This window comes from Geodermatophilus sp. SYSU D00703 (genome assembly GCF_054050155.1).
Map to the genome: position 1 here is coordinate 1 of NZ_JBJGYU010000033.1, position 49,853 is coordinate 49,853.

The 49,853-nt window shown below is 74.3% G+C and carries 44 protein-coding genes; 30 read left to right on the forward strand and 14 right to left on the reverse strand.

Features of this window, described 5'->3' with window-relative positions; all coding sequences use genetic code 11:
• The first annotated feature begins 170 nt into the window (after window positions 1–170).
• On the forward strand, window positions 171–1,046 hold the full coding sequence (locus ACI782_RS21635) for a DeoR/GlpR family DNA-binding transcription regulator (RefSeq protein ID WP_456912159.1): 876 nt from the start codon (window positions 171–173) through the stop codon (window positions 1,044–1,046).
• A gap of 157 nt (window positions 1,047–1,203) precedes the next feature.
• On the opposite strand, the gene ACI782_RS21640 is transcribed toward ACI782_RS21635, so the two are convergent.
• Window positions 1,204–1,866: an MBL fold metallo-hydrolase gene (locus tag ACI782_RS21640; RefSeq protein WP_456912160.1), complete on the reverse strand. Its 663-nt coding sequence runs from the start codon at window positions 1,864–1,866 to the stop codon at window positions 1,204–1,206.
• 48 nt (window positions 1,867–1,914) lie between these two features.
• Here ACI782_RS21640 and ACI782_RS21645 point away from each other — a divergent pair, with 48 nt between their 5' ends.
• The 9 genes from ACI782_RS21645 (at window position 1,915) to ACI782_RS21685 (ending at window position 12,049) form a co-directional block, all read left to right on the forward strand.
• Window positions 1,915–3,420 carry an amidase gene (locus ACI782_RS21645; protein WP_456912161.1) on the forward strand — a complete coding sequence of 502 codons (1,506 nt, stop codon included), beginning with the start codon at window positions 1,915–1,917 and terminating at the stop codon, window positions 3,418–3,420.
• A 137-nt stretch (window positions 3,421–3,557) separates the two neighbouring features.
• Window positions 3,558–6,449 (forward strand): excinuclease ABC subunit UvrA, encoded by a 2,892-nt coding sequence (uvrA, locus tag ACI782_RS21650; RefSeq protein ID WP_456912162.1) that lies wholly within the window; start codon window positions 3,558–3,560, stop codon window positions 6,447–6,449.
• A gap of 112 nt (window positions 6,450–6,561) precedes the next feature.
• Window positions 6,562–6,978, forward strand: coding sequence for a hypothetical protein (locus ACI782_RS21655; RefSeq protein ID WP_456912163.1), 417 nt, complete (start codon window positions 6,562–6,564; stop codon window positions 6,976–6,978).
• Between the two features lie 167 nt (window positions 6,979–7,145).
• Complete coding sequence (locus tag ACI782_RS21660) at window positions 7,146–7,466, forward strand: hypothetical protein (protein ID WP_456912164.1); 321 nt, start codon at window positions 7,146–7,148, stop codon at window positions 7,464–7,466.
• Window positions 7,467–7,622: 156 nt separating this feature from the next.
• A complete protein-coding gene (locus ACI782_RS21665; RefSeq protein ID WP_456912165.1) occupies window positions 7,623–8,612 on the forward strand; it encodes a Bug family tripartite tricarboxylate transporter substrate binding protein in 990 nt (329 codons plus the stop codon).
• Window positions 8,609–9,154 (forward strand): tripartite tricarboxylate transporter TctB family protein, encoded by a 546-nt coding sequence (locus ACI782_RS21670; RefSeq protein WP_456912166.1) that lies wholly within the window; start codon window positions 8,609–8,611, stop codon window positions 9,152–9,154. The genes ACI782_RS21665 and ACI782_RS21670 overlap by 4 nt, the downstream gene beginning before the upstream one ends.
• Window positions 9,154–10,719 (forward strand): tripartite tricarboxylate transporter permease, encoded by a 1,566-nt coding sequence (locus tag ACI782_RS21675; protein ID WP_456912167.1) that lies wholly within the window; start codon window positions 9,154–9,156, stop codon window positions 10,717–10,719. Before ACI782_RS21670 ends, ACI782_RS21675 begins: the two co-directional genes overlap by 1 nt.
• Window positions 10,719–11,132, forward strand: a complete 414-nt coding sequence (locus ACI782_RS21680; RefSeq protein WP_456912168.1) for a universal stress protein — start codon at window positions 10,719–10,721, stop codon at window positions 11,130–11,132. The genes ACI782_RS21675 and ACI782_RS21680 overlap by 1 nt, the downstream gene beginning before the upstream one ends.
• A complete protein-coding gene (locus ACI782_RS21685; RefSeq protein ID WP_456912169.1) occupies window positions 11,129–12,049 on the forward strand; it encodes an alpha/beta hydrolase in 921 nt (306 codons plus the stop codon). Before ACI782_RS21680 ends, ACI782_RS21685 begins: the two co-directional genes overlap by 4 nt.
• Before the next feature lie 2 nt (window positions 12,050–12,051).
• Here ACI782_RS21685 and ACI782_RS21690 read toward each other — a convergent pair whose 3' ends face one another.
• From ACI782_RS21690 to ACI782_RS21700, 3 genes are read right to left on the reverse strand one after another with little or no spacing between them, the layout of a single operon-like run.
• The gene (locus tag ACI782_RS21690) at window positions 12,052–12,939 is read right to left on the reverse strand and encodes an alpha/beta fold hydrolase (protein WP_456912170.1); all 888 of its coding nucleotides are present in this window, start codon (window positions 12,937–12,939) and stop codon (window positions 12,052–12,054) included.
• Window positions 12,940–12,967: 28 nt separating this feature from the next.
• Window positions 12,968–13,837: an alpha/beta fold hydrolase gene (locus ACI782_RS21695; protein WP_456912171.1), complete on the reverse strand. Its 870-nt coding sequence runs from the start codon at window positions 13,835–13,837 to the stop codon at window positions 12,968–12,970.
• 12 nt (window positions 13,838–13,849) lie between these two features.
• Window positions 13,850–15,190, reverse strand: coding sequence for a hypothetical protein (locus ACI782_RS21700; RefSeq protein WP_456912172.1), 1,341 nt, complete (start codon window positions 15,188–15,190; stop codon window positions 13,850–13,852).
• A gap of 187 nt (window positions 15,191–15,377) precedes the next feature.
• Between ACI782_RS21700 and uvrC the strand changes: the two genes are divergently transcribed.
• The 10 genes from uvrC to ACI782_RS21750 all read left to right on the forward strand — a co-directional run bounded on the left by uvrC (window position 15,378) and on the right by ACI782_RS21750 (window position 26,453).
• Window positions 15,378–17,444, forward strand: coding sequence for an excinuclease ABC subunit UvrC (uvrC, locus tag ACI782_RS21705; RefSeq protein WP_456912173.1), 2,067 nt, complete (start codon window positions 15,378–15,380; stop codon window positions 17,442–17,444).
• On the forward strand, window positions 17,441–18,448 hold the full coding sequence (rapZ, locus tag ACI782_RS21710) for an RNase adapter RapZ (protein WP_456912174.1): 1,008 nt from the start codon (window positions 17,441–17,443) through the stop codon (window positions 18,446–18,448). Before uvrC ends, rapZ begins: the two co-directional genes overlap by 4 nt.
• 8 nt (window positions 18,449–18,456) lie before the next feature.
• Window positions 18,457–19,434: a gluconeogenesis factor YvcK family protein gene (locus tag ACI782_RS21715; protein ID WP_456912175.1), complete on the forward strand. Its 978-nt coding sequence runs from the start codon at window positions 18,457–18,459 to the stop codon at window positions 19,432–19,434.
• Window positions 19,435–19,562: 128 nt separating this feature from the next.
• Entirely contained in the window at window positions 19,563–20,543 is a 981-nt protein-coding gene (gene whiA, locus ACI782_RS21720) for a DNA-binding protein WhiA (protein ID WP_456912176.1), read from the forward strand.
• A gap of 184 nt (window positions 20,544–20,727) precedes the next feature.
• The gene (gene gap, locus ACI782_RS21725; RefSeq protein ID WP_456912177.1) at window positions 20,728–21,735 is read left to right on the forward strand and encodes a type I glyceraldehyde-3-phosphate dehydrogenase; all 1,008 of its coding nucleotides are present in this window, start codon (window positions 20,728–20,730) and stop codon (window positions 21,733–21,735) included.
• 8 nt (window positions 21,736–21,743) lie between these two features.
• The gene (locus tag ACI782_RS21730; protein ID WP_456912178.1) at window positions 21,744–22,949 is read left to right on the forward strand and encodes a phosphoglycerate kinase; all 1,206 of its coding nucleotides are present in this window, start codon (window positions 21,744–21,746) and stop codon (window positions 22,947–22,949) included.
• A complete protein-coding gene (gene tpiA, locus ACI782_RS21735) occupies window positions 22,949–23,791 on the forward strand; it encodes a triose-phosphate isomerase (protein ID WP_456912179.1) in 843 nt (280 codons plus the stop codon). Before ACI782_RS21730 ends, tpiA begins: the two co-directional genes overlap by 1 nt.
• 30 nt (window positions 23,792–23,821) lie before the next feature.
• Window positions 23,822–25,618 (forward strand): ABC transporter substrate-binding protein, encoded by a 1,797-nt coding sequence (locus ACI782_RS21740; protein WP_456912180.1) that lies wholly within the window; start codon window positions 23,822–23,824, stop codon window positions 25,616–25,618.
• A gap of 144 nt (window positions 25,619–25,762) precedes the next feature.
• The gene (secG, locus tag ACI782_RS21745) at window positions 25,763–25,996 is read left to right on the forward strand and encodes a preprotein translocase subunit SecG (protein WP_456912181.1); all 234 of its coding nucleotides are present in this window, start codon (window positions 25,763–25,765) and stop codon (window positions 25,994–25,996) included.
• A 115-nt stretch (window positions 25,997–26,111) separates the two neighbouring features.
• The gene (locus ACI782_RS21750) at window positions 26,112–26,453 is read left to right on the forward strand and encodes an RNA polymerase-binding protein RbpA (protein ID WP_456912182.1); all 342 of its coding nucleotides are present in this window, start codon (window positions 26,112–26,114) and stop codon (window positions 26,451–26,453) included.
• Between the two features lie 159 nt (window positions 26,454–26,612).
• Here the strand turns inward: ACI782_RS21750 and ACI782_RS21755 are convergent, their stop codons facing one another.
• The 7 genes from ACI782_RS21755 to tkt form a co-directional block, all read right to left on the reverse strand.
• Window positions 26,613–26,792: a hypothetical protein gene (locus tag ACI782_RS21755; RefSeq protein WP_456912183.1), complete on the reverse strand. Its 180-nt coding sequence runs from the start codon at window positions 26,790–26,792 to the stop codon at window positions 26,613–26,615.
• Between the two features lie 217 nt (window positions 26,793–27,009).
• Complete coding sequence (gene pgl / locus ACI782_RS21760) at window positions 27,010–27,828, reverse strand: 6-phosphogluconolactonase (RefSeq protein WP_456912184.1); 819 nt, start codon at window positions 27,826–27,828, stop codon at window positions 27,010–27,012.
• A 73-nt stretch (window positions 27,829–27,901) separates the two neighbouring features.
• Window positions 27,902–28,999, reverse strand: coding sequence for a glucose-6-phosphate dehydrogenase assembly protein OpcA (locus tag ACI782_RS21765; protein ID WP_456912185.1), 1,098 nt, complete (start codon window positions 28,997–28,999; stop codon window positions 27,902–27,904).
• Between the two features lie 88 nt (window positions 29,000–29,087).
• A complete protein-coding gene (gene zwf / locus ACI782_RS21770) occupies window positions 29,088–30,605 on the reverse strand; it encodes a glucose-6-phosphate dehydrogenase (RefSeq protein WP_456912186.1) in 1,518 nt (505 codons plus the stop codon).
• A 66-nt stretch (window positions 30,606–30,671) separates the two neighbouring features.
• Window positions 30,672–30,809 carry a hypothetical protein gene (locus tag ACI782_RS21775; RefSeq protein ID WP_456912187.1) on the reverse strand — a complete coding sequence of 46 codons (138 nt, stop codon included), beginning with the start codon at window positions 30,807–30,809 and terminating at the stop codon, window positions 30,672–30,674.
• Window positions 30,809–31,909 (reverse strand): transaldolase, encoded by a 1,101-nt coding sequence (gene tal / locus ACI782_RS21780; protein ID WP_456912188.1) that lies wholly within the window; start codon window positions 31,907–31,909, stop codon window positions 30,809–30,811. The genes ACI782_RS21775 and tal overlap by 1 nt, the downstream gene beginning before the upstream one ends.
• 29 nt (window positions 31,910–31,938) lie before the next feature.
• Window positions 31,939–34,152, reverse strand: a complete 2,214-nt coding sequence (tkt, locus tag ACI782_RS21785; RefSeq protein ID WP_456912189.1) for a transketolase — start codon at window positions 34,150–34,152, stop codon at window positions 31,939–31,941.
• 362 nt (window positions 34,153–34,514) lie between these two features.
• Here tkt and ACI782_RS21790 point away from each other — a divergent pair, with 362 nt between their 5' ends.
• Entirely contained in the window at window positions 34,515–35,435 is a 921-nt protein-coding gene (locus ACI782_RS21790) for a heme o synthase (protein ID WP_456912190.1), read from the forward strand.
• 223 nt (window positions 35,436–35,658) lie between these two features.
• On the opposite strand, the gene ACI782_RS21795 is transcribed toward ACI782_RS21790, so the two are convergent.
• Window positions 35,659–36,570 carry a COX15/CtaA family protein gene (locus tag ACI782_RS21795; RefSeq protein WP_456912191.1) on the reverse strand — a complete coding sequence of 304 codons (912 nt, stop codon included), beginning with the start codon at window positions 36,568–36,570 and terminating at the stop codon, window positions 35,659–35,661.
• Between the two features lie 247 nt (window positions 36,571–36,817).
• Here ACI782_RS21795 and ACI782_RS21800 point away from each other — a divergent pair, with 247 nt between their 5' ends.
• From ACI782_RS21800 to ACI782_RS21835, 8 genes are read left to right on the forward strand one after another with little or no spacing between them, the layout of a single operon-like run.
• Window positions 36,818–37,666 carry a helix-turn-helix transcriptional regulator gene (locus tag ACI782_RS21800; RefSeq protein ID WP_456912192.1) on the forward strand — a complete coding sequence of 283 codons (849 nt, stop codon included), beginning with the start codon at window positions 36,818–36,820 and terminating at the stop codon, window positions 37,664–37,666.
• On the forward strand, window positions 37,663–39,105 hold the full coding sequence (sufB, locus tag ACI782_RS21805; RefSeq protein ID WP_456912193.1) for a Fe-S cluster assembly protein SufB: 1,443 nt from the start codon (window positions 37,663–37,665) through the stop codon (window positions 39,103–39,105). Before ACI782_RS21800 ends, sufB begins: the two co-directional genes overlap by 4 nt.
• Window positions 39,105–40,430, forward strand: a complete 1,326-nt coding sequence (gene sufD / locus ACI782_RS21810; RefSeq protein WP_456912194.1) for a Fe-S cluster assembly protein SufD — start codon at window positions 39,105–39,107, stop codon at window positions 40,428–40,430. The genes sufB and sufD overlap by 1 nt, the downstream gene beginning before the upstream one ends.
• A complete protein-coding gene (locus ACI782_RS21815; RefSeq protein WP_456912195.1) occupies window positions 40,427–40,771 on the forward strand; it encodes a non-heme iron oxygenase ferredoxin subunit in 345 nt (114 codons plus the stop codon). Before sufD ends, ACI782_RS21815 begins: the two co-directional genes overlap by 4 nt.
• A gap of 15 nt (window positions 40,772–40,786) precedes the next feature.
• Window positions 40,787–41,590, forward strand: a complete 804-nt coding sequence (gene sufC / locus ACI782_RS21820; RefSeq protein WP_456912196.1) for a Fe-S cluster assembly ATPase SufC — start codon at window positions 40,787–40,789, stop codon at window positions 41,588–41,590.
• Complete coding sequence (locus ACI782_RS21825) at window positions 41,587–42,918, forward strand: cysteine desulfurase (RefSeq protein WP_456912197.1); 1,332 nt, start codon at window positions 41,587–41,589, stop codon at window positions 42,916–42,918. Before sufC ends, ACI782_RS21825 begins: the two co-directional genes overlap by 4 nt.
• On the forward strand, window positions 42,911–43,399 hold the full coding sequence (sufU, locus tag ACI782_RS21830; protein WP_456912198.1) for a Fe-S cluster assembly sulfur transfer protein SufU: 489 nt from the start codon (window positions 42,911–42,913) through the stop codon (window positions 43,397–43,399). The genes ACI782_RS21825 and sufU overlap by 8 nt, the downstream gene beginning before the upstream one ends.
• Entirely contained in the window at window positions 43,396–43,785 is a 390-nt protein-coding gene (locus tag ACI782_RS21835; RefSeq protein WP_456912199.1) for a metal-sulfur cluster assembly factor, read from the forward strand. Before sufU ends, ACI782_RS21835 begins: the two co-directional genes overlap by 4 nt.
• Window positions 43,786–43,928: 143 nt before the next feature.
• Here ACI782_RS21835 and ACI782_RS21840 read toward each other — a convergent pair whose 3' ends face one another.
• Window positions 43,929–45,722 carry an SCO7613 C-terminal domain-containing membrane protein gene (locus ACI782_RS21840; RefSeq protein ID WP_456912200.1) on the reverse strand — a complete coding sequence of 598 codons (1,794 nt, stop codon included), beginning with the start codon at window positions 45,720–45,722 and terminating at the stop codon, window positions 43,929–43,931.
• Between the two features lie 72 nt (window positions 45,723–45,794).
• Window positions 45,795–47,948 carry an SCO7613 C-terminal domain-containing membrane protein gene (locus ACI782_RS21845; RefSeq protein WP_456912201.1) on the reverse strand — a complete coding sequence of 718 codons (2,154 nt, stop codon included), beginning with the start codon at window positions 47,946–47,948 and terminating at the stop codon, window positions 45,795–45,797.
• A gap of 116 nt (window positions 47,949–48,064) precedes the next feature.
• On the opposite strand from ACI782_RS21845, the gene ACI782_RS21850 reads away from it, so the two are divergent.
• Complete coding sequence (locus ACI782_RS21850; protein ID WP_456912202.1) at window positions 48,065–49,666, forward strand: ABC-F family ATP-binding cassette domain-containing protein; 1,602 nt, start codon at window positions 48,065–48,067, stop codon at window positions 49,664–49,666.
• The last annotated feature ends 187 nt before the right edge of the window (window positions 49,667–49,853 follow it).

A 49,853-nucleotide genomic window follows, 5' to 3' on the forward strand; every position in this document is an offset into this window, starting at 1 on the left:
GGGCGGGCCGGGCAGCGTGGTGCGGGGGCTGGGGAGGGGGGGGCGCGGGGCGCGGGGGCGGGGGCGGGGGGGGGGGGGGCCCCCCCCCCCCCCCCCCCCACCACTGTCGTTTCCGGCGCAGCACGGTCGCTCGTGCCGACATCCATCGCGTGGTAGGGAGTGCAAGCCGCATGTCCAACCCCGTCCAGAGGAAGCCGGTGTCCGCAGGCTCGGGGGGCGCCGCTCAGACCCGTACCGCGCATCACCTGCGCCCCAGCGAACGGCACGACGCGATCACCGAGCTCGTGCTCAGCGCGGGATCGATGCGTATCGAGGAACTCGCCGAGCGCTTCGGCGTGAGCACCATGACGGTTCACCGGGACCTGGACACCCTCGAAGCCCGCGGCATCCTGCGCAAGTCGCGCGGTGTGGTCACCGCGGTGGCCACCAGCCTGTTCGAGTCGAGCCCGGAGTACAGGGACCGGGAGAACCGGCAGGAGAAGCAGGCGCTGGCGCGGGCGGCCTTCACCCTCGTGGAGCCCGGTCAAGCGGTCATCCTGGACGACTCGACGACCGGGTTGCACCTGGCCCACATGCTGCCCCAGCGCCAGCCCCTGACGGTCATCACGAACTTCCAGCGCGCCATCACCGAACTGGTCGGGCACCCGGGTATCGCCCTGATCGCACTGGGGGGTCAGCACTACCAGTGGTGCGACGCATACATGGGCAGCGTCACGCTCGACGCACTGCGCTCGTTGCGCGCCGACATCCTCTTCATGTCCACGCCGGCGATCACCGACGACATCTGCTTCCATCAGCACCACGACGCGGCGCTGGTCAAGCGGGCGATGTTCGAGTCCGCCGCAACGCGCGTCCTCATGGTGGACCACTCGAAGTTCACCAAGCGGGCGCTGCATGCCCACATCGCCGTCCCCGACTTCGACGTGGTGGTCGTCGATGCCGCCACGTCCCCAGACGATGTCTCACGGCTGCGCGACAAGGGCGTCACGGTCTTGGTCGCGGACGCCGATGCCGCCGAGCAGATGTCCTCCGCTGTCGACTTCTAGCCGGTCACCGAACGGGCGGATCCGGCCGGACAGTCCCTGTCCACCTCCCGCCGGCACGTGATGACAGGCCCGTACGAGGTCTGGGATGCCTGTTGCGGGACTTCCTCGTGTGAAGCTTCGGACCGTCGAGCCCTCGGCCGGGGGGAGCGGCTCCCGCCTACCAACCGCGCGCCCGCCATTCGCCCAGGTGCGGGCGCTCGGCGCCGATGGTGGTGTCCTTGCCGTGGCCGGGGTAGACCCAGGCGTCGTCCGGCAGCGGGAAGATCCGCGCCTCCAGGTCGTCCATCAGGGAGGTGAAGTCCCTCGGGTTTGTTGTCCTCCCAGGACCGCCGGGGAAGAGGCTGTCGCCGGTGAAGACGTGCGTGCCGGCGTCCCCCGGGCCGCGCCAGACCAGCGCGATGCTGCCCGGCGTGTGCCCGCGCAGGTGGACGACCTCCAGCGTCTGGCCGCCCACGGTCACCGTGTCGCCGTGCTCGACCGGGCGGTCGACGGGGACCGGCAGGTCGGCGGCGTCCGCGGGGTGGGCGACGGTCGTCGCGCCGGTCGCCGCGACGACCTGCGGGAGGGCGCGGTGGTGGTCCCAGTGCCCGTGGGTGGTGACGACGGTGCGGACGTCGGCGTCGCCGATGAACGCGCGCAGCGTCTCGGGCTCGGCGGCGGCATCGACCAGCAGGGCCTCGCCGGTCTCCGGGTCGCGCAGCAGGTAGGCGTTGTTGGCCATCTCGCTGACGGCGACCTTGCTGATGGTCAGCCCCGGCAGCTCCCGGACGTCGGCGGGCCCGCCGACCTCGACGTCCCCGGTGTAGGTCCCCGAGCTCATCCCAGACTCCGTTCGAGAAGTGTCGGCGACCGTGGCTACGGTCCTGGCATGGACGCTAGCGGAGGTCTCGAGGTCGGTGCCCGGCACCGCGTCGCTGGTCCGGGGGGCGTCGTCGGCCTGCCCGCCACCGACCTGGCCGCGCGCGTCCGGGCGGGGGACCTGACGGCGGTCGACGTCGTCCGGGCCCACCTCGCCCACCTCGACGAGGTCGAGCCCCGGGTGGCCGCCTTCCGCGTGGTCCGCCGCGAGGCGGCGCTGGCCGAGGCCGCCGCCGTCGACGCCGCACCCGACCGGGCCGCGCTGCCCCTGGCGGGGGTGCCGATCGCGGTCAAGGACAACGTCGCGGTGGCGGGGGAGGCCTGCACGGACGGGTCGCCGGCCTGTCCGCAGCGCACGGCGGCCGAGGACCACCCGGTCGTCGCCCGCCTCCGGGCCGCCGGCGCGGTCGTCGTCGGCATCACCCGCGCCCCCGAGCTGTGCCTCTACGCCTCGACCGACGGCCCCGGCACGGTGACCCGCAACCCCTGGGACACCGCCCGCTCCCCGGCCGGCAGCTCCGGGGGCAGCGCGGCGGCCGTCGCCTCGGGCGTGGTGCCGCTCGCCCACGGCAACGACGGGATGGGCTCGATGCGGCTGCCCGCCGCCGCGTGCGGGCTGGTCACCCTCAAGCCCGGCCGCGGCGTCGTGCCGGCCGGGGTCGGCGCCGACGACTGGTCGGGCATGACCGAGAACGGCGCGCTGGCGACCACGGTGGCCGACCTCGCCCTCGCGCACGCGGTGATGGCGGGGGAGGAGCCGGCGCCCCTGGAGCCGCCCGGCCGGCCGCTGCGGATCGCCGTCTCCACCCGGTCGCCGGTGCCCGGCGTCCGGGCCGACGCCCCGGCCCTCGACGCGGTGGAACGGGTCGCCGCCGCGCTCGGCGCGGCCGGGCACGAGGTCGTCCGCCGCGACCCCCCGGTCCCGCCCTCCGCGGCCGCGGGGGCGATCGCCCGCTGGATGGCCGGTGCCGCGGACGACGCCGCCCACCTCGGCATCGCGCCGGCCGACCTGCAGCCCCGCAGCCGCACGCACGCCCGCATCGGCCGGTTCGTCCGTGCCGCCGGCCTCGTCCGGCCGGGGACGGCCGAGCGGTTCCGGGAGCGGATGGTCGCCTTCTTCGGTGGAGCGGGCCCCTCGGCCTCGCCGCAGGAGCCCGCCCCGAGCCTGTCAGGAGTGGGGGGCGGGGAGGTCCTCGACGTGCTGCTCACCCCGGTGACCACCGGCCCGCCGCTGCCCGCCCGGCCCTGGCACGAGCGGTCGTTCCTGGCCAACGTCACAGCCAACGCCCGCTGGGCCCCGTGGACGGCGGCCTGGAACCTGGCCGGCCTGCCCGCGCTGGTGCTGCCCGCCGGGACGCGCCCCGGCGGGCTCCCGCTGGCAGTCCAGTTCGCCGGCCCCCCGGGCGCCGAGAGGCGACTACTCTGGCTGGCCGGAGAGCTGGAGCGTCGGCAGCCGTGGCGCCGGCACGCGCCGGTCTTCGACCCCGCCGGAGCCCCTTCCCCGGCTCCCGTCTGAGCACGTCCGCCTCACGGCAACGTCGCCGTCGTCACGGATTGCGCCGGTGCGGTGACGCGTTGCCCGTATCGACATCACCACATCTCCACCGCAGGCCCGGCGCGACCGGCCGGCCCGGCTGACCGACAGGGATCACATTGGACCGTCTCGTCGTCCGCGGCGCCCGCGAGCACAACCTCAAGGACGTCCACCTCGACCTGCCCCGCGACGCGCTGATCGTCTTCACGGGGCTGTCCGGCTCCGGGAAGTCCAGCCTCGCCTTCGACACGATCTTCGCCGAGGGCCAGCGCCGGTACGTCGAGTCGCTGTCGGCCTACGCCCGGCAGTTCCTCGGCCAGATGGACAAGCCGGACGTCGACTTCATCGAGGGCCTCTCGCCCGCCGTGTCGATCGACCAGAAGTCGACCAACCGCAACCCGCGGTCGACCGTCGGCACGATCACCGAGGTCTACGACTACCTGCGGCTGCTCTACGCGCGCGCCGGGCAGCCGCACTGCCCGAACTGCGGCAAGCCGATCTCCCGGCAGACGCCCCAGCAGATCGTCGACCAGGTGCTCGCCATGCCGGAGGGCACCCGGTTCCAGGTGCTCGCGCCGGTCGTCCGGGCGCGCAAGGGCGAGTACGTCGACCTGTTCAGCTCGCTGCAGACCCAGGGCTTCTCCCGCGTGCGCGTCGACGGCACCGTCCACCAGCTCACCGAGCCGCCGAAGCTGAAGAAGCAGGAGAAGCACTCGATCGAGGTGATCGTCGATCGCCTCACCGTCAAGGAGAGCGCCAAGCGGCGGCTCACCGACTCGGTCGAGACCGCGCTCGGCCTGGCCGGTGGCCTCGTCGTCCTCGACTTCGTCGACCTCGCCGAGGACGACCCGCACCGGGAGCGCACCTTCTCCGAGCACCTGGCCTGCGTCGACGACGGCCTGTCGTTCGAGGCCCTCGAGCCCCGGTCGTTCTCCTTCAACTCGCCGTTCGGCGCCTGCCCCGAGTGCACCGGCATCGGCACCCGCAAGGAGGTCGACCCCGAGCTCGTCGTCCCCGACCCCGGGAAGAGCCTGGCCCAGGGCGCGATCGCCCCGTGGTCGACGTCGATGAGCAACGAGTACTTCACCCGGCTGCTCACCGGCCTGTCCCAGCAGCTGGGCTTCTCCATGGACGACCCGTGGGAGCGGCTGCCCGCCAAGGTGCAGAAGGCCGTGCTGCACGGCTCGCCGGACCAGGTGCACGTCCGCTACAAGAACCGCTACGGCCGCGAGCGCAGCTACTACGCCGCGTTCGAGGGCGTGCTCCCGTTCCTCGAGCGGCGGCACGAGGACACCGACAGCGACTACATGCGGGACAAGTACGAGGGCTACATGCGCGACGTGCCCTGTCCCGTCTGCCACGGCACCCGGCTCAAGCCGGAGATCCTCGCGGTCAAGCTGGGCGGCCGCTCGATCGCCGACGTCACCGGCCTCTCCATCGGCGAGGCCGCGCACTGGCTGGGCGCGCTCGAGCTGGGGGAGCGGGAGAAGGCGATCGCCGACCGCGTGCTCCGCGAGATCCAGGCGCGGCTGTCCTTCCTCGTCGACGTCGGCCTGGACTACCTCTCCCTGGACCGGCCGGCGGCCACCCTCGCCGGCGGCGAGGCGCAGCGGATCCGGCTGGCCACCCAGATCGGCTCGGGGCTGGTCGGCGTCCTCTACGTCCTCGACGAGCCGTCGATCGGGCTGCACCAGCGGGACAACACCCGGCTGATCGACACCCTGGTGCGGCTGCGCGACATGGGCAACACGCTGATCGTCGTCGAGCACGACGAGGACACGATCAAGACCGCCGACTGGGTGGTCGACATCGGGCCCGGTGCGGGCGAGCACGGCGGCGAGGTCGTCGTGAGCGGCACCGTCGCCGACCTGCTGGCCAGCGAGCGGTCCCTCACGGGGCAGTACCTGTCCGGCCGCAAGGAGATCGCGGTGCCGCAGGTGCGCCGGCAGCCCACCGCCGGCCGCGAGCTGGTGGTCAAGGGCGCCCGCGAGAACAACCTGCGCGGGATCGACGTGAGCTTCCCGCTGGGTTGCCTGGTGGCGGTCACCGGGGTGTCCGGGTCCGGCAAGTCCACGCTGGTCAACGACATCCTCTACACGACTCTGGCCAACCAGCTGAACCGTGCGCGCCAGGTGGCCGGCCGGCACCGCACCATCACCGGCATCGAGCAGCTGGACAAGGTCGTGCACGTCGACCAGTCGCCGATCGGCCGCACGCCCCGGTCGAACCCGGCGACCTACACCGGGGTCTGGGACCACGTCCGCAAGCTGTTCGCCCAGACCTCCGAGGCCAAGGTCCGCGGCTACCAGCCCGGCCGGTTCTCGTTCAACGTCAAGGGCGGCCGCTGCGAGGCGTGCTCCGGCGACGGCACGCTGAAGATCGAGATGAACTTCCTGCCGGACGTGTACGTCCCCTGCGAGGTGTGCAAGGGCGCCCGGTTCAACCGGGAGACCCTCGAGGTGCACTACAAGGGCAAGACGGTCGCCGAGGTCCTCGACATGCCGATCGAGGAGGCCGCGGACTTCTTCGCCGCCATCCCGGCGATCGCCCGCTACCTGCGCACCCTGACCGACGTCGGCCTGGGGTACGTGCGGCTCGGGCAGCCGGCCACCACGCTGTCCGGCGGTGAGGCGCAGCGGGTGAAGCTGGCCAGCGAGCTGCAGAAGCGCAGCAACGGCCGCAGCATCTACGTGCTCGACGAGCCCACCACGGGGCTGCACTTCGAGGACATCCGCAAGCTGCTGCTGGTCCTGCAGGGGCTGGTCGACAAGGGCAACTCGGTGATCGTCATCGAGCACAACCTCGACGTCATCAAGAGCGCCGACTGGCTGATCGACATGGGGCCGGAGGGCGGGTTCCGCGGTGGCACGGTGGTCGCGGAGGGGCCGCCGGAGTTCGTCGCCACGGTCCCCGAGAGCCACACCGGCCGGTACCTGGTGCCGATGCTCGACGCCGACGCGATCGCGGCCGCGGCGGGCCCTAAGAAGCGGGCCCGCAAGAAGGCCAGCTGAGCCCAGCCGGCCGGGCCCCCGCCCGAGGAGCCCGGCCGGCCCGTCGCCTCGACCGGAACCGTCCTCCCGGCTCTGGCGTCGCCGGAACGACGACGATGCCGGAGGTGGCGGCGTGACCGAGCAACGGACCCATCCGCACGGCGTGACGTGCTGGATCGACACCGACCAGCCCGATCCCGTCGCGACCGGCCGGGCCGCCGCCTGGAACACCTACGTCGCCGTGGACGAGGCCGACGCCACGGCCGCCGTCGTGCCCCGGCTCGGCGGAACGGTGACCGCGGGCCCCGAGGACGCCGGCCCCGGCGGTCGCACCGCCACCTGCACCGACGCCGCCGGGGCCGGCTTCCGGCTGTGGCAGGCCCGCCGCCGGCTCGGGGCGCAGCTGGCCAACGCCCCGGGGGCCTGGAACTCCAGCGACCTCCACACGCCCGACCGCGACACCGCGGTGGCCTTCTACGCGCCGCTGTTCGGCTGGCGCGTCGTGGACACGGAGCAGGGCGCCGGCACCCTGATCCAGGTTCCCGGGTGAAGCGACCACCTCGCCGCCACCGTGGACCCGGGCATCCACGAGCGGCCCCTTGAGCAGGGAGTGGCCGTCACCGTACTGTCGGTGTGACGGAGATCACGTCGTCCCGGTGGGGCTTCGGAGGAGTTGACACGCATGGGCGCAGTCCTGCACCAGACCGGCACCGTGCGATGAGCGCGCTCACGCCCGACTGCGACCCGGACCTGTCCACCTGCGGGTCGCCGGTGCGCGTCGGCCCGCTCCCGGGTGACCGCGGCGGCGGGGGCGGCCGGTCGACCGCGGTCCTGCTCGCGCTCCTGGTCGCCTCCGTGCTCGTCGCCACCGGCGAGGCGGTGCCGGGCGTCCTGAGCCTCCTCGCCGTCGGCGTCGCCCTGCTCTCCGCCCTGGTGCTGGGTCGCCGGGCCGGCCGGCTCGCCCGCCGGGCCGCGCTCGCCGTCGCCGCCTCGGCGCACGGGGTCGCGGCGGGCTGGCGCTCGCGTCCGGCGGGGTGACCGGGCCACCGCCCTGACCGTCCCGCCGCCCCTCGTCGGACGGCGGCTCTGACGGACGGTCCTCCCCGGAGCCGTGCGGGCGCGCACCTGCTGCTCAGCGGCGCGTGGCCTATCGTGCAGGTGACCGTCATCACGCGGTCGCGGAGGTGGGTCACCGTGCTCACTCGTAGGTCCTTCCTCGCCGGTCTGGTGGCTGCGCCGGCGCTCGGCGCGCTCGGTTCGCTCGCCGGGTGCGCGGGCACCGTCGTCCAGCCCGGCGACCTCTCCCGGTTGCGGATCATGGCCCCGGCCAGCCCCGGCGGCGGCTGGGACACCACCGCCCGCGTCATGCAGCGGACCATCCAGAGCAGCGGACTGGCCCGCAACGTGCAGGTCTTCAACGTCGAGGGGGCCGGCGGGGTCATCGGGCTCGGTCAGCTCGCCAGGGAGGACGACGACGCGCTGCTGATGATGATGGGGCTGGTCATGGTCGGCGCCGTCGACACCAACGACTCCACGACCCGGCTCACCGACGTCACGCCGATCGCCCGGCTCATCGGCGAGACCGAGCTCATCGTCGCCCCGCCCGACGCCCCCTTCGACGACATCGCCGGCTTCGTCGAGGTCTGGAAGGCCGACCCCGCGAACACGCCGATCGCCGGCGGGTCGGCCGGCGGGACCGACCAGATCCTCGCCGGGCTGCTGGCCCAGGCCGCCGGCGTCGACCCGGGGCAGATCAACTACATCGCCTACTCGGGCGGCGGCGAGTCGCTCTCGGCGCTGCTCGGCGGCCAGGTCACGGCCGGGATCTCGGGCACCGCGGACTACGGCCCGCAGGTCGCCTCCGGGGACCTCAAGGGGCTCGCCGTCTCCACCGCCGAGCGCAGCGACCAGGTGCCCGACGTCCCGACGCTGGTCGAGTCGGGGTTCGACGTCGAGCTGTCCAACTGGCGCGGCGTGATGGCCCGCCCCGGCATGACCGACACCGCCCGCGAGGACCTTACCGCCCTGGTCGTCGACATGCACGACAGCGACGAGTGGGCCGAGGCCCTGGCGAACAACGGCTGGGACGACCTGCTGCTGACCGGCGACGACTACGGCGAGTTCCTCACCGAGGAGGAGGCGCGGGTGCGCGAGATCCTGGTGCAGATCGGCCTCGTCCAGTGACAGCGGCCGCCGACCGTCCGCAGGCGACGGCACTCGCCGAGCAGCCGCGCGGGCGCAGCAACGGCGAGCTGGCCATGACCGTCCTGCTGGGCGTGCTCGGGGTCTACCTCGTCGTGGACGCCGGGAACATCGCCGTCCCCGGCTCGACGAACACCGTCGGGCCGCGGTTCTTCCCCTACCTGGTCGGCGGCCTGGTCATCGCGACGGCGCTGGCGCTCGGCTACCGGGTCTGGCGCGGCGACCGCGGCCCGGCCGACGAGAGCGAGGACGTCGACCCGACCGCCGGCACCTCCTGGCGGGCGGTCGGCATCATCGCGGTCGCCTTCCTCGCCCAGGCCCTGCTGATCAACGTCATCGGCTGGCCGCTGGCGGTGACCCTCATGTTCGGCACGGTCGCCTGGGCCCTGGGCGCCCAGGGGATCGTCCGGCCCCTGATCGCCGGCGGCGTCACCTCGGTGGTGGTCTGGATCGTCTTCGTCAAGGCGCTGAACGTGGCGCTGCCCGGCGGGACGCTGCTCGAGCTGGCGACGAGCTGGTTCTGATGGACGCGCTCAGCGACCTCGCCGCCGGCTTCGCCGACGCCCTCACGCCGGTCAACCTGCTGTTCGCCTTCATCGGCGTCCTCCTGGGGACGGCGGTCGGCGTCCTGCCCGGCATCGGGCCCGCGATGACCGTGGCCCTGCTGCTGCCGATCACCTACGTCCTGGAGCCGACCAGCGCGTTCATCATGTTCGCCGGCATCTACTACGGCGGCATGTACGGCGGGTCGACGACGTCGATCCTGCTCAACACCCCGGGCGAGGCGAGCTCGATCATGACCGCGCTCGAGGGCAACCGGATGGCGAAGGCCGGCCGGGGCGCGGCGGCGCTGGCGACCGCGGCGATCGGCTCCTTCGTCGCCGGCACGATCGCCACCCTGCTGCTCGCGCTGCTCGCACCCACGATCGTCGACCTGGCCATCGGGATCACCGCGGCCGACTACTTCGCCCTCGCCGTCCTGGCGTTCGTCGCGGTGTCCACGGTGCTCGGCTCCTCGCCGCTGCGCGGGCTGGCGTCCCTCGGGGTCGGGCTCTACCTCGGGCTGGTCGGCACCGACGTCCTCACCGGGCAGGAGCGGTTCACCCTGGGCATCCCGCAGCTGTCCGACGGGATCGACGTCGTCGTGGTCGCGGTGGCGCTGTTCGCCGTGGGGGAGGCGCTGTACGTCGCCTCCCGGCTGCGCCGCGGGCCGGTGGAGGTCATGGCGGCGACCGGCCGGTACATGACCGGCGAGGACCTGCGCCGGTCGTGGAAGCCGTGGCTGCGCGGGACGGCCCTGGGCTTCCCGCTGGGGGCGATGCCGGCGGGCGGGGCGGAGATCCCGACGTTCCTCTCCTACGCCGCCGAGCGGAAGCTGACCAAGCACCCCGACGAGTTCGGGCGCGGCGCGATCGAGGGCGTGGCCGGGCCGGAGGCGGCCAACAACGCCGCGGCCGCCGGCGTCCTCGTCCCGTTGCTGACCCTCGGCCTGCCCACCTCGGCGACGGCCGCGATCCTGCTGGCCGCCTTCCAGGGGTACGGCATCCAGCCCGGCCCGACGCTGCTGACCACGGAGTCCACCCTGGTGTGGACGCTGATCGCGGCGCTGTTCATCGGCAACACGATGCTGCTGGTGCTCAACCTGCCGCTGGCAGGGGTGTGGGTGAAGCTGCTGCGCATCCCGCGGCCCTACCTGTACGCGGGCATCCTGCTGTTCGCCTCGCTCGGCTCCTACGCGGTCAACGCCGACCCGCTCGACCTCGTGCTGCTCCTGGTGCTCGGCTTCCTCGGCTTCTTCATGCGCCGCTACGGCTGGCCGGTGGCGCCCGCGGTCATCGGGCTGATCCTCGGCCCGGTCGCGGAGACCAACCTGCGCCGTGCGCTGGCCATCAGCGGTGGCGACCTGAGCGTCCTGGTCGAGTCGTGGTTCAGCCGGGTCGTGCTGTTCCTCGCGCTGCTGGCGCTGGTGGTGCCGATCGTGCTGCGTGTCGTCCGCGGCCGGCGGTCCACGCCGGAGGAGCTCCAGCACGGCGAGGGGCTCCGGCACCGGGACGACGCGGCGCTGAGCCGGGAGGGACGGGAGGGCTAGTGGGCGGGGTCGTGGTGGTGGGGGTCGTCCCCAACCCGCGGGGGACGGCGGCGCTCGAGCACGCCGTGCTGGAGGCCCAGCGGCGGGAGGCCCGGCTGGTCGTCGTCAACAGCTCGCGGGGGGACGCGCTGGTCGACGAGGAGTTCCTGTTCGGCGACCGGCTGCGGCAGCTGCACGCCGACCTGACGGTGTCGGGGGTGCCGTTCGAGGTGCGCCAGCCGATCGGCCGGGACGTCACCGAGGAGCTGTCCGCGGTGGTCACCGAGACCGCCGCCGAGCTGCTGGTCATCGGGCTGCGCCGGCGGTCCGCGGTGGGCAAGCTGCTCATGGGCAGCGCCGCCCAGCGGATCCTGCTGGACGTCGACTGCCCGATCCTGGCGGTGAAGGGCCCACCCGCGGAGGCGACGCGATGACGGAGACGGACGAGGACCTGCGGCTGCTGGAGGTCCCCGACGGAGTCCGGCTGGTGTACCGGAGGTGGCTGCCGGAGGGCGCCGTCCGCGGCACCGTCCTGGTGGTGCACGGCGCCTCCGAGCACTCCGGGCGGTACGGCCGGCTGGCCCGCGCCCTCACCGCGCGCGGCCTGGCCGTGTACGCCGTGGACCTGCGCGGCCACGGCCGCACGGCGGAGTCGACCGGACCCGGCCGGTTCGGTGCCGGCGGCCCGGACGCGCTGCTCGCCGACGTGCGGGCGCTGGCCGCGGTCGCCGCCGGCGAGCACCCCGGCCTCCCGACCGTGCTGCTCGGCCACTCGATGGGCTCGATCGTCGCGCTGGCCGCCGCGGAGGAGGAGCGCGGGGACCTCGCCGGCCTGGTGCTCTCCGGTCCGGTCGGTGTCGCGCCGCACCTCGCCGAGGCGGTCACCGCGCTGGAGGCCTCGACGGCCGCCGGTGCCGGCGACGTGCCGCTGGACGCCCTGGGCGCGTTCAACCAGCCCTTCGAGCCGGCGCGCACCCCGTTCGACTGGCTCTCGCGGGACCCCGCCGAGGTCGACGCCTACCTCGCCGACCCGCTCTGCGGCGACCGGATGCCGCTGACCACCGGTTACGCCGCCGGCGTCTTCGGCCTCGCCGTCCGCTCGGCCACCGCGGAGGCCGTCGCCCGGCTGGCCGAGGGCCTGCCCGTGCTGTTGCTGGCCGGGGAGCGGGACCCGGTCGGCGGGGTGGACGCCGCCCAGGTGACCGCCCTCGCCGACCTGCTGCGCGCCCGCGGCCTCCCGGTCGAGCTGCACGTGTACCCGGACGCGCGGCACGAGGTCTTCAACGAGACCAACCGGGACGAGGTGACCGGGGACCTGCTGGCCTGGCTGGACGACCGGATCGGCGGCTGACCTCACCCGGGCGGGCCGACGACCTCCGGCGGACGGTCGGGGGAGAACCGGTCGTCGTCCGCGGCCGTGCGGGGTGGCGGCGCCTCGGCGGCCGCCACCTCCCGCCAGAACGCGTCGACGCGGGCGTTCCAGCGCTCCGGCACCTCCTGGAACGGCTGGTGCGACTCGGTCGCCCAGACCTCGAACTCCGCGCCGCGGATGACGTCGGCGACCGCCTGGCCCAGCTCGGGCCGTGCTCCCAGGTCGAGTCCGCCGGCCAGCACCAGGGTCGGCGCCTCGATCCTCGGCAAGGAGTCGGTGCCGTCGTGCGCCCAGAACGCGCTCAGGAAGCGGTGCAGGTCGTCCGGCGACTGCTTGTGCGGGAAGGCGAGCAGCTCGTCGATGAACGCGGCGACGGTCCCGTCGTTGTGCGCCCGCGGCGTGTAGATGCCGAGGAAGAAGCACTCCAGGAAGGTCCGCTCGTCGGGGGCGGCGTCGATGAGCCACTCGACGTACCGGCCCCACGCGCGCAGGTAGGGGTCGGGCGCCACCCACGTGCTCTGCAGGACGAGACTGCGCACCCTCGCCGGGTGCCGCGCCGCCAGTTCCTGGCCGATGATGCTGCCGCCGGAGAAGCCGGCCACGTGCGCCGAGGCGATGCCGACCGCGTCCAGCACCGCGGCGGCGTCGTCGGCCATCGCCTCCACCGTCACGGGCCCGTCCGGCATCGCCGTCCGCCCCGCGCCCCGGTTGTCGAACGCGGTCAGGCGGTAGCGGTCGGCCAGCCCGTCGAGCTGGAACTGCCAGGACTCGACGGTGTCCCCGAGCCCACCGATGAGCAGGACGTCGGGGCCCTCCCCGACCTGCTCCACCCAGACGTCCAGGGCTCCCGCCCGCACGTGTCGGCCCATGCCGCGCTCCTTCCGGGATCAGGGGTGGTCAACCGCCGGTGACCTCCTGGGACGGCCGGTCGCGGTCCGGGCTCCGGCGAGGGCGTGGGGCGGCACGGGCCTCCACCTCCTGCCAGAACGCGTCCACCCGGGCGTTCCAGCGCTCCGGCACCTCCTGGAACGGCTGGTGCGCCTCGGTCTCCCACACCTCGAACCGGGCGCCGGGGATCGCGCCGGCGACCGCGCGGCCCAGCTCCGGCCGCGCGTTCTGGTCGATGCCCCCGGCCAGGACGAGCGTCGGTGCGGTGACCCGGGGGAGGCGGGACCGGGTGTCGTGGGTCGTCAGCGGTTCGAGGAAGCGCTGCAGGTCCTGCGGCGACTGCTTGTACGGGAAGGCGAGCACCTCGTCGACGATCGCCGCGACCGTGCCGTCCTCGTGCGCCCGCGGCGTGTAGATGTCGAGGTAGAAGGCCTCGAGGAACGCCCGCTCGCTCGGCGCCGCCTCCACCAGCCACTGGATGAACCGCACCCAGCTGCGGGCGTAGGTGTCCATCACCGCCCAGGTGCTCTGCAGGACCAGGCTGCGCACGCGTGCCGGGTGCCGCAGCGCCAGCTCCTGGGTGAAGACGCTGCCGGCCGAGAACCCCGCCACGTGGGCCGACGCGATGCCGAGGGCGTCCAGGACGCCGGCGGCGTCGTCGGCGATCACCTCGGGGCTCGCCGGGCCGGGCGGCATCGCCGTCCGCCCCGCGCCCCGGTTGTCGAACGCGGTCAGGCGGTAGCGGTCGGCCAGCCCGTCGAGCTGGAGCTGCCAGGACTCGACGGTGTCCCCGAGCCCGCCGATGAGCAGAACGTCCGGCCCCTGGCCGACCTGCTCCACCCAGACGTCGAGGTCACCGACGCGCACGTGTGCGCCCATCGCCACGTCCCCTCAGGGGTGCCACCGCTGCCGGTGCTCGGCGTGCGTCCGCAGGTAGGCGCCGGGCCGGAAGAAGCGGTCGTAGAACTCAAGGTCGAGGTGGTGGGCCTGCACGTAGTTGAGGATGAACACGGTCGGCACGGTGCCGGGGAACTTGCCGAAGGTGTCCAGGACGTACTGGGCCTGCAGCGCCACGCACGCCTTGAACTCCGCGTCGTGGACCTGCGCGCTGCCGCGGAAGCCGGGACTGTCGGTCCACGGGCCGGGCGTGCGCGGGTTGAACGGGCCACCCTCGCCGAACTTGCGCTCGGCGAAGGCCTCGACCGCCGCCGCCATGTCCGCGTGGTGGGGCGGGCAGAACGCCTCGAAGACGCCCGGCAGGCCGGTCGGGTTCGGCACCGCCCAGCGCTCGTCGGAGTCGTAGCGGAACCCCAGGCCGGGGACGGCGGGGTCCCCCGAGGCCCCGAGCACCGCGAACCGGTCGATCCCGTCGAACATCCACCCGCCGAGCCCCATCGCCTGGAGCACGAGCACCCCGGCGTAGCAGCAGGTGGCGAGCTCCGCGGTCGCCTCGGTGAGCGCGTACTGCTCGGTGAAGGTCAGCGGGAACGGCGCGTCGACGTCCACCAGGTGGCGGAACCGGTCCAGGCCAGGGACCTCGCGGCCGTTGACGTCGTCGAAGACCGCGTACCCGTTCTGCGTGAAGAAGCAGAGGATCGCCAGCAGGTGCTGGGCGATGTCGGCGACCGGGACGACCAGCAGCGAGCCCGGCACGTTGACGCACCACGTGTTGTGCCCCTCCAGGTAGGGCTCCTCCGCCGGCAGGTGCAGCCGCCGGTCGGACAGCTGCCGCACCCGGCCCCGGTGCCGCTCGACCACCAGCTCGGCGGTGACCTCCTCGGTGGCCGGGTCGACCAGCGCACCGGCGTCCCGGGTGGGGAAGAAGTAGACGCCGGAGTCGTCGGTGAAGAACAGCTCGGCGGTGTGGAAGCCGGCCGCGGACGGGAACGTCCGCCCGGCCGCGGCGCCCGCGTAGTTCGCCGGGTGCGGCGCGTAGTGCGCGTTGCGGGTGATCGAGTGGTGCCAGCCGGTGGTCCCGCCCATGGCGCTCAGCACCAGCATCCGCTCCAGCTCGGTCAGCGGCATCGGCTCGTGCCGGGACCGGTAGGCGAGGGGGCCGTCGGGGATCTCGTCGCCGAGGGCGAACCGCCGGGAACGCCGCCCGAACAGGGCCTCGACGAGCGGGAAGGTCGCGAGGTCGGTCAGGGGGTCGGTCAGTGCCGGTGGCGCCGTCCGGGCCTCCGGGATGGACGCCGGGCGGGTCCGGCTCGTCGGGTCCTGCGTCGAGCCCATGGGCGCTCCCCCCGTGGAGGACGACCTGACCGCCCGAGGCTGGATCGGGGTCCGGCGCGGGGGACAGAGGCGGAGGTCCCACGAGGTCCTCCGGGGTCCGCGGAGAATGACACCGGTGTCGCCCCAGTGGCCACTTCCACGCCCCGCGGACGGCGGACCGTCGTCCCCCCGACCTAACCTGGAGGCCATGCCCGACCCGTCCACGTACCGACCGGCGGTCGGCAGCATCCCCGAGGACCCGGGGGTCTACAAGTTCCGCGACCCCCACGGGCGGGTCGTCTACGTCGGCAAGGCCAAGAACCTCCGGCAGCGGCTGAACAGCTACTTCGCCGACGTGGCGGGCCTGCACCCGCGCACCCGGCAGATGGTGACGACGGCGGCCGGCGTCGAGTGGACCGTCGTCGGCACCGAGGTCGAGGCGCTCCAGCTCGAGTACAACTGGATCAAGGAGTTCGACCCGCGGTTCAACGTCCGCTACCGGGACGACAAGAGCTACCCGTCGCTGGCGGTCACCCTCAACGAGGAGTACCCGCGGCTGCAGGTGATGCGCGGGCCGAAGAAGAAGGGCGTCCGCTACTTCGGGCCCTACGCGCACGCTTGGGCGATCCGCGAGACCCTCGACACCCTGACCCGCGTCTTCCCGGCCCGCACCTGCTCCAACGGGGTCTTCAAGCGCGCCGGGCAGATCGGCCGGCCCTGCCTGCTGGGCTACATCGGCAAGTGCGCGGCGCCGTGCGTGGGCCGGGTGACGGCCGAGGAGCACCGCGCCATCGTCGACGACTTCTGCGACTTCATGGCCGGCCGGACCGACCAGATGGTCAAGCGCCTCGAGCGGGAGATGGCCGAGGCCGCCGAGGCGATGGAGTACGAGAAGGCCGCCCGGCTGCGCGACGACCTGGGCGCCCTGAAGCGGGCGATGGAGAAGCAGGCCGTCGTCCTCGGCGACGGCACCGACGCCGACGTCGTCGCCTTCGCGCAGGACGAGCTGGAGGCCTCGGTGCAGGTCTTCCACGTCCGGGGCGGGCGGGTGCGCGGCCAGCGCGGGTGGATCGTCGACAAGGTCGAGGAGGTCACCACCGGCGAGCTGGTGGAGCAGTTCCTGCTGCAGGTGTACGGGGGGTCCGGGGGCGGGGCCGAGCAGTCCGCAGAGGCCGGAGAGGCGGTGCCGCGCGAGGTGCTCGTCCCCGAGCTGCCCGACGACGCCGACGTCTACGCCGAGCTGCTCAGCGAGCTGCGCGGCTCCCGGGTGTCGCTGCGGGTGCCGCAGCGGGGTGACAAGCGGGCCCTGCTCGAGACCGTCGAGCGCAACGCCAAGGAGGCCTTCGTCCGGCACCGCGTGAAGCGGTCCAGCGACCTCACCGCCCGCTCGCTGGCGCTGCAGGAGCTGCAGGAGGCCCTCGAGCTGCCGGACGCCCCCCTGCGGATCGAGTGCATCGACGTCAGCCACGTCCAGCAGACCAACGTCGTCGCCTCGATGGTGGTGTTCGAGGACGGGCTGGCGAAGAAGTCCGACTACCGGCGGTTCAGCGTCACCCACGGAACCGACGACACCGCCGCGATGGCCGAGGTCGTGCGCCGCCGGTTCGCCCGGCACCTCAAGGAGGAGCAGGACCGCCAGGACGAGCAGGGGATCGCCGCGGAGGAGGGCCGGCCGCGCCGGTTCGCCTACCCGCCGAACCTGCTGGTCGTGGACGGGGGCGCCCCCCAGGTGGCCGCGGCCGCGCGGTCCCTCGACGAGCTCGGCATCGTCGACGTCGCCGTGTGCGGGCTGGCCAAGCGCATGGAGGAGGTGTGGCTGCCGAACGAACGCGATCCGGTCGTCCTGCCGCGCACCTCCGAGGCGCTGTACCTGCTGCAGCGCGTGCGCGACGAGGCACACCGGTTCGCCATCACCTACCACCGGCAGAAGCGGTCCACCAGCATGCTGGTCTCCCTGTTGGACGACGTCCCCGGCCTCGGGGAGACGCGGCGGAAGGCGCTGATGAAGCAGTTCGGGTCCCTCAAGCGGCTGCGGGCCGCGACCGTGGAGGAGCTGACGGCCGTGCCCGGCATCGGCCGGCGCACCGCCGAGGCGGTGCAGGCGGCGGTGGCACCGCCGGAGGCGGGGGAGGCAGCGGTGGCGGAACCGGCTCCGGACTCACCACCGGCCGACGACGTCGTGGAGACGACGACCGGGCCGTCCGGTCCCGCCGAGCGGGGGGCCCCGCAGCCGGGGGCCGGGGCCACCGCCGGGGTCGGGCTGGTGGCCTCGTGAGCGGCGGCACCGAGGTGACCAGCTCCCGTGACGGGTACGGCGACGGGCTCGCGCGTCCGCACGGCCCCCTCGGGACGCCGCCGGGCACCCCGGGGCACCCGCACACCGACGTCCCGCCGCCGATCGACCCGGCGTCCACCGAGACCCAGCCGCTGGACGTCGTCGTCGTCACCGGCCTGTCCGGCGCGGGCAAGAACAGCGCCGGCCGCGTGCTCGAGGACCTCGGCTTCTTCGTCGTGGACAACCTGCCGCCGGCGCTGCTGCAGCCGATGGTGGAGCTCGGCGCCCGCGGCGACCTGCGCCGCTTCGCCGCGGTGGTCGACGTCCGCAGCCGGGCCTTCTCCAGCGACCTGCAGGAGGCCATCCGGGTGCTCGCCGAGGCCGGTCACCGGCCGCGGGTCGTCTACGTGCACGCCCGCGACGAGGTGCTGGTGCGCCGGTACGAGTCGGTGCGGCGGGAGCACCCGCTGCAGGGCGACGGCACGCTGATCGACGGCATCTCCGCCGAGCGCGCGCTGCTGACGGGGATCGCCGGCGAGGCCGACCTGTGGGTCGACACCAGCGACCTCAACGTGCACCAGCTGCGCGCCACCCTCGAGAAGTCGTTCGCGCACGAGGGGCAGCTGCCGCCGCTGACCGCGACGGTGCTCAGCTTCGGCTTCAAGTACGGCCTGCCGCTGGACGCCGACCTCGTCGTCGACGCCCGGTTCCTGCCCAACCCGCACTGGCTGCCCGAGCTGCGGCCGCACACCGGGCGGGACGCCGACGTCCGCGACTACGTCCTCGGCCAGGAGGACGCCGGCCCGTTCCTGGACCGCTACACCGACGTGCTGCGGCTGCTCATCCCCGGGTTCCGGCGCGAGGGGAAGCGCTACCTGACCCTCGCCGTCGGCTGCACCGGAGGCAAGCACCGCAGCGTGGCGATCGCCGAGGAGTTCGCCCGCCGGCTCGCCGCTGACGGCATCGCCGCCACCGTCCAGCACCGCGACCTGGGCCGCGAGTAGTGGGGGCCGTGGAGGCCGGGCCGCGGGGCCCGGCGCTCGACCGACCGCCGCGGGTGGTGGCCTTCGGGGGCGGCCACGGCCTGGCCGCCGCCCTCGGCGCGTGGCGCCGGCTCACGCCCGAGCTGACGGCGGTCGTCACGGTGGCCGACGACGGCGGCTCCTCCGGCCGCATCCGCCGGGAGATGCCGGTGCTGCCGCCCGGCGACCTCCGCATGGCCCTCGCCGCCCTGGCCGACGAGACCGCGGACAGCCGCCGCATGGCCGCCCTGCTGCAGCACCGGTTCGGCGGCACCGGCGTCCTGGCCGGGCACCCGGTCGGCAACCTGGTGCTCACCGGCCTCACCGAGCTGCACAGCGGGGACGCCGTGGCGGCGCTGGACGACCTGTGCCGCCTGCTGGGCGCCCGCGGCCGGGTGCTGCCGATGGCCGACGTCCCGCTGGACCTGGTCGCGCGGGTGGAGAGCACCGATCCCGACGACCCGTCGCGGAGCCGCACGATCCGCGGCCAGGTGGCGATCGCGTCGACCCCCGGCCGGGTCCGCGACATCATCGTCTCGCCGCCGGACCCGCCGGTGAACGGCGCCGTCCTCGAGGCCATCGCGGCGGCCGACGTCGTGTCGCTGGGCCCCGGTTCCTGGTACACGTCCGTCCTGCCGCACCTGCTGGTGCCGCGGCTGCGCGCCGCCCTGGAGGCGAGCAGCGCTCGGGTGGTGGTCGTGCTGAACCTGGAACCGCAGCCGGGAGAGACCGACGGCTTCTCCCCGGAGGAGCACCTCACGGTGCTGCGCAGCCACCTGGGCGGGGTGGCGCTGCACACGGTGATCGCGGATGTCGACTCGGTTGTTGACCGCTGTGGTCTCCTTTCTGCAGTCCGCGAGTGCGGTGCGGAGCTCGTACTGGCTCCCGTCGCCGCACCCGACGGGTCGCCGAGGCACGACTCGGGCCGCCTCGCGGCGGCGCTGGGGGCGGCCTTCGGATCGCGCTAGGGCCCAACGGGCATGGAAATCCGGCGCCGGGTACCGGACCCTTCGGTACCGGCACCGGTACGAGGGGGAGAAGAGGGGACGCCGCACATGGGGCCTGGTTACCCCGGGGGAACGTGGGGGTGGACGGCATGGCGATGACGGCCATGGTCAAGGACGAGCTGTCTCGGGTCGAGTGCACCAAGACCTCCGAGCGCAAGGCGGAGGTCACCGCCCTGCTGCGCTTCAGCGGTGGTCTGCACATCGTCGGTGGCCGCGTGGTCATCGAGGCCGAGCTCGACACCGGTTCCGTCGCCCGTCGGCTGCGTCGCGACATCAGCGAGGTCTACGGCTACACCAGCGGCGTGAGCGTGCTCGCCGGCGGCAACATCCGCCGGGGCGTGCGCTACCTGGTCCGCATCGCCAAGCACGGCGAGGGCCTGGCCCGGCAGACCGGGCTGGTCGACCAGCGCGGCCGCCCGGTGCGGGGCCTGCCGCCGGCGGTGGTCTCCGGCAGCCTCAACGACGCCGAGGCCGCCTGGCGCGGGGCCTTCCTCGCCCACGGGTCGCTGACCGAGCCGGGCCGCTCGTCGTCCCTGGAGGTCACCTGCCCCGGCCCTGAGGCCGCGATGGCGCTGGTCGGCGCGGCCCGGCGGCTCGGCATCGCCGCCAAGGCCCGGGAGGTGCGCGGGGCCGACCGCGTCGTCGTCCGGGACGGCGACGCCATAAGCGCGCTGCTCACCCGCATGGGCGCCCACGACGCCGTCCTGGCCTGGGAGGAGCGGCGGATGCGCCGCGAGGTCCGGGCCACGGCCAACCGGCTGGCCAACTTCGACGACGCCAACCTGCGCCGCTCCGCGCGGGCCGCCGTCGCCGCCAGCGCTCGCGTGGAGCGCGCCCTCGAGATCCTCAACGGGGACGCCCCCGAGCACCTGCTGATCGCCGGCCGGCTGCGGCTCGAGCACGGGCAGGCGTCGCTGGAGGAGCTCGGCCAGCGGGCCGACCCGCCGATGACCAAGGACGCCGTCGCCGGCCGCATAAGGCGACTGCTGGCGATGGCCGACAAGCGCGCGAAGGACCTCGGCATCCCCGACACCGAGTCCGTCGTGACCGAGGACATGCTGGCCCAGTAGGAGGAGGACCTCCCGGCCACTCGCAGGCTCGCGGCGGGACCCTGCGGGGAGGCCGTTCCGTGGCCCGGGCCGCCGCCGGATGGCCCGGGCCGCGCGCATGCCGGGACCGATAGGGTCTGCACGGGGCGAGGCCGCGAGTGCGCGGCCCCGAGTGGCAGTCGTCGACCGACATCGGAGGTCTGCAGTGACCGTACGGGTGGGCATCAACGGATTCGGCCGGATCGGCCGCAACTTCTACCGGGCCGCCGCGGCCAGCGGCAAGGACGTCGAGATCGTGGCGGTCAACGACCTCACCAGCCCCGAGGTCCTCGCGCACCTGCTGAAGCACGACAGCGTGCTCGGCAAGTTCCCCGAGGACGTCGCCGCCGACGGCGAGGGCATCAAGGTGGGCGGCAGCACGGTCAAGGTGCTCTCCGAGCGCGACCCGGCCAACCTGCCGTGGGGCGACCTCGGCTGCGACGTGGTCGTGGAGTCCACCGGGTTCTTCACCAAGGCCGACGACGCGCGCAAGCACGTCGACAAGGGCGGCGCGAAGAAGGTCATCATCTCCGCGCCGGCCACCGGGGACGACCTCACCATCGTCATGGGCGTCAACCACGACGAGTACGACGGCTCGCAGACGATCATCAGCAACGCGTCCTGCACCACGAACTGCCTGGCCCCGCTGGCGAAGGTCCTCAACGACGCGTTCGGCATCGAGCGCGGCCTGATGACCACGATCCACGCCTACACCGCCGACCAGAACCTGCAGGACGGCCCGCACAAGGACCTGCGCCGCGCCCGCGCCGCCGCCCTCAACATGGTGCCGACCTCGACCGGTGCGGCCAAGGCGATCGGCCTGGTCCTGCCGGAGCTCAACGGCAAGCTCGACGGCTACGCCGTCCGCGTCCCGGTGCCCACCGGCTCGGCCACCGACCTGACCGTCCAGCTCACCCGTGAGGCCTCCGCCGAGGAGATCGACGCCGCCTACCGCGAGGCCGCCTCCTCCGGCCCGCTGGCCGGCTACCTCTCCTACACCGACGCCCCGATCGTCTCCTCCGACATCGTCACCGACCCGTCGTCGTGCATCTACGACGCCAAGCTGACCAAGGTCTTCGGCCCGATGGCCAAGGTGCTCGGCTGGTACGACAACGAGTGGGGCTACTCGAACCGCCTGGTCGACTCCGTCGAGCTCGTCGGCCGTTCCCTCTGACAGCGACGATGCGCAGCCTCGACGACCTGCTCGCCGAGGGGGTCGCGGGTCGGCGCGTGCTCGTGCGCGCCGACCTGAACGTCCCCCTCGACAAGGGCACCGGCGCGATCACCGACGACGGCCGGATCCGCGCCAGCCTGCCCACCCTGCAGGCGCTGCGCGACGGCGGCGCCCGCGTGGTCGTCGCCGCGCACCTCGGCCGGCCCAAGGGGGAGCCCGACCCGCAGTACTCCCTCGCCCCGGTCGCCGCGCGGCTGGGCGAGCTGCTGGGCACCGACGTGCCGCTGGCCGCCGACGTGGCCGGCGACGACGCGCGCACCCGGGCCGGGGCGCTCGGCGACGGCGACGTCCTGCTGCTGGAGAACGTCCGGTTCGAGGCGGCCGAGACGGCCAAGGACGACGCCGAGCGGGGCGAGCTGGCCGACCGGCTGGCCGCCCTCGCCGACGTCTACGTCGACGACGCCTTCGGCGCGGTGCACCGCAAGCACGCCTCGGTGTACGACGTGGCCGAGCGGCTGCCGCACGTGGCCGGCCGGCTGGTCGCCGAGGAGCTCGACGTCCTGACCCGGCTGACGCAGGACCCCGAGCGGCCCTACGTCGTCGTGCTCGGTGGCTCCAAGGTCAGCGACAAGCTCGCCGTCATCGAGGCGCTGCTGCCGAAGGTGGACCGGCTGCTGGTCGGCGGCGGGATGTGTTTCACGTTCCTGGCCGCCCAGGGTCACGGGGTGGGCAGGTCCCTGCTGGAGACCGACCAGGTCGACACCTGCCGCCGGCTGCTGGCCGAGGCCGGGGACCGGATCGTGCTGCCCCTCGACGTGGTGTGCGCGCCGGAGTTCAGCGCCGACGCCCCCACCACCACGGTTGGCATCGACGCGATCCCCGACGACCAGATGGGCCTGGACGTCGGCCCGCGCACGGTCGAGGCGTTCGGCCGGGAGCTGGGCGGTGCGCGCACCGTCTTCTGGAACGGCCCGATGGGCGTCTTCGAGCTCGCCCCGTTCCAGGCGGGCACCCGCGGCGTGGCCGAGGCGGTCGGGGCCGTCGCCGGGCTGTCGGTCGTCGGCGGCGGGGACTCCGCGGCGGCGGTCCGCCAGCTGGGCCTCGACGAGTCCGCCTACGGGCACATCAGCACCGGCGGCGGCGCGTCGCTGGAGTACCTGGAGGGCCGGGAGCTGCCGGGCCTCGCGGTGCTGGCCGACCGAGGGGGCGAGTGATGGCACGCAAGACCCCGGTGCGCCGGGAGGGACGGCGACCGCTGATCGCCGGCAACTGGAAGATGAACCTCACCCACCTCGAGGCCATCGGCCTGGTGCAGAAGCTCGTCTTCTCGCTCAAGGAGCCCGAGCTCGAGGCGGCCGAGGTCGTCGTCCTGCCGCCGTTCACCGCGCTGCGCAGCGTCCAGACGCTGGTCGCCGGCGACAAGCTGGAGGTCGGCTACGGGGCGCAGGACCTCTCGGTCCACGACTCCGGGGCCTACACCGGCGAGGTCAGCGGGGCCATGCTGGCCGCCCTGGCCTGCAGCTACGTCGTCGTCGGGCACTCCGAGCGGCGTGCGCTGCACGGTGAGGACGACGCGCTGGTGGCCGCCAAGGTCCAGGCCGCGCTGCGGCACGGCCTGGTGCCGATCCTCTGCGTGGGGGAGGGGCTCGACGTCCGCAGGGCCGGGCAGCACGTCCCGCACTGCACGACCCAGCTCGACGCGGCGCTCGAGGGGCTGACCGGCGAGCAGGTGCGCGGCACCGTCGACGGCGGGGGCGTCGGGTCCGGCGGCGGGGTGGTCATCGCGTACGAGCCGGTGTGGGCGATCGGGACCGGCGAGGTCGCGACTCCCGAGGACGCTCAGGAGGTGTGCGGTGCCCTCCGGTCACGGCTCGCCGAGCGTTTCGGTCCGGAGACGGCCGCGGCGGTCCGTATCCTCTACGGCGGGTCGGTGAAGGCCGCGAACACGGCCGGGATCCTGGCCGGGCCGGACGTCGACGGTGCGCTCGTCGGTGGCGCCAGCCTGGACGCCGACGAGTTCGCGCAGATCTGTCGGACAGCAGCCGACGGCAGCTGACCGCCGCCGCCGGCGAGGCGGGAGCGGTAGGTGGAGAGCACGCAGCAGGGACCGGCGGGGCGGGGCCCGGCCTGGGCCCGCGGCACGCGTGGCCGGGTCGCGGCCATCGCCGGCGCCGTCGTCCTGGTGCTCGTGGCGGCCGTGAGCTGCAGCAGTGGCGCGGACGACGCCTCGGGCGTCCCCGTGCAGGGCGACGGCCCGGACGCCGGTCTCACCGGCGTCCGGGCCGCGTCCGACGCCACCGGCGGCACGCTGCGGGTGGTGACCGGCGAGATCGACAACCTCGACCCGCAGCGCTCCTACCTGCCGGGTGTGTGGAACCTCATGCGGCTCTACACCCGCACGCTGGTCACCTACTCCACCGAGCCCGGGCGCACCGACGAGCTGGTGCCGGACCTCGCCACCGACCTCGGCACCACCCCGGACGGCGGCACGACCTGGACGTTCACCCTCCGCGAGGGGACCCGGTTCGAGAACGGCCGGGCGATCACCTCCCGGGACGTCAAGTACGGCATCGAGCGCTCCTTCGCCTCCGACGTGGTGGTCGGCGGCCCCACGCACGTCGTCGAGCTGCTGGACGACCCGGCGAACCCCTACGCCGGCCCGTACCAGGACGAGTCGCCGGACAAGCTGGCCCTGGCCGCGATCGAGACGCCGGACGACCGGACGATCACCTTCCGCCTGCGCAGCCAGCAGCCGGACTTCCCGTACGTCATGGCCCTGCCGTCGAGCAGCCCGGTGCCGATCGAGAACGACCGGGGCGCGGACTACGGCGGGGACCCGGTCTCCTCCGGCCCGTACGCGATCACCAGCGTCGACGCGGTCACCGGCATCCTGCTCGACCGCAACCCCGAGTGGGACCCGGCGACCGACGACGTCCGCACCGCGCTGCCCGACCGGGTCGTCGTCCGCACCGGGATGAGCGGCGTCGAGCGGGACCAGGCGCTGCTGGCCGGGTCCGCGGACGTCGACGTCTCCGGCAGCGGCGTGCAGGCCGCGACCCAGGCGCGCCTGGCGGAGGGCACCGGCGGTGAGGTCCCGGTGACCGACCGCGTGGACGAGGTGACCAGCGGCGTGGTGCGGCTGCTCGCCCTCCCGACGAACGTGGCGCCGCTGGACGACGCCGAGTGCCGCGCCGCGGTGGCCGCGGCCGTGGACCGGCGGGCGGTGCAGGAGGTCCTCGGCGGAGCGGTCAACGCCGTGCGGACCTCCCAGCTGTGGCCCCGCGGCCTGGACGGCGGCCCCGAGGACCCCGATCCCCAGCCGGACGCCGCCGCCGCCCGCGAACACCTGGACGCGTGCGGGCAGCCCGACGGGTTCAGCACCGTGCTGGCCGTCCCCGACGCTGCGAGCAGCGTGGCCGTGGCCGAGGAGATCGCCGGCCAGCTGGCCGAGGTGGGCATCCAGGCCGAGGTCCGGCCGCTGGCCGCGCCCAGCTTCTACGCCACCGAGGTGGGCAACCCGGACAACGTCGCGGCCCAGGGGCTGGGCGTCGTCCTGGCCACCTGGACGGCGGACTTCCCGACCCCCGGCGCGTTCCTCGTCCCCCTGGTCGACGGCCGCTCGGTGAGCCCGGTCGGGAACACCAACTTCGCGCGGCTGGCCGACCCGGCGCTCAACGGGCTGATCGACGCCGCCCGAGCCGTCGGGGACCCGGAGGAGGCCCGTACCGCCTGGCGCGACGTCGCGGCCGCGGCCACCGCGACGAGTGCGTACGTGCCCCTGGCCGAGGCCCGCATCCAGCTGCTCGCCGGGCAGCGGCTGCGCAACGGCGTGGTGATGACCGCCTACAGCGGCTACGACGTCGCGACCGCCGGCGTCCGCTGACAGTCGTTCCTGCGAGGGGCATCGCAGCGAGCGCCAGCGAGCGAGGAGCGGACCGGGGCGCGGAAGGGGACCGGTCCTATCGTCCGATGACCCGTCCGGGTCGTGTCGGCCGGGCGCTGGCGCGCGGTCGGTTACCCTCGATGCATGATCGAGCTGGTCCTCAACGTGCTGCTGGTGCTGACCAGCGTGCTCCTCGTGGTGCTGATCCTGCTGCACCGGGGGAAGGGCGGGGGCCTGTCCTCGATGTTCGGTGGCGCGGTGTCCTCGCAGCTGGCCGGCTCGTCCGTGGTGGAGAAGAACCTCAACCGCCTGACCGTCTTCACCGGCCTCGTCTGGGCGATCTGCATCGTCGGCCTCGGGATCCTGCTCAAGGTCTGACCCGCCCGGCGAGGTGGTGCTCGTGCGAAAGGTGAGGGGAATCTCCCCGTTCAGGCCCTAGACTGCCCGCGCGGCCGGTCGACGCCGCAGACCTCTCGAGACACAGGGAGCGCTCGTGGCTGGTGGGAACGCGATCCGGGGCACGCGGGTCGGTGCCGGGCCGATGGGGGAGGCCGAGCGCGGCGAGACCGCACCTCGACGGCGCGTCGCCTTCTGGTGCACACAGGGGCACGAGACGCGGGTCGCCTTCGCCAGCGACGCCGAGGTCCCCGAGCTGTGGGACTGCCCGCGCTGCGGGCTGCCCGCCGGGCAGGACCAGGCCGCCCCGCCACCGGCGCCCCGGACCGAGCCGTACAAGACCCACCTGGCCTACGTGCGCGAGCGGCGCACCGACGCCGACGGTGACGCGCTCCTCGAAGAGGCGCTCGCCAAGCTCCGAGCCCGGCGCGGCGCCTGAGGCTGCGGCGACAGGCGCCGCGGCACGCGACGCCTGAGCCACGCGACGCCTGAGCACGGCCCCGTCCCGGGTCCCGCCCTGAGCCTGCACAGGGCCGGGCGGCCCCGTCCAGGGCACCTCCGCGCGCGTGCGAGCGGCGGGGAGGACGGGGTCCTCTCTCTAGTCGAGCGGCTCCCGGGGGAGCGGCACCGGGGCGTAGGGCACCCACGCCGCCTGCTCGAGGTCCCAGTAGCAGCCGCGGTGGTGCCGGGCGCGTCCGGTGCCCTCCTCGGCCGCGGCGCCGGCGAGGGCGTCCTCGGCCCGGGCCGGGTGGGGGACGGTCGTGGCGGGGAGCGTCATGGGGGTCTCCGGGGGTGTGGCCGACGTGGTGCGGTCACGGCGCCGTCGGCGTCTGGCGTCCCACGTGCGATCTGCTTGCAGCGGCCGCGCCAAGGCAGTGTGCTCCGCCGTGTCGACCGCGGGCCAGGGACTTTCGGAACGGGCGCACGGCCCGGCGCGCCGTTCGGTCCGACCGACCGGAACGCCTGCGGACGGTGGCCGGCGCTCCCGCCTCCGCTCAGCCGCCGGGGGTCTCCAGCCCGCTCGCGGCGGCGGCGTCCAGCAGCCAGCGGGTGGCCCGCCGGCCGTGCACGCCGGCCGCGGGCAGCTGCTGCGGACCGGCGTCGCCGCGCAGGGCCGCCGCGACCGCTGGGGCCTTCCCCTCTCCCGACACCAGCAGCCAGACCTCCTCCGCGGAGTTGATCGCGGCGAAGCCGAGGCTCACCCGGGTCGGGGGCGGCTTCGGGCAGTCGCGCACGGCGACCACCAGACGCTCGTCCGAGGCGGCCGGCGACTCCGGGAAGATCGACGCCACGTGCCCCTCGGGGCCCATGCCGAGCAGGAGCACGTCGAAGCGGGGCAGCCGTGTGCCCTCGGGCGCCGCGGCGGCCAGCTGCTCGGCGTACCAGGCGGCGGCGTCCTCGGGCTCGTCGAAGCCGGCGTCCGACGCGGGCATGGCGTGCACCCGCTCGAACGGCACGCCGACGCGGTCGAGCAGGGCCTCCCGCGCGCCGGTCTCGTTGCGCTCGTCGCCGCCCGCGGGGACGAACCGCTCGTCGCCCCACCAGACGTCCACCGCCGTCCAGTCGACCCGCTCCCGCTCGGGTTCGGCGGCGAGCTCCGCCACCCGCTCGAGGACGGCGGTGCCGATGCCGCCGCCGGTGAGCACGACCGAGGCGGTGCCGTGCACCGCCTGGGCGGCGGCCAGCCGCGCGACCAGCGCCGAGGCGACCGCCCGGGCGAGCCGGTCGGCGTCGGGCTCCACGACGACGTCGGGCACCGGGCGGCCCTCCTCCGCCAGCCCGGCGGCGATCCGTTCCCCGGGCGGCAGGCTCACGAGTCGACCCCGCCGGCGCTCGGCCGGCTCATGAGCCGGGCTGCTCTGCCCCTGCGCGACCTCGCGAGCTCGGTCACGGGACGACCTCCTCGGCGTTGCGCTCGCCGTGCTCGGCGACCTCCTCGGTCCCCTGGGAGTCGGCCGGCACGGTGGGCAGCGGCTCGCCGTCCGCGCCCTGCGTCTGCGCCGGGTCGAACCACACGTGCTCGCGCACCGGAGAGCGCTCGGCGAGCCCGGCCGTGCCGGTGGTGGCCTCCAGGGCCTCCGCGAACGGCTCGTCGGGATCGAGGCGACGCAGCTCCTCGCCGACCAGGTCGCCGAGCTGGCGCTCGGGCAGGGCGACCATGGCCTCGGGCCGGTAGGGCTGGGCGATGACCGCGCCACCCCGGCGGTCGGCGGTGACCCGGACCTCCTCGTCCTGGTCGAGCCGCAGCAGGACCGAGGCGACCCCACTCGGCCCGGGGCGCCGCTCGCCCTCGACGACGTCGACCTCGCAGCCGCAGCGGGAGCTGATCCAGCCGGCCAGCAGCTGGGCGGTCGCGGAGCCGGGGTCGCCCTCGACCCGGCCGCCCAGCACCCGGACCGCGTCGCCGCGGCGGCCGGAGACCGAGTCGAGCGTCGAGGTGAGCGTGGCCCGCCAGGGGGTGCTGCGCGTCCAGGTCAGGTCGGTGTCGCCGGGGGCGTAGTCGTCGGCGCGGGTGCGCAGCGCGACCAGCTGGTCGTCGGCGAGCGAGGAGTCGGTGATCCGGCGGTCGGCGATGACCGCCAGCGCGTCGGTGCACAGCTGGTCGGGCGGGGTGCCGTGCCACCAGGTCACCACGGGGGCGTCGGCGGCCAGCAGCGGCAGCACCACCGACTCGGCGTGCAGTGCGAGGCGGCCGTACATCCGCATGACCACCGCCTCGCCGGGTCCCAGCCGGCCACCGATGAGCACCTCGGCGTCCAGCCGGGGCGTCGGGGCCTCGATCTGGCGGCGGACCACGATGAGCAGCCGGCAGGGGTGCTGCTCGGCGGCGGCGGTCGCGGCCTCCTCGGCCTCGGCCACCCGGCCCTCGTCGGCCACGACCACCAGGGTCAGGGCCACGCCGGAGAGCACGGCGCCGCCGGTGCGCCGCTGGGCGGCCAGTTCCTTGACCACGGCGGAGCCGGTGGTGTCCCACAGCGTCGTCATCGGGTCTCCTCGTGGACTGGGCGCGTGCCGCTGCCCCGGGGTCCCCGTGGGGACGTGGAGCGCAGCGGAGCGTCCTCGTGGGGTGGGTTCACGGTCGCCGCCACCGGCGTCCCTCGGCGGCGAGCATCTCGTCGGCCGCCCGTGGTCCCCACTCGCCGGCCCGGTAGGGGTGCGGCGTGGTCCCGGTCCAGAACTCCTCCAGCGGGTCGATGACCGACCAGGACGCCTCGACCTCGGCGTTGCGGGGGAACAGGGTCGCGTCGCCCAGCAGGACGTCGAGGAGCAGCCGCTCGTAGGCCTCCGGGCTGGCCTCGGTGAACTGCTCGCCGTAGAGGAAGTCCATCGACACGTCGCGGACCTCCATGACGCTGCCCGGCACCTTCGACCCGAACTTGAGGGTGACCCCCTCGTCGGGCTGGACCCGCACGACGAGCTGGTTGTTGCCCAGCTCCTCGGTGTCGGTGTCGGCGAAGGGCAGGTGCGGCGCCCGCTTGAACACCAGCGCGATCTCGGTGACCCGCCGCGGCAGCCGCTTGCCGGTGCGCAGGTAGAACGGCACCCCGGCCCACCGGCGGGTCTCCACGCCCAGCCGGACGGCCGCGTAGGTCTCGGTCGTCGAGTGCGGGTCGACGCCCTCCTCCTGGCGGTACCCGTTGGCCCGCTGCCCGGCCAGCCAGCCCTGCTCGTACTGCCCGCGGACGGCGAAGGTGCCCAGGTCGTCGGGGAGCGAGATGGCGCGCAGCACCTTGAGCTTCTCGGTGCGGATCTCCTCGGCGGAGAACTCGACCGGCTCCTCCATCGCGGTCAGCGCCAGCAGCTGCAGCAGGTGGTTCTGCAGCACGTCGCGGGCGGCGCCGGTCTGCTCGTAGAACTGCGCCCGGCCGCCGATGCCGACGTCCTCGGCCATCGTGATCTGCACGGAGTCGACGTGGTGGCCGTTCCAGACCGGCTCGAACAGGGTGTTGGCGAACCGCAGCGCCAGCAGGTTCTGGACGGTCTCCTTGCCCAGGTAGTGGTCGATGCGGAATACGTCGTCGGCGCTGAAGACCGAGTCCACCAGCGCGTTGAGCTCCCGGCTGGAGGCCAGGTCGGTGCCGAACGGCTTCTCCACGACCACCCGCCGCCAGCGGTCCGCGGTGCTGTCGGCCATGCCGGTGCGCTGCATCTGCTTGAGCACCACCGGGAACATCGCCGGCGGGATGGAGAGGTAGAACGCCGCGTTGCCGCCGATCCCGTGGGTGCCCTCCAGCTCACCGAGGGTGGCGGCGAGCTGGTCGAAGGCGTTGTCGTCGTCGAACGACCCCTGGACGAAGCGGACGCTGCCGGCCAGCCGCTCCCAGACCTCCTCGCGCCACGGGGTGCGAGCGGCCTTGCGCGCCGCCTCGCGGGCCAGCTCGGCGAAGTCGGTGTCGCCCCAGTCCCGGCGGGCGAAGCCGAGCAGGGCGAAGTTGGTCGGCAGGAGCCCGCGGTTGGCCAGGTCGTACACCGCCGGCAGCAGCTTCTTGCGGGCCAGGTCGCCGGTGATGCCGAAGACCACCAGTGCGCACGGCTCGGGCACACGGGGCAGCCGCCGGTCCCGCGGATCACGCAGCGGGTTGGGGATCATCGTCCGTCCTCAGGGTCGGAAGGGGAGCCGTCGTCCGGCGCGGCGGTGGACCGGACGGGAGGCGGTTCAGGTCCGTGCCGCGGAGCACGCGGTGCGGGTGAGCGCGCCGAGCACCCGGACCGGCCGGCCGGGGACGGCGTCCCCGGCCGGCCGGAACCGGAGCGGATGGGGGTCGTCGCCCCCGGTGGCGGAGGGCGCCGGCATCACGCCTTGTCCTGCAACTGGGTGCGCACCGACTCGGTGAGCTCGTCCCAGGAGTCGGCGAACTTCTGCACACCCTCGTCCTCGAGCACCCGGAAGACGTCGTCGAGGTCGACGCCGGCGTCGGCGATCGCCTTCATCGTCGCCGCGGCCTCGTCGTAGGTCTTCTGCACCGGGGTGCCGGGGACGCCGTGGTCGGCGTAGGCCCGCATCGTCTTCTCCGGCATCGTGTTGACCGTCCCGGGCGCCACCAGGTCGCTGACGTAGAGCGTGTCGGAGTACTCGGGGTTCTTCACGCCGGTCGACGCCCACAGCGGCCGCTGCGGACGGGCGCCCTGCGCCTCCAGCGCCTTCCAGCGGTCGGAGGAGAAGACCTCCTCGTAGGCCTGGTAGGCCAGCTGCGCGTTGGCCAGGGCCGCCTTGCCCTTGAGCGCGGCGTCGGCCCCGGCCTTGTCCAGCCGCTTGTCGATCTCGGTGTCCACGCGGGACACGAAGAACGACGCCACCGAGGCGATGCCGTCGAGCGAGCCGCCCTCGGCCACCCGCTTCTCCAGCCCGGACAGGTACGCGTCCATGACCGCCCGGTAGCGCTCGAGGCTGAAGATGAGGGTGACGTTGACGCTGATGCCCCGGCTGATGGACGTCGTGATCGCCGGCAGGCCGGCCTCCGTCGCCGGGATCTTGATGTACAGGTTCGGCCGGTCGACCAGCCACCACAGGTGCGCGGCCTCGGCCGCGGTGGCGTCGGTGTCGTGCGCCAGGCCGGGCGCGACCTCCAGGGAGACGCGGCCGTCGCCGGGCTGCCGCTGGGCCACCGGCGCCAGCAGGTCGCAGGCGTCCCGGACGTCGGCGGCGGTGATGGTGCGCAGCGCCTCGTCCACGCAGACCTTGCGGACGGCGAGCGCGTGCAACTGGTCGTCGTAGCGCTCGGACCCGCTGATGGCCGCGGCGAAGATCGTCGGGTTGGTCGTCACGCCGACGACGGAGAACTCGTCGACCAGCGACTGCAGGTCGCCGGTCTGGATCCGGTCGCGGGACAGGTCGTCGAGCCAGACGGCGACCCCGGCGGACGACAGCTCGGCCAGCTTCTCGTTCTGTGCCATGTCTCTGCCTCTCGGGTTCGTGGTGGGTGTCAGCGGTCGCCGGTCGGGTGCGGCAGGCCGCCGGTGGCCGGGACGGGGCCGGCCGGGACGGCGGCGCCCGACCGCGCCGCCTCGATGCTCTCCCGGGCGGCGGTCACGACGGCCTCGTCGGTGAGGCCGAACTGCTCGTACAGGACGCTGTAGGCGGCGCTGGCCCCGTAGTGGGTCAGACCGACGATCCGCCCGGCGTCGCCGACGAACTCGCGCCAGCCCATCGGCACGCCCGCCTCGACGCTGACCCGGGCGCGGACCGACGGCGGGAGCACCTCGTCCTTGTAGGCCTGGTCCTGGTCGGCGAACCACTCGACGCACGGCACCGAGACCACCCGGGTCGGCACGCCGTCGGCCTCGAGCCGCTCGCGGGCGGCCACGGCGATCTGCACCTCGGAGCCGGTGCCGAGCAGGATCACCTCGGGCTCGCCGCCGGAGGCCTCGGCCAGGACGTAGGCCCCGCGGGCCACGCCCTCGGCGGAGGCGAGGGTCGAGCGGTCGAAGACGGGCAGGTTCTGCCGGGAGAGCAGCAGGCCGGCCGGGCGGTCGTTGTGCTCGAGGATGGTCCGCCAGGCGACGGCGACCTCGTTGGCGTCGGCGGGCCGGACGACGTCCAGCCCCGGCATGGCCCGCAGCGCGGCGACGTGCTCGATCGGCTGGTGGGTGGGGCCGTCCTCGCCCAGGCCGATCGAGTCGTGGGTCCACACGTAGATCACCGGCAGCTGCATGAGCGCGGCCAGCCGGACCGCCCCGCGCATGTAGTCGGAGAACGTGAGGAACGTGCCGCCGTACACGCGGGTCCCGCCGTGCAGGGCGATGCCGTTCATGACGGCGCCCATCGCGTGCTCGCGGACGCCGAAGTGCAGCGTGCGGCCGTACGGACCACCGGACCACATCTTCGTCTGGCGGTCGGCCGGGAGGAACGACGGTTCGCCCTTGACCGCGGTGTTGTTGCTCTCGGCCAGGTCGGCCGAGCCGCCCCACAGCTCCGGCAGCACCGGGTAGAGCTTGGCGAGGACCTCGCCGGAGGCCTTGCGGGTGGCCACGCCCTTGGGGTCGGCGTCCCAGCTCGGCAGGTCCGCGGCGAAGCCCTCCGGCAGGGTGCGGGTCGTCATGCGCTCGAGCAGCGCGGCCCGCTCCGGGTTCGCCTCCCGCCAGGCGGTGAAGCGCTCCTCCCACTCGGCCCGCCGCTTGCGGCCCTCCTCGACGACCGAGCGGGCGTGCTCGAGGACCTCCGGGTCGACCTCGAAGGTCTTCTCCGGGTCGAAGCCGAGGACCTCCTTGGTGGCCCGCACCTCGTCGTCGCCGAGGGCGGAGCCGTGCGCGGCGCCGGTGTTCTGCTTGTTGGGCGCCGGCCAGGCGATGATCGTCCGCAGCACGATGATGGAGGGCCGGCCGGTCTCGGCCTTGGCGGCGGCGAACGCGGCGTCGACCGCGGCGAGGTCCTCGCCGTCGTCCACGTGCTGCACGTGCCAGCCGTAGGCCTCGTAGCGCTTGCCGACGTCCTCGGTGAAGGCGACGTTCGTGTCGTCCTCGATGGAGATCCGGTTGTCGTCGTAGACGAGGACCAGGTTGCCGAGCCGCTGCGTGCCGGCCAGCGACGACGCCTCGCCGCTGACGCCCTCCTCCAGGTCGCCGTCGGAGGCGAAGCACCAGATGGTGTGGTCGAAGAGGCTCTCGCCCTCGGGGGCGTCGGGGTCGAGCAGGCCGCGCTCGCGCCGGGCGGCCATCGCCATGCCGACCGCGTTGCCGACGCCCTGGCCCAGCGGCCCGGTGGTCGTCTCCACGCCGGGGGAGTGGTTGACCTCGGGGTGCCCCGGGGTCTTCGAACCCCAGGTGCGCAGCGCCTGCAGGTCCTCGATCTCCAGGCCGTAGCCGGAGAGGAACAGCTGGATGTACAGCGTCAGGCTCGAGTGGCCCATCGACAGCACGAAGCGGTCGCGGGCGGCCCAGTTCGGGTCGCTGGGGGCGTGCCGCAGCCACTTGTGGAACAGCAGGTAGGCGGTCGGGGCCATGCTCATGGCCGTCCCCGGGTGGCCGTTGCCGACCTTCTGGACGGCGTCCATCGCCAGGACGCGCACCGTGTCGATGGCCCGGCGGTCGAGCTCTCCGAAGTCCTCCGGCAGCGTCGGGTGCGGCTGGCCCGGGTTACCGCGCGGGCTGTCGGTCGCGGCCTCGGCCGGGGCCTCGGGCTCGGTGCTCTGGGTTCCCATTCTCGCGTGCTCCCTCGGGGGTCGGCCGGTGTGCGGGACCGCCCGGGTCGGTGTGGACCGACCGACCGCGGGCGGACGACGGTGCGCGGCTCCAGCGACCGGTCGCGAGCGCACCCGTTAGGCGCGCTGGACCTGGACGCACCGTCGTCGTCGACGTCGGCCCTACCCGCTGCGTGCGCAGCACCAACGTGATCGACACTAGTCCGCCCGGTGGGAACGAGACCCTGGTCATGCCCACCGGCCCGCGACGAGGGCGGGGGATACAGTTGTCGCGTTCCGCTGTCCCCGCTCGGAAGGGACCCCGTGCTGTCCTGGTGCCCGGTGGTGCCCTGCCCCCGTCTCCGCCCGACCGGAGCCTCGCGGTGACGGCGCTCTCCGAGCGGCCGGCCGTCCAGGCCCGCCGCCTCTCCACCACGGTCAAGGCCTACGTGGCCCTGACCAAGCCGCGGATCATCGAGCTGCTGCTGGTGACGACGGTGCCGGCGATGATGCTCGCCGCGCACGGCTGGCCGTCCTGGCGGCTGCTGCTGGCGACGATGGCCGGCGGCACCCTCGCCGCGGGCGCGGCCAACGTCTTCAACTGCTGGTACGACCGCGACATCGACCGGCTCATGCACCGCACCGAGCGGCGGCCGCTGCCGATGGGCGAGGTGAGCCCGCGCGGGGCGCTGGTCTTCGGCCTGGCGCTGACCGTGCTGTCGGTCACCCTGCTGGCGGCCACGACGACGCTGCTGGCCGCCGTCCTGGCGCTGGGCGCGATCGTCTACTACGCGGTCCTGTACACGATGGTGCTCAAGCGGCACACCCGGCACTCGACGCTGTTCGGCGGCGTGCCCGGTGCGGCGCCGGTGCTCATCGGCTGGGCCGCGGTGACCGGCTCGCTGGCGTGGCCGGCGGTGGTCTTCTTCGGCGTCGTCTTCTGCTGGCAGCTGCCGCACTTCTGGGCGCTGGCGATGCGCTTCCGCGCCGACTACGCCCGCGCCGACGTGCCGATGCTGCCGGTGGTGGCCACCCCGCTGTCGGTGGGCCGGCAGACCGTCGTCTGGACGTGGCTGACCGTCGCCGTCTCGCTGCTGCTGTGGCCGGTGGGCGCGGCGACCGGCATCGGCTGGATCTACACGGCAGCCGCGGCCGGCCTGGGCCTGTGGTTCGCGATCGAGGCGCACCGGCTGCTCGGCCGGATCAGGTCCGGCGCGCAGACCCGGCCGATGCAGCTGTTCCACATCTCCATCACGTACATGACGCTGCTGTCGATCGCGATCATCGTCGACGTCCTGGTCTGAGGGTCGAGGCCCGGCTCGGGTGCCGGCCGGAGCCGCGCCGTGGGCGCCGGAGCCGCGTCGGGAGCCACAGCCCCGTCACCGCCCCCCGGTCGGGCCGGGGACTCCGGCAGCTCCCTCGCCGCGTGGTCGCCGTCCTCGCGGTGTGCGGCGAGGGAGGCGACGACACGGCGAGGACGGCGGGGAGACCGCGGTCCGGCAGGGCGGCCGAGCGGCCGCCCCGGCCTCAGCGGGCGGCGGGCGCGGGGACGGAGGGGGTCTCCAGCGGCAGCTCGGACGCCGGGCCGCGCACCGACCACGCCAGCCGCGCAGTGAACGCCGTGACCAGCACCGCGCCGAGCATGTGCGCGAGCACCAGGACCACCGGCAGGTGGGTGAAGTACTGCACGTAGCCGACGACGCCCTGCAGCAGCTGCACCACCAGCAGGTCGCGGACGGCCCGCCTCACGCGGCCGGGGGAGTCGGTGGCGTAGAGGGCGACCAGCAGCGCCACGGTGAGGCCGAGGAGCAGGAAGACGACGTCGGCGTGCAGCTGGCTGACCAGTTCGGGGTCGAGGCCGGTGCGGCCGGCCGCGGGGTCGCCGCTGTGCGGACCACTGCCGGTCACCACGGTGCCGAGCACCAGGACGGCGGCCGTGGCCACGCCGATGCCGGTGACCAGCAGCGCGAACGGGCGGCGCACCAGCAGCTGGCCCACCCCCGGCTCGCGGGAGCGCAGCCACAGCACGGTCGTCAGCGCCACGAGGACCGACGAGAGCAGGAAGTGCGCCGCCACCGTCCACGGGTTCAGCCCGGTCAGCACGGTGACGCCGCCGAGCAGCGCCTGCGCGGGGATGCCGAGGAAGGAGAGGACGGCGAGCGCGCGGAGGTCCCGCCGGGAGGAGCGGTAGACCGCCACCACGGTGGCGATCGCCACGGCGGCGAGGACGAACGTCAGCAGCCGGTTGCCGAACTCGATGACGCCGTGCCCGGCCAGCTCGGGGGTGGCGACGAAGCTCTCGTCGGTGCAGCGCGGCCAGGTGGGGCACCCGAGCCCCGAACCGGTCAGCCGGACCGCTCCGCCGGTGAGCACGATGGCCCCGTTGGCGGCGGCGTTGGCGAGGGCGATGCGCGAGACGACGGCAGGGGAGACCGGCACGTCCCGATGCTAGGCGGTGGCGCCGTCGCACCTCCCGGGCCGGCGGGCGTCGCGGCGGCCACGGGCGGGTGGGGTCCCGGTCACAGGCCGGCGCGGGAACCGGTGCCGGGCCATCGCCGCAGGTCCCGCGCCCGACGTGGCCCCCGTCTGGAGGCGCGCCCCGAGCGTGCGAGGGGTGAGGGGGGCGGGGTCCTCCAGTTAGGTCAGCCTTCCTTGCGAGCGCCGGGAAATAGGTAACACTTGTGTTGTGGAAAGCGACCGGGTGCCGGCGGGCAGCGCGCCCCGGTCGTCGGCGGCCGCCGACGACCGGCGCACCCGCCACCGCGTCACCGCGCTCCTGCTCGAGCACGGGCCCCAGACCGCGAGCGAGCTCGCCGCGCGGCTGGGGGTCTCGCCGACCGCCGTCCGCCGGCACCTCGACGCCCTGGTGGCCACCGGGCGGGTCGAGGAGCGACACGCGACGGGCGCCCCGCGCGGCCGCGGCCGGCCGGCCCGGCTGTTCCACCTGACCGACGCCGGCCGCTCGACGTTCCCGCACGCCTACGACGACCTCGCGCTCACCGCGCTCCGCTTCGTCGCCGCCCAGGGCGGCCCCGAGGCGGTCCGGGCGGTCGCCGAGCAGCAGCTGTCCGGCCTGGAGCAGCGCTGCTCGACCGCGGTGGAGCAGGCCGCCGGCTCGGGCGCCCCCGTCGACCGGGCGCAGGTGCTCGCCACGGCGCTGACGGCCGAGGGCTACGCTGCCTCGGCCTCGGCGATCTCCAGCGGCGGGCAGCTCTGCCAGCACCACTGTCCGGTGGCGCACGTGGCGGCGGAGTTCCCGCAGCTGTGCGAGGCCGAGACGGCGGTGATCGGCCGCCTGGTGGGTACGCACGTACAGCGCCTGGCGACGATCGCCCACGGCGACGGCGTCTGCACCACCCACATCCCCGGCCCGCTGCGGACGGGGGTCGTCGCTCACACCCGCGCGGGGAACAGATCGAGCCCCGCGCGCCCTGTACCAGGTGAGCGGGGAGCGCGGCCGGATCCGGCCACCCAGCGCACCGCACCGTCCACCAGCTCCACCCTCACGAACACCCGGGAGAGGACGCCCGCATGACCAGCACCCAGCAGCCGGTGAGCAGCACGCCGCTGACGCAGGACGAGCAGATCGAGCAGCTCGGCCGCTACCAGTACGGCTGGGCTGACGCCGACGTCGCCGGGGCGTCGGCCCGTCGCGGCCTGGACGAGGAGGTCGTCCGGGACATCTCGCGCCGCAAGAACGAGCCGGAGTGGATGCTCGAGCGGCGCCTGAAGGCCCTCAAGCTCTTCGAGCGCAAGCCCATGCCCGACTGGGGCTCGGACCTCTCCGGCATCGACTTCCAGAACATCAAGTACTTCGTCCGCTCCACCGAGCAGCAGGCCACGTCGTGGGACGAGTTGCCCGAGGACATCAAGAACACCTACGACAAGCTGGGCATCCCGGAGGCCGAGAAGCAGCGGCTGATCGCCGGTGTCGCCGCCCAGTACGAGTCCGAGGTCGTCTACCACAAGATCCGTGAGGACCTCGAGGAGCAGGGCGTCGTCTTCCTCGACACCGACACGGCGCTCAAGGAGCACGAGGACCTCTTCAAGGAGTACTTCGGCTCGGTCATCCCGTCCGGCGACAACAAGTTCGCCGCGCTGAACACCGCGGTGTGGTCGGGTGGCTCGTTCATCTACGTGCCGAAGGGCGTGCACGTGGAGATCCCGCTGCAGGCCTACTTCCGGATCAACACCGAGAACATGGGCCAGTTCGAGCGGACGCTGATCATCGTCGACGAGGGCGCGTACGTGCACTACGTCGAGGGCTGCACCGCGCCCATCTACAAGAGCGACTCGCTGCACTCGGCGGTCGTCGAGATCATCGTCAAGAAGAACGCCCGCTGCCGGTACACGACCATCCAGAACTGGTCGAACAACGTCTACAACCTGGTCACCAAGCGGGCGATCGCCCACGAGGGCGCGACCATGGAGTGGGTCGACGGCAACCTCGGTTCCAAGGTGACCATGAAGTACCCGGCGGTCTGGATGACCGGCGAGCACGCCAAGGGCGAGGTGCTCTCCATCGCCTTCGCCGGCGAGGGCCAGCACCAGGACGCCGGCGCCAAGATGGTGCACGCGGCGCCGAACACCTCCTCGACGATCGTGTCGAAGTCGGTGGCCCGTGGCGGCGGCCGGACCTCCTACCGCGGTTTGGTCCAGATCGACGAGGGCGCGTACGGGTCGAAGTCGACGGTGAAGTGCGACGCGCTGCTGGTCGACACGATCAGCCGCTCGGACACCTACCCCTACGTCGACGTCCGCGAGGACGACGTCGCGATGGGCCACGAGGCGACCGTCTCCCGGGTCAGCGACGACCAGCTCTTCTACCTGATGAGCCGCGGCCTGTCCGAGGACGAGGCGATGGCGATGGTGGTCCGCGGCTTCGTGGAGCCGATCGCCCGCGAGCTCCCCATGGAGTACGCCCTCGAGCTGAACCGCCTGATCGAGCTGCAGATGGAAGGTGCCGTCGGCTGATGGCGGACCAGAACACCCCCAGCACCACCGAGGACGTCGCGGTCGCGCCCGCCACCCTCGCCGGCGAGCTGTTCGCCCCCGGCGTGGGTGCGCAGGCCGGCCCGCCGACCACCCCGGCCTCGGAGACGGCCACCGCCGGCCGCGCCACCCCGGGGGCCCACTCGCACGGCGGCCCGACGCCCACCGGGTCCCCGGCGGAGCGGTTCACCTCGACCGACCCGGACGCGTTCGGCGAGCCGACCGGCCGCGAGGAGGCCTGGCGCTTCACCCCGATGCGCCGGATCCGCCCGCTGCTGCAGGGGGCGCCGTCCGACGCGCACCTGCAGTGGGACACCGACCTGCCCGAGGGCGTCGAGCTGACCAGCGTCGACGCCGACGACCCGCTGATCAAGGGACTGCCCGAGCCGGCCGACCGGCTGGCCGCCCTCACCCGGCAGCGCAGCGGCGGCGCCGCCGTCGTCCGCGTGCCGGCCGAGGCCCAGCTCGACCGCCCGGTCACCCTGCGGCTGTCGGGCACCGGCGCGGACGAGGTCGTGTGGGGCCAGCTGGTCGTGGAGGTCGGCCCGTTCGCGAAGGCGACGGTCGTCCTCGACCACGCCGGCCTGGCGAGGTACTCCGGGGGCGTCGCCGTCCTCGTGGGGGACGGCGCCCAGGTCACCGTCGTCTCGGTGCAGGACTGGGCGCCCGGCGCCGTGCACGGCGGCCAGTTCGACGCGGTCGTCGGCCGCGACGCGACCTTCAAGCAGGTCGTGGTCACCCTCGGCGGCGACCTCGTCCGGCTGCTGAGCAACGTCCAGTACGCCGGCCCCGGCGGGACGGCGGAGCTGTTCGGCGTGTACTTCGCCGACGAGACCCAGCACCAGGAGCACCGGCTGTGGGTCGACCACGCCGTGCCGAACTGCAGCAGCAACGTGCTCTACAAGGGCGCGCTGCAGGGGGAGAAGGCGCGCACGGTCTGGATCGGCGACGTCCGCATCCGCCCGACGGCCACCGGCACCGACACCTACGAGCTCAACCGGAACCTGGTGCTCACCGACGGCGCCCGCGCCGACTCGGTGCCGAACCTGGAGATCGAGACCGGCGAGATCGTCGGCGCCGGTCACGCCAGCGCCACCGGCCGGTTCGACGACGAGCAGCTGTTCTACCTCTGCTCGCGGGGGATCGACGCCGAGACCGCGCGTCGCCTGGTGGTCCGCGGCTTCTTCGCCGACGTCGTCCAGCACATCGGCCTGCCCGAGCTGCAGGACCGCCTGATGGGCTCCATCGAGGCCCGTCTCGGCGCCCTGCCGGGCCTGCACGAGCAGCCCGTGGAGGTCGGCGCGTGAGTTTCGAGCGGGTGTGCGCGCTGTCGGAGGTCCCCGAGAACGGCTCCCTGCGGGTCGAGCTCGCGGACGTCGACGTCGCCGTCGTCCGGTTCGAGGGCGAGGTCTTCGCGATCGAGGACCTCTGCTCGCACGCGGAGGTCCCGCTGTCCGACGGCGACGTCGAGGAGTTCGGCGGCGCCCCCACCATCGAGTGCTACCTGCACGGGTCGTGCTTCGACCTGCGCACCGGTGAGCCCACCAACCTGCCGGCCACCGAGCCGGTGCCCGTCTACCCGGTCCGGGTCGACGGCGACGACGTCCTGGTGGACGTCGACGCCGAGGTCCCCGCGGCCAGCAACTGAGGAGCGAGAAGAAGAGTGTCCGTGCTGGAGATCCGCGACCTGCACGTCACCGTGGGGGAGGGCGACGACGCGAAGGAGATCCTCCGCGGCGTCGACCTGACCGTCCGGTCCGGTGAGACGCACGCGATCATGGGGCCGAACGGGTCGGGCAAGTCGACCCTGGCGTACTCGATCGCGGGCCACCCGAAGTACACGATCACCCGTGGCTCGGTGACCCTCGACGGCGAGGACGTCCTCGCGATGAGCGTCGACGAGCGCGCCCGCGCCGGCCTGTTCCTGGCCATGCAGTACCCGGTCGAGGTCCCCGGCGTCTCGGTGTCGAACTTCCTGCGCACCGCCGCCACCGCGGTCCAGGGCGAGGCGCCCAAGCTGCGCACCTGGGTCAAGGACGTCAAGAACGAGATGGCGGCCCTGGAGATGGACCCCGCGTTCGCCGAGCGCAACGTCAACGAGGGCTTCTCCGGCGGTGAGAAGAAGCGCCACGAGATCCTGCAGATGCGGCTGCTCAAGCCGCGCATCGCCGTCCTCGACGAGACCGACTCCGGCCTCGACGTCGACGCGCTGCGGATCGTCTCCGAGGGCGTCAACCGCACCCGCGAGGAGGGCGACGTCGGCGTCCTGCTGATCACGCACTACACGCGGATCCTGCGCTACATCAAGCCGGACTTCGTGCACGTCTTCGTCAACGGACGGATCGCCGAGGAGGGCGGCCCGGAGCTGGCGGAGAAGCTGGAGAACGAGGGCTACGCCGCCTACGTGAAGGACTCGAACGAGCAGGCCAGCGCAGAGAAGGCAGCCGTGGAGGGTGCGTCCGCATGACCCAGACCGTCTCGCGTCCCGGTACAGGGGCGCAGAAGGCGCCCCTGCCTCTGGACATCGAGGCGATCCGGGCGGACTTCCCGATCCTGTCGCGCACCGTCCGCGACGGGAAGCGGCTGGTCTACCTCGACTCGGGGGCCACGTCGCAGAAGCCGCGCAGCGTCCTGGACGCCGAGCGGGACTTCTACGAGACCTGCAACGCCGCTCCCCACCGGGGCGCGCACCAGCTGGCGGAGGAGGCGACCGGCCGCTACGAGGCGGCGCGGGCCACGATCGGCGCGTTCATCGGCGCACCGGCCGAGGAGGTCGTCTTCACCCGCAACAGCACCGAGGCGATCAACCTGGTCGCCTACGCGCTGTCCAACGCGGCCACGGCCAAGGAGCCCGAGTTCCGCCGGTACGCCGTCGGCCAGGGCGACGAGATCGTCGTGACCGAGATGGAGCACCACGCCAACCTGGTGCCCTGGCAGCAGCTGTGCGAGCGCACCGGCGCCACCCTGCGCTGGCTCGGGCTGACCGACGACGGCCGGCTGGACCTCGCCGACCTCGGCACCGTGGTCAACGAGCGGACCAAGCTGGTCGCGGTCACCCAGCAGTCGAACATCCTGGGCACGATCAACCCGCTGCAGCCCATCGTGGCGCGGGCCCACGAGGTCGGTGCGCTGGTCCTGGTGGACGGCGCGCAGTCGGTGCCGCACCAGCCGGTCGACGTCACCGCCCTCGGCGCGGACTTCCTCGTCTTCTCCGGGCACAAGATGCTCGGCCCGACGGGGGTCGGCGTCCTCTGGGGCCGCTACGAGGTCCTCGACGCGCTGCCGCCGTTCCTCACCGGCGGCTCGATGATCGAGGTCGTGCGGATGGAGGGCAGCACGTTCATGCCCCCGCCGCAGCGCTTCGAGGCCGGCGTGCCGATGACGGCACAGGTGATCGGCCTGGCCGCCGCCGTCGAGTACCTGCAGCGCCTCGGCATGGCGAACGTGCACGCGCACGAGGAGGCGCTCACCGCGTACGCGCTGGAGAAGCTGGCTGAGATCCCCGGCGTGACGGTGGTCGGCCCGCCCGACACCGTGGCCCGCGGCGGCGCGATCTCGTTCACGGTCGAGGGGGTCCACCCGCACGACGTCGGCCAGGTCCTCGACGACCTCGGCGTCGAGGTCCGGGTCGGCCACCACTGCGCGTGGCCCGTCGTCCGGCGCTACGGCGTCCCGGCGACCACGCGCGCGACGTTCTACGTGCACACCGGGTACGACGACATCGACGCACTGGCCGACGGCATCCGGAAGGCGCAGGAGTTCTTCGGCGTTGCTCGGGCGGAGGTTGATGCCTGACATGCAACTGGAGTCGATGTACCAGGAGATCATCCTGGACCACTACCGGAACCCCCACGGCCGCGGGCTCCGCGAGCCGTTCGAGGCCGAGGTGCACCACGTCAACCCCACCTGCGGGGACGAGGTGACCCTGCGGGTGCACCTGGACGGCGACCGCCTCGCCGACATCTCCTACGAGGGGATGGGCTGCTCGATCAGCCAGGCGTCGGTGTCGGCGATGTACGAGCTGGTCATCGGCAAGACGGTGCCCGAGGCGCTGGAGACCGGTGAGCACTTCATGACGCTGATGCAGAGCAAGGGCGACCCGGCGGTGGCCGAGAAGCTCGAGGACGAGCTCGAGGACGCCGTCGCGTTCGCCGGGGTGTCCAAGTACCCGGCGCGCATCAAGTGCGCGCTGATGAGCTGGATGGCCCTGAAGGACGCCAGCGCACGAGCCCTGTCAGTCACCCACCCCACCGCCCCACCGGGAGGGCAGTCGTGAGCGAGACGACCGAGAACACCGCACCGGCCGCCGAGGAGACGGCGGGCCAGCTGCCGGCCTACAAGTCGGCGCTGGTCGAGGACGTCGAGGAGGCCATGCGCGACGTCGTCGACCCCGAGCTCGGCGTCAACGTCGTCGACCTCGGCCTGGTCTACGGCATCGACGTGGTGGACGACGTCGCCGTCATCGACATGACGCTGACCTCGGCGGCCTGTCCGCTGACCGACGTCATCGAGGACCAGGCCCGCGAGGCGCTGACCGGCGGCCCCGGTCCCGGCCTGGTGGACGACGTCCGGATCAACTGGGTCTGGATGCCGCCGTGGGGTCCCGACAAGATCACCGACGACGGCCGCGAGCAGCTCCGCGCCCTGGGCTTCCGCGTCTGAAGAAGGACCCCTCGCCCCACCGCTCGCAGGCTCGCGGCGGGACCCTGCGAGGGGCCACCGGCCTGGTCCTCTGGGGGCCGCTCCAGTACGTCACTGTCGGTCCGCGTCCCGCCCGGGACGCGGGCCGGCGTCGTCTCTCGCGGTCAGCGCATCTCGGCGAGCCGGGCGCCGAAGCCGGCCACCGGGCGGCGCTCCCGCCCCGCACCCAGCACGACCAGCGCCACCCCCACCACCAGGGCGCTGGTCACCGGCAGCGGGAGTTCCACCAGCGCCAGGCCCACCGCGAGGCCGATCGCCGTCCCCGCGCCGGTGAGCAGCGGCGCGCGCACCGCACGCCACGCGGCCACGCCCATGACGCCCGCGGCGGCCAGCAGGACCAGCAGTGACCGGAGGCCGCCGGGGACCACCACCGCCCACACCGCGGACGGGACGGCGGCGACCAGCAGCCCCGGTCCCCACGCCGGCCAGGACGGGCCGTCGACGAGCCGTGGGCCGGCCGCGACGAGCAGGCCCGCGGCCAGCGGCAGCGTGAACGCCTCGAGCACCGACCAGTTCCACAGGGCCACCGCCGTCCACGCGGCCAGCACCAGCTGCGCGGCGCCGGCGCGCCACGCGCGGGTGCCCGCGGCAGCCTCCTCGCGCGGCCCCCACCGCCAGATGCGCCACGCCCAGGCGCACGTGAGCAGCCCCTGCCCGGCGAGCTGCCAGGCCAGCGGCGGCCGGTCGCGCGCGGCCACCAGCAGGACGACCGCGACGGCGGCGCACACGGCCCCGGCGACCAGCGTCGGCCGGCGGGTGTGCTCCTCCAGCGCGAGTCCCATGGCGAGGGTCCCGGCGTAGAGCAGGCCGAGCACGATCGCGGCGGCGGCCGGGCTGAGCAGGTCCGCCGCGACCGCGCACAGCGCGGCGCCCGCTCCGCAGCCCACCGTGGTGGGCACCGACACCGGCCGCTCGTCCGGCCGCAGCACGGACACCAGCAGGCTCGGCAGCGCGGTGAGGAGCAGCAGGAGGGTCAACTCCAGCCAGCGCCCCCCGGACACCAGCTGCACGACGCTCAGCACCCCGAGCGTGCCGCCGGCGCCGATCGTCACCGGCAGCAGGAACCGCTCCCGCCAGCCGGTGAGGAGGGCCGCGGACACCGCGGCCAGCAGCACCCCGGCGAAGCCGCTGAGCATGACCGCACCGGGTCCGGGCGCGGACAACGGCCCGCCGACGGCGGCGCCCGCGACCACGCCCGAGACGACCGGCACCACGAACCGTGAGCCCAGCAGCGGCTCGACGTCGCGCTCCAGCCGCACGACCAGCAACTCCGCCGCGGCGGCGACGGTGAGCACGGCCGGGAGCCAGCGAGCGACCCCCGGCCCCTCCCACGCGGTGGCGATGCCCTCGAGCACGCCGGTGACCCACCACGGCACGGTCGTGAGCAGCACGACGCGGGCCACGATCCGGCGTCCGGCGAGCACCGCCCCGAGACCGACCAGCGCGACGGCGAGCACCGCGACCGTGCGCGGTACGCCGTCCTCGACGCCCTGCAGCGCCCGTAGCACGGCCAGCTGCCCGGTGACCCAGGCGGCCAGCGGCCAGGTCGCCGGGCGGGGGAGCAGCCGGGACAGGACGAGGAACCCGACCGCCAGCACGGCCGGGGGGACGGCCGAGCCGCGCAACAGCGAGGCGCCGGCGTCGGCACCGAGGACGGCGAGGGCGACGGCGGCCGCGGCCAGCACCTCCTCGGTGCCGCGCAGCCGGGCCCGGGAGCCCCATGCCGAGGCGCCGGCGGCCGCCGCGGCCAGACCGAGGAGCAGCAGCCGCGCGGAGCCGCCGCCGTAGACCGCGGCCGCCGCCCCGCCGGCGCTGACGACCAGCACCGCGCCGACCACGAGGAAGACCAGTGGCGGACGGGCGCGCTCCGGCAGCGGTGGCACCGGCGCGGAGCCCATGGCCGTCCCCCTCCCGCTCACCTGGCGGCGATGTCCACGGTAGAGGCGGGGGCGCGGCCACACCTGCCGGCGTCAGCGCATCTGCGCCACCCAGGCGACCGCCTCGCGGGCCTGCTGCCGGCGCCGCTCGTAGGTCGCGCCGAGCATGAGCAGGGTCAGGCCGACGGTGGCCAGGGTGAGCCAGCGCGGCACGAGCGGGGCGTAGGGCGCCAGCCGGCTCAGGACGACGAAGGCCAGCGCGGCCGACCCGAGGACGAACGGCGCCTGGCGGTGGGCGAGCGTGCCGCCCACGGTCAGCGCGGCCGCGGCGACGACGACCAGGACCAGGCGCAGCACCGAAGGCTCGGCGACCACGACCAGCGCGGACGGGACCAGGGCGGTCGCGAGCGCCGGCCCCTCCGCCGTCCACGACCACCCCCGGGCCCGCAGCTGCGGCAGGGTGACCAGCAGCAGCCCGAGCGCCGCGGGCAGCGTGTAGGCCTCCGGTGTCTCGACCCGTGCCCCGGCCGCGGCGACCCAGGCGGCGACGACGAGGTCGGCGACGGCGAGCACCGCCACGTCCCTGCGGCGGCTGACCAGCGCGTAGACCCCGGCCGCGGCACCGCCGAGACCCAGGTGCAGCGCGGTCTGCCCCCAGGCGCCCACCTCGGCCGTGGCGAGCGCGGCGACCAGCGCGACCAGGGTGGCCGCCCCCGCCGCCACCGGCTCCTCCGGGGTGCGGACCCGAGCGCTGGCCAGGGCGAACCCGGTGACGGCGACCAGCACGACGAGCAGCCCGGCCACGGCCGAGGTCAGCCACCCGTCCTCGCGGACGAGCAGCACCGCTCCCGGCGGGCACAGCAGCGCGGTGATCAGTGCGGTCCGGCGCACCTCGGGCACGCGCACCGCGGCCAGCGCCGCGGGCACGGTGCCGGCGGCCACGACCAGACCGAGCAGGCCCAGGCGGGGGTCCAGCGCCAGCAGGGCACCGCCGAGGACGACGAGCACCCCGCCGCCCGCGAGCAGGGCGGCGAGCGGCACCGGTCGCCGCACCACGGGCACCGAGGCGGTGAGCAGGGCGACGCCGAGCCCCGCGGCGACCATCCAGCCCGGGGCGGCGCTGCGCGCGAGCGACCCCGCCAGCGCCACCGCGGCGACCCCCGCCCCGACCCCGGCGACGAGCACGGCCCGCGGCAGCCGGGCCGCCAGCCGCGGCTCCTGCCGCAACAGCAGGCCGACCGGCCCGGCCGCGGCGAGCAGTGCGGTCGCGATCCACCCGTCGAGCGCCGTCCCCGACCAGGCGACGGCCGTGCCACCGAGCGCGGCGGCGACCGTGGCCAGGGTCGCCAGCACCTGCGCGATGGGCGCCAGCACCGGCCGCAGCCGCAGCAGCGTTCCCACGTCCAGCAGCGCGGTGCCGAGCAGCGCGGCCACGGCCGCCGTCGTGGCGCTCTCCGGCACCAGCAGCACCGGGACCGGCTGGGCGGCGAGCAGGGCGACGAGCGGCCAGGTCGTGGTGCTGCGGGTCAGCCGACCCAGGGCGAGCGCGACGGCGACGACGGTCCCGCACGACGCCGCCGTCCACAGCCGCAGCACGACGCCGTCGAGGCCCCACAGCCCGAGCGCGTGCGCCGCGCCGAGGTCGACGGCCAGCAACGCGGCCCCTGCCGCCGCGAGCGCCTCCTCGGTGGCCCGCAGCCCGCGCCGCGCCGTCCACGCCGAGATCCCGCAGGCGCTCACCGTGACGGTGCCCATCACCGCCGCCTGGAAGACCAGGCCGAGGCGGGTCCAGGCCACGGCGACGAAGGCGATCGCGGCGGCGACCACCAGCAGCGCGCCCAGGCCGAGCAGCACCTGCTGGGGGCTGATCCGGCGGGCGGGCGCGGGTAGCAACCGCGGGCGGTCCTCCGTCGACGGGGCCGGGAGCGGCGCGGCGGGGAACGGTCCGCTCCCGGGCCGGCCGGGAGGCACCCGCTCCGCGATGGGGGACCCCCGGTGCGCCGGTCGGGCCGGTGCTTCCGGCGGAGCGGGTGGAGCGCCTGCCGCGGCCGCTCGGAGCGTGTCGAGCAGGCGGTCGCGGTCGCGGGCCATCTCGTCGATCGTCACCTCGATCCGGGCGACCACGAGTGCGGCCTGTCCCACCGCCGGCAGGCCGCACGACGCGCACGGGCCCGGGTCGGACCGCAGGACTCCTCGGCCGCACACCGGGCAGGGCAGCACCCACAGATCGCCGTTCGCCGAGGTCATGGAGGGGATGGTGACGCGCCGAACGGTCCCGGGGGCCCGCACACGGCCTGCCTGTGGACGGACGTCACCGTGGAATGCCGTCGGATGCGGGCGCGCGAGCGCCTACCCTGGGATCAGTGATCACGACGACCGGTCTCGAGCTGCGCGCCGGCGCCCGCATCCTCATCAGCGAGGCCACCCTCCGCGTGCAGTCCGGGGACCGCATCGGGCTCGTCGGCCGCAACGGTGCCGGCAAGACCACGACGCTCACCACGCTCGCCGGCGAGCGGCTGCCGCACGCCGGCAAGGTCGAGGTGAGCGGCGAGATCGGCTACCTGCCGCAGGACCCGCGCAGCGGGGACCTCGACACCACCGCCAGCGACCGGGTCCTCTCCGGCCGCGGGCTCGACGTCCTCCGCGCCCAGATGACCAAGGCGCAGATCGCAATGGCCGAGCCCGCCGACGACGTCGAGCGGGACCGCGCGGTCCGCCGCTACGGCCGCCTTGAGGACCAGTTCGCGGCGCTGGGCGGGTACGCCGCCGAGAGCGAGGCGGCCCGCATCTGCACCGCCCTGGGCCTGCCCGACCGGGTGCTGGGGCAGCCGCTGCGCACGCTCTCCGGCGGTCAGCGGCGCCGTGTGGAGCTCGCGCGCATCCTGTTCTCCGACGCCGAGACGCTGCTGCTCGACGAGCCCACCAACCACCTCGACGCCGACTCGATCACCTGGCTCAAGGGCTTCCTGTCCGCGCACAGGGGCGGGCTGATCGTCATCAGCCACGACGTCGAACTGCTCGACGCCGTCGTCAACAAGGTGTGGCACCTCGACGCCAACCGGGCCACCGTCGACGTCTACAACCTGGGCTGGAAGCCCTACCTCGCGCAGCGGGAGACCGACGAGCGCCGCCGCAAGCAGGAGCGCGCCAACACCGAGCGCAAGATCGACGCGCTCACCGCCCAGGCCGACAAGATGCGGGCCAAGGCGACCAAGGCCAAGGCGGCGCAGAGCATGGACAAGCGCGCCCAGCGACTGGCCGCGGGCCTGGAGGCGGTGCGGGTCTCCGACCGGGTGGCCAAGCTGCGCTTCCCGACGCCGGCGCCGTGCGGGAAGACGCCGCTCACCGCGGAGGGCCTGTCGAAGAGCTACGGGTCGCTGGAGGTCTTCACCGACGTCGACCTCGCCGTCGACCGCGGCGCGCGGGTGGTCGTGCTGGGCCTCAACGGGGCCGGGAAGACGACCCTGCTGCGGATGCTGGCCGGCACCGAGGCGCCCGACACCGGCGCGGTGCGGCCCGGGCACGGCCTGCGGGTCGGCTACTACGCCCAGGAGCACGAGACCCTCGACCACGACCGCTCACTGCTCGAGAACATGCGGGCGGCGGCCCCGGAGACCACCGACACCGAACTCCGGCGGATCCTGGGCGCGTTCCTGTTCTCCGGCGACACGGTCGACCAGCGGGCCGGCACGCTCTCCGGCGGCGAGAAGACCCGGCTGGCGATGGCCACGCTGGTCGTCTCCGGTGCCAACGTGCTGCTGCTCGACGAGCCGACGAACAACCTCGACCCCGCGAGCCGCGAGCAGGTGCTCGACGCGCTGCGCACCTACACCGGCGCGATCGTGCTGGTCACCCACGACGAGGGCGCGGTGCGGGCGCTGGACCCGGACAAGGTGATCCTGCTGCCCGACGGCACCGAGGACGCCTGGAGCGAGGACCTCGCCGACCTGGTCGAGCTGGCGTAGCTCCAGCCCCTTGGACCGGCGTCGTCCGGAGCGGGGGCCGGAGGCCTCCCGAGGACGGCGCGGTGGGGCTCCGCGCGGCTGGGGGACGGCACCTGGCCGCGGTGTCGTGGCCGGTGGCGGGCCTGGAGGGTCCCCGCCGGGTGCGACGGTGGGGCTCCGCGCGGCTGGGGGACGGCACCTGGCCGCG

Bases quoted from the DNA above. Each gene is read 5' to 3' on its own strand.
- ACI782_RS21825 (WP_456912197.1), top strand. From the start codon at position 41,587: ATGACCCAGACCGTCTCGCGTCCCGGTACAGGGGCGCAGAAGGCGCCC.
- ACI782_RS21840 (WP_456912200.1), bottom strand. From the start codon at position 45,722: ATGGGCTCCGCGCCGGTGCCACCGCTGCCGGAGCGCGCCCGTCCGCCA.
- ACI782_RS21675 (WP_456912167.1), top strand. From the start codon at position 9,154: ATGGACGCGCTCAGCGACCTCGCCGCCGGCTTCGCCGACGCCCTCACG.
- ACI782_RS21845 (WP_456912201.1), bottom strand. From the start codon at position 47,948: ATGACCTCGGCGAACGGCGATCTGTGGGTGCTGCCCTGCCCGGTGTGC.
- sufD (WP_456912194.1), top strand. From the start codon at position 39,105: ATGGCGGACCAGAACACCCCCAGCACCACCGAGGACGTCGCGGTCGCG.
- ACI782_RS21765 (WP_456912185.1), bottom strand. From the start codon at position 28,999: ATGACGACGCTGTGGGACACCACCGGCTCCGCCGTGGTCAAGGAACTG.
- zwf (WP_456912186.1), bottom strand. From the start codon at position 30,605: ATGATCCCCAACCCGCTGCGTGATCCGCGGGACCGGCGGCTGCCCCGT.
- tkt (WP_456912189.1), bottom strand. From the start codon at position 34,152: ATGGGAACCCAGAGCACCGAGCCCGAGGCCCCGGCCGAGGCCGCGACC.
- ACI782_RS21695 (WP_456912171.1), bottom strand. From the start codon at position 13,837: ATGGGCGCACACGTGCGCGTCGGTGACCTCGACGTCTGGGTGGAGCAG.
- ACI782_RS21635 (WP_456912159.1), top strand. From the start codon at position 171: ATGTCCAACCCCGTCCAGAGGAAGCCGGTGTCCGCAGGCTCGGGGGGC.
- ACI782_RS21755 (WP_456912183.1), bottom strand. From the start codon at position 26,792: ATGACGCTCCCCGCCACGACCGTCCCCCACCCGGCCCGGGCCGAGGAC.
- sufB (WP_456912193.1), top strand. From the start codon at position 37,663: ATGACCAGCACCCAGCAGCCGGTGAGCAGCACGCCGCTGACGCAGGAC.
- ACI782_RS21700 (WP_456912172.1), bottom strand. From the start codon at position 15,190: ATGGGCTCGACGCAGGACCCGACGAGCCGGACCCGCCCGGCGTCCATC.
- ACI782_RS21690 (WP_456912170.1), bottom strand. From the start codon at position 12,939: ATGGGCCGACACGTGCGGGCGGGAGCCCTGGACGTCTGGGTGGAGCAG.
- ACI782_RS21660 (WP_456912164.1), top strand. From the start codon at position 7,146: ATGAGCGCGCTCACGCCCGACTGCGACCCGGACCTGTCCACCTGCGGG.
- tal (WP_456912188.1), bottom strand. From the start codon at position 31,909: ATGGCACAGAACGAGAAGCTGGCCGAGCTGTCGTCCGCCGGGGTCGCC.
- secG (WP_456912181.1), top strand. From the start codon at position 25,763: ATGATCGAGCTGGTCCTCAACGTGCTGCTGGTGCTGACCAGCGTGCTC.
- uvrC (WP_456912173.1), top strand. From the start codon at position 15,378: ATGCCCGACCCGTCCACGTACCGACCGGCGGTCGGCAGCATCCCCGAG.
- tpiA (WP_456912179.1), top strand. From the start codon at position 22,949: ATGGCACGCAAGACCCCGGTGCGCCGGGAGGGACGGCGACCGCTGATC.
- ACI782_RS21730 (WP_456912178.1), top strand. From the start codon at position 21,744: ATGCGCAGCCTCGACGACCTGCTCGCCGAGGGGGTCGCGGGTCGGCGC.
- ACI782_RS21685 (WP_456912169.1), top strand. From the start codon at position 11,129: ATGACGGAGACGGACGAGGACCTGCGGCTGCTGGAGGTCCCCGACGGA.
- ACI782_RS21645 (WP_456912161.1), top strand. From the start codon at position 1,915: ATGGACGCTAGCGGAGGTCTCGAGGTCGGTGCCCGGCACCGCGTCGCT.
- sufU (WP_456912198.1), top strand. From the start codon at position 42,911: ATGCCTGACATGCAACTGGAGTCGATGTACCAGGAGATCATCCTGGAC.
- ACI782_RS21775 (WP_456912187.1), bottom strand. From the start codon at position 30,809: ATGCCGGCGCCCTCCGCCACCGGGGGCGACGACCCCCATCCGCTCCGG.
- ACI782_RS21640 (WP_456912160.1), bottom strand. From the start codon at position 1,866: ATGAGCTCGGGGACCTACACCGGGGACGTCGAGGTCGGCGGGCCCGCC.
- whiA (WP_456912176.1), top strand. From the start codon at position 19,563: ATGGCGATGACGGCCATGGTCAAGGACGAGCTGTCTCGGGTCGAGTGC.